This window comes from Paenibacillus pseudetheri (assembly GCF_924513355.1).
GTDB lineage: Bacteria > Bacillota > Bacilli > Paenibacillales > Paenibacillaceae > Paenibacillus_AQ > Paenibacillus_AQ pseudetheri.
In genome coordinates this window covers 1-57,671 of sequence record NZ_CAKMAB010000036.1, presented here as the reverse complement: position 1 = coordinate 57,671, position 57,671 = coordinate 1, and the positions used below count along the sequence as shown (strand labels likewise).

General features: G+C 45.5%; 58 protein-coding genes, 1 rRNA gene and 1 riboswitch (1 of these 60 running past the window's edge). Of the genes, 57 read left to right on the top strand and 2 right to left on the bottom strand.

Annotated features, from left to right (window positions below):
• From L1028_RS24090 to rsmI, 7 genes are all read left to right on the top strand, one after another.
• Nucleotides 1–23 carry the 3' portion of a cyclic-di-AMP receptor gene (locus tag L1028_RS24090; protein WP_042183817.1) on the top strand. It extends 307 nt beyond the left edge of the window, so the window shows 23 of its 330 coding nt (coding positions 308–330); its start codon lies beyond the left edge, outside the window; its stop codon occupies nt 21–23.
• Between the two features lie 49 nt (nt 24–72).
• A complete protein-coding gene (locus L1028_RS24085; protein ID WP_234540368.1) occupies nt 73–516 on the top strand; it encodes a YaaR family protein in 444 nt (147 codons plus the stop codon).
• A gap of 117 nt (nt 517–633) precedes the next feature.
• Complete coding sequence (holB, locus tag L1028_RS24080; protein WP_234540365.1) at nt 634–1,608, top strand: DNA polymerase III subunit delta'; 975 nt, start codon at nt 634–636, stop codon at nt 1,606–1,608.
• Between the two features lie 139 nt (nt 1,609–1,747).
• Complete coding sequence (locus L1028_RS24075; RefSeq protein ID WP_042123087.1) at nt 1,748–2,548, top strand: PSP1 domain-containing protein; 801 nt, start codon at nt 1,748–1,750, stop codon at nt 2,546–2,548.
• Between the two features lie 31 nt (nt 2,549–2,579).
• Nucleotides 2,580–2,945, top strand: coding sequence for a DNA replication initiation control protein YabA (gene yabA / locus L1028_RS24070; protein ID WP_042123089.1), 366 nt, complete (start codon nt 2,580–2,582; stop codon nt 2,943–2,945).
• Between the two features lie 91 nt (nt 2,946–3,036).
• On the top strand, nt 3,037–3,810 hold the full coding sequence (locus tag L1028_RS24065; protein WP_042183822.1) for a tRNA1(Val) (adenine(37)-N6)-methyltransferase: 774 nt from the start codon (nt 3,037–3,039) through the stop codon (nt 3,808–3,810).
• On the top strand, nt 3,807–4,721 hold the full coding sequence (rsmI, locus tag L1028_RS24060; protein ID WP_094872031.1) for a 16S rRNA (cytidine(1402)-2'-O)-methyltransferase: 915 nt from the start codon (nt 3,807–3,809) through the stop codon (nt 4,719–4,721). The genes L1028_RS24065 and rsmI overlap by 4 nt, the downstream gene beginning before the upstream one ends.
• Before the next feature lie 429 nt (nt 4,722–5,150).
• Here the strand turns inward: rsmI and L1028_RS24055 are convergent, their stop codons facing one another.
• A complete protein-coding gene (locus tag L1028_RS24055) occupies nt 5,151–5,405 on the bottom strand; it encodes an AbrB/MazE/SpoVT family DNA-binding domain-containing protein (RefSeq protein WP_042123095.1) in 255 nt (84 codons plus the stop codon).
• Nucleotides 5,406–5,710: 305 nt separating this feature from the next.
• Between L1028_RS24055 and L1028_RS24050 the strand changes: the two genes are divergently transcribed.
• The 13 genes from L1028_RS24050 to L1028_RS23990 all read left to right on the top strand — a co-directional run bounded on the left by L1028_RS24050 (nt 5,711) and on the right by L1028_RS23990 (nt 18,427).
• Nucleotides 5,711–6,994, top strand: a complete 1,284-nt coding sequence (locus L1028_RS24050; RefSeq protein ID WP_234540363.1) for an HD domain-containing protein — start codon at nt 5,711–5,713, stop codon at nt 6,992–6,994.
• 111 nt (nt 6,995–7,105) lie between these two features.
• Complete coding sequence (locus L1028_RS24045; RefSeq protein WP_234540361.1) at nt 7,106–7,876, top strand: TatD family hydrolase; 771 nt, start codon at nt 7,106–7,108, stop codon at nt 7,874–7,876.
• Nucleotides 7,877–8,073: 197 nt separating this feature from the next.
• A riboswitch (cyclic di-AMP (ydaO/yuaA leader) is annotated at nt 8,074–8,303 on the top strand.
• Between the two features lie 282 nt (nt 8,304–8,585).
• A complete protein-coding gene (locus L1028_RS24040) occupies nt 8,586–9,749 on the top strand; it encodes a 3D domain-containing protein (protein ID WP_234540359.1) in 1,164 nt (387 codons plus the stop codon).
• A gap of 176 nt (nt 9,750–9,925) precedes the next feature.
• Nucleotides 9,926–10,477: a ribonuclease M5 gene (gene rnmV, locus L1028_RS24035; protein WP_234540354.1), complete on the top strand. Its 552-nt coding sequence runs from the start codon at nt 9,926–9,928 to the stop codon at nt 10,475–10,477.
• On the top strand, nt 10,474–11,358 hold the full coding sequence (gene rsmA / locus L1028_RS24030) for a 16S rRNA (adenine(1518)-N(6)/adenine(1519)-N(6))-dimethyltransferase RsmA (protein WP_042183833.1): 885 nt from the start codon (nt 10,474–10,476) through the stop codon (nt 11,356–11,358). Before rnmV ends, rsmA begins: the two co-directional genes overlap by 4 nt.
• A 71-nt stretch (nt 11,359–11,429) precedes the next feature.
• The gene (yabG, locus tag L1028_RS24025) at nt 11,430–12,332 is read left to right on the top strand and encodes a sporulation peptidase YabG (protein ID WP_234540352.1); all 903 of its coding nucleotides are present in this window, start codon (nt 11,430–11,432) and stop codon (nt 12,330–12,332) included.
• A 396-nt stretch (nt 12,333–12,728) separates the two neighbouring features.
• Nucleotides 12,729–13,004 (top strand): biofilm formation stimulator Veg, encoded by a 276-nt coding sequence (gene veg, locus L1028_RS24020; RefSeq protein ID WP_019914493.1) that lies wholly within the window; start codon nt 12,729–12,731, stop codon nt 13,002–13,004.
• 135 nt (nt 13,005–13,139) lie between these two features.
• Nucleotides 13,140–13,316: a small, acid-soluble spore protein, alpha/beta type gene (locus L1028_RS24015; protein WP_042183837.1), complete on the top strand. Its 177-nt coding sequence runs from the start codon at nt 13,140–13,142 to the stop codon at nt 13,314–13,316.
• 140 nt (nt 13,317–13,456) lie between these two features.
• Nucleotides 13,457–14,311 (top strand): 4-(cytidine 5'-diphospho)-2-C-methyl-D-erythritol kinase, encoded by an 855-nt coding sequence (ispE, locus tag L1028_RS24010; protein ID WP_042183839.1) that lies wholly within the window; start codon nt 13,457–13,459, stop codon nt 14,309–14,311.
• A gap of 76 nt (nt 14,312–14,387) precedes the next feature.
• On the top strand, nt 14,388–15,215 hold the full coding sequence (gene purR / locus L1028_RS24005; RefSeq protein ID WP_042183840.1) for a pur operon repressor: 828 nt from the start codon (nt 14,388–14,390) through the stop codon (nt 15,213–15,215).
• A gap of 210 nt (nt 15,216–15,425) precedes the next feature.
• On the top strand, nt 15,426–15,713 hold the full coding sequence (spoVG, locus tag L1028_RS24000; RefSeq protein ID WP_020425826.1) for a septation regulator SpoVG: 288 nt from the start codon (nt 15,426–15,428) through the stop codon (nt 15,711–15,713).
• A 281-nt stretch (nt 15,714–15,994) separates the two neighbouring features.
• Nucleotides 15,995–17,386: a bifunctional UDP-N-acetylglucosamine diphosphorylase/glucosamine-1-phosphate N-acetyltransferase GlmU gene (glmU, locus tag L1028_RS23995; RefSeq protein ID WP_234540387.1), complete on the top strand. Its 1,392-nt coding sequence runs from the start codon at nt 15,995–15,997 to the stop codon at nt 17,384–17,386.
• A gap of 87 nt (nt 17,387–17,473) precedes the next feature.
• On the top strand, nt 17,474–18,427 hold the full coding sequence (locus L1028_RS23990) for a ribose-phosphate diphosphokinase (protein ID WP_036678796.1): 954 nt from the start codon (nt 17,474–17,476) through the stop codon (nt 18,425–18,427).
• A gap of 186 nt (nt 18,428–18,613) precedes the next feature.
• On the opposite strand, the gene L1028_RS23985 is transcribed toward L1028_RS23990, so the two are convergent.
• Entirely contained in the window at nt 18,614–18,814 is a 201-nt protein-coding gene (locus L1028_RS23985) for a hypothetical protein (RefSeq protein WP_234540350.1), read from the bottom strand.
• A 125-nt stretch (nt 18,815–18,939) separates the two neighbouring features.
• On the opposite strand from L1028_RS23985, the gene pth reads away from it, so the two are divergent.
• From pth to L1028_RS23800, 37 genes are all read left to right on the top strand, one after another.
• Complete coding sequence (pth, locus tag L1028_RS23980; RefSeq protein ID WP_234540385.1) at nt 18,940–19,500, top strand: aminoacyl-tRNA hydrolase; 561 nt, start codon at nt 18,940–18,942, stop codon at nt 19,498–19,500.
• Nucleotides 19,501–19,585: 85 nt separating this feature from the next.
• On the top strand, nt 19,586–19,816 hold the full coding sequence (gene fin / locus L1028_RS23975; protein ID WP_234540347.1) for an anti-sigma-F factor Fin: 231 nt from the start codon (nt 19,586–19,588) through the stop codon (nt 19,814–19,816).
• Nucleotides 19,817–19,947: 131 nt separating this feature from the next.
• Nucleotides 19,948–23,472: a transcription-repair coupling factor gene (gene mfd / locus L1028_RS23970; RefSeq protein ID WP_234540345.1), complete on the top strand. Its 3,525-nt coding sequence runs from the start codon at nt 19,948–19,950 to the stop codon at nt 23,470–23,472.
• On the top strand, nt 23,459–24,502 hold the full coding sequence (locus L1028_RS23965; protein ID WP_234540343.1) for a peptidylprolyl isomerase: 1,044 nt from the start codon (nt 23,459–23,461) through the stop codon (nt 24,500–24,502). Before mfd ends, L1028_RS23965 begins: the two co-directional genes overlap by 14 nt.
• 356 nt (nt 24,503–24,858) lie before the next feature.
• On the top strand, nt 24,859–25,401 hold the full coding sequence (spoVT, locus tag L1028_RS23960) for a stage V sporulation protein T (protein WP_234540341.1): 543 nt from the start codon (nt 24,859–24,861) through the stop codon (nt 25,399–25,401).
• Nucleotides 25,402–25,549: 148 nt separating this feature from the next.
• Nucleotides 25,550–27,232, top strand: coding sequence for a putative polysaccharide biosynthesis protein (locus L1028_RS23955; protein ID WP_234540339.1), 1,683 nt, complete (start codon nt 25,550–25,552; stop codon nt 27,230–27,232).
• A gap of 66 nt (nt 27,233–27,298) precedes the next feature.
• Nucleotides 27,299–28,798 carry a bifunctional methyltransferase/pyrophosphohydrolase YabN gene (gene yabN / locus L1028_RS23950; protein WP_234540337.1) on the top strand — a complete coding sequence of 500 codons (1,500 nt, stop codon included), beginning with the start codon at nt 27,299–27,301 and terminating at the stop codon, nt 28,796–28,798.
• Nucleotides 28,799–29,086: 288 nt separating this feature from the next.
• Complete coding sequence (locus tag L1028_RS23945) at nt 29,087–29,359, top strand: HU family DNA-binding protein (protein WP_036678778.1); 273 nt, start codon at nt 29,087–29,089, stop codon at nt 29,357–29,359.
• Entirely contained in the window at nt 29,359–29,637 is a 279-nt protein-coding gene (locus tag L1028_RS23940) for an RNA-binding S4 domain-containing protein (RefSeq protein WP_234540336.1), read from the top strand. Before L1028_RS23945 ends, L1028_RS23940 begins: the two co-directional genes overlap by 1 nt.
• Before the next feature lie 145 nt (nt 29,638–29,782).
• Nucleotides 29,783–30,067, top strand: a complete 285-nt coding sequence (gene yabP, locus L1028_RS23935; RefSeq protein ID WP_234540334.1) for a sporulation protein YabP — start codon at nt 29,783–29,785, stop codon at nt 30,065–30,067.
• Nucleotides 30,064–30,627 (top strand): spore cortex biosynthesis protein YabQ, encoded by a 564-nt coding sequence (gene yabQ / locus L1028_RS23930; protein WP_234540332.1) that lies wholly within the window; start codon nt 30,064–30,066, stop codon nt 30,625–30,627. Before yabP ends, yabQ begins: the two co-directional genes overlap by 4 nt.
• A gap of 23 nt (nt 30,628–30,650) precedes the next feature.
• Nucleotides 30,651–30,986, top strand: a complete 336-nt coding sequence (locus L1028_RS23925) for an FtsB family cell division protein (RefSeq protein WP_042183861.1) — start codon at nt 30,651–30,653, stop codon at nt 30,984–30,986.
• 124 nt (nt 30,987–31,110) lie between these two features.
• Nucleotides 31,111–31,611, top strand: a complete 501-nt coding sequence (locus L1028_RS23920) for a S1 domain-containing RNA-binding protein (RefSeq protein ID WP_036678766.1) — start codon at nt 31,111–31,113, stop codon at nt 31,609–31,611.
• A gap of 344 nt (nt 31,612–31,955) precedes the next feature.
• Nucleotides 31,956–34,463: a stage II sporulation protein E gene (gene spoIIE, locus L1028_RS23915; protein WP_234540331.1), complete on the top strand. Its 2,508-nt coding sequence runs from the start codon at nt 31,956–31,958 to the stop codon at nt 34,461–34,463.
• A gap of 540 nt (nt 34,464–35,003) precedes the next feature.
• Nucleotides 35,004–35,750, top strand: a complete 747-nt coding sequence (locus L1028_RS23910) for a VWA domain-containing protein (protein ID WP_234540329.1) — start codon at nt 35,004–35,006, stop codon at nt 35,748–35,750.
• Nucleotides 35,740–36,678, top strand: coding sequence for a serine/threonine protein kinase (locus L1028_RS23905; RefSeq protein WP_234540327.1), 939 nt, complete (start codon nt 35,740–35,742; stop codon nt 36,676–36,678). The genes L1028_RS23910 and L1028_RS23905 overlap by 11 nt, the downstream gene beginning before the upstream one ends.
• A 36-nt stretch (nt 36,679–36,714) precedes the next feature.
• The gene (gene tilS / locus L1028_RS23900; protein ID WP_234540325.1) at nt 36,715–38,157 is read left to right on the top strand and encodes a tRNA lysidine(34) synthetase TilS; all 1,443 of its coding nucleotides are present in this window, start codon (nt 36,715–36,717) and stop codon (nt 38,155–38,157) included.
• Between the two features lie 46 nt (nt 38,158–38,203).
• Nucleotides 38,204–38,743 (top strand): hypoxanthine phosphoribosyltransferase, encoded by a 540-nt coding sequence (gene hpt / locus L1028_RS23895; protein WP_234540324.1) that lies wholly within the window; start codon nt 38,204–38,206, stop codon nt 38,741–38,743.
• Between the two features lie 109 nt (nt 38,744–38,852).
• Nucleotides 38,853–40,907, top strand: coding sequence for an ATP-dependent zinc metalloprotease FtsH (gene ftsH / locus L1028_RS23890; RefSeq protein ID WP_234540322.1), 2,055 nt, complete (start codon nt 38,853–38,855; stop codon nt 40,905–40,907).
• 258 nt (nt 40,908–41,165) lie between these two features.
• The gene (gene nadA, locus L1028_RS23885) at nt 41,166–42,104 is read left to right on the top strand and encodes a quinolinate synthase NadA (protein WP_042183878.1); all 939 of its coding nucleotides are present in this window, start codon (nt 41,166–41,168) and stop codon (nt 42,102–42,104) included.
• A gap of 39 nt (nt 42,105–42,143) precedes the next feature.
• On the top strand, nt 42,144–43,760 hold the full coding sequence (nadB, locus tag L1028_RS23880; protein ID WP_234540320.1) for an L-aspartate oxidase: 1,617 nt from the start codon (nt 42,144–42,146) through the stop codon (nt 43,758–43,760).
• On the top strand, nt 43,750–44,625 hold the full coding sequence (gene nadC, locus L1028_RS23875) for a carboxylating nicotinate-nucleotide diphosphorylase (RefSeq protein WP_234540318.1): 876 nt from the start codon (nt 43,750–43,752) through the stop codon (nt 44,623–44,625). The genes nadB and nadC overlap by 11 nt, the downstream gene beginning before the upstream one ends.
• Complete coding sequence (locus L1028_RS23870; RefSeq protein ID WP_234540316.1) at nt 44,622–45,389, top strand: type III pantothenate kinase; 768 nt, start codon at nt 44,622–44,624, stop codon at nt 45,387–45,389. The genes nadC and L1028_RS23870 overlap by 4 nt, the downstream gene beginning before the upstream one ends.
• A 47-nt stretch (nt 45,390–45,436) precedes the next feature.
• Nucleotides 45,437–46,321: an Hsp33 family molecular chaperone HslO gene (hslO, locus tag L1028_RS23865; protein ID WP_234540314.1), complete on the top strand. Its 885-nt coding sequence runs from the start codon at nt 45,437–45,439 to the stop codon at nt 46,319–46,321.
• Between the two features lie 8 nt (nt 46,322–46,329).
• Nucleotides 46,330–47,274, top strand: a complete 945-nt coding sequence (locus tag L1028_RS23860; RefSeq protein ID WP_234540312.1) for a peptidylprolyl isomerase — start codon at nt 46,330–46,332, stop codon at nt 47,272–47,274.
• Nucleotides 47,275–47,445: 171 nt separating this feature from the next.
• Nucleotides 47,446–48,384, top strand: a complete 939-nt coding sequence (gene cysK / locus L1028_RS23855; protein ID WP_042123166.1) for a cysteine synthase A — start codon at nt 47,446–47,448, stop codon at nt 48,382–48,384.
• 355 nt (nt 48,385–48,739) lie between these two features.
• Entirely contained in the window at nt 48,740–50,347 is a 1,608-nt protein-coding gene (locus L1028_RS23850) for an anthranilate synthase component I family protein (protein WP_423803081.1), read from the top strand.
• Nucleotides 50,344–50,925, top strand: coding sequence for an aminodeoxychorismate/anthranilate synthase component II (pabA, locus tag L1028_RS23845; RefSeq protein ID WP_234540310.1), 582 nt, complete (start codon nt 50,344–50,346; stop codon nt 50,923–50,925). The genes L1028_RS23850 and pabA overlap by 4 nt, the downstream gene beginning before the upstream one ends.
• Nucleotides 50,922–51,803: an aminotransferase class IV gene (locus L1028_RS23840; RefSeq protein WP_234540308.1), complete on the top strand. Its 882-nt coding sequence runs from the start codon at nt 50,922–50,924 to the stop codon at nt 51,801–51,803. The genes pabA and L1028_RS23840 overlap by 4 nt, the downstream gene beginning before the upstream one ends.
• Nucleotides 51,800–52,657 (top strand): dihydropteroate synthase, encoded by an 858-nt coding sequence (gene folP, locus L1028_RS23835; protein ID WP_234540306.1) that lies wholly within the window; start codon nt 51,800–51,802, stop codon nt 52,655–52,657. Before L1028_RS23840 ends, folP begins: the two co-directional genes overlap by 4 nt.
• A gap of 30 nt (nt 52,658–52,687) precedes the next feature.
• Nucleotides 52,688–53,050 carry a dihydroneopterin aldolase gene (folB, locus tag L1028_RS23830; protein WP_042183904.1) on the top strand — a complete coding sequence of 121 codons (363 nt, stop codon included), beginning with the start codon at nt 52,688–52,690 and terminating at the stop codon, nt 53,048–53,050.
• Nucleotides 53,051–53,061: 11 nt separating this feature from the next.
• A complete protein-coding gene (gene folK / locus L1028_RS23825) occupies nt 53,062–53,613 on the top strand; it encodes a 2-amino-4-hydroxy-6-hydroxymethyldihydropteridine diphosphokinase (RefSeq protein WP_234540305.1) in 552 nt (183 codons plus the stop codon).
• Complete coding sequence (locus L1028_RS23820) at nt 53,580–53,774, top strand: helix-turn-helix domain-containing protein (protein WP_234540301.1); 195 nt, start codon at nt 53,580–53,582, stop codon at nt 53,772–53,774. Before folK ends, L1028_RS23820 begins: the two co-directional genes overlap by 34 nt.
• Nucleotides 53,775–53,814: 40 nt before the next feature.
• A complete protein-coding gene (dusB, locus tag L1028_RS23815) occupies nt 53,815–54,831 on the top strand; it encodes a tRNA dihydrouridine synthase DusB (RefSeq protein WP_234540380.1) in 1,017 nt (338 codons plus the stop codon).
• A gap of 200 nt (nt 54,832–55,031) precedes the next feature.
• The gene (greA, locus tag L1028_RS23810; protein WP_042183910.1) at nt 55,032–55,511 is read left to right on the top strand and encodes a transcription elongation factor GreA; all 480 of its coding nucleotides are present in this window, start codon (nt 55,032–55,034) and stop codon (nt 55,509–55,511) included.
• 156 nt (nt 55,512–55,667) lie between these two features.
• Entirely contained in the window at nt 55,668–57,188 is a 1,521-nt protein-coding gene (gene lysS / locus L1028_RS23805) for a lysine--tRNA ligase (protein WP_179085871.1), read from the top strand.
• A 407-nt stretch (nt 57,189–57,595) separates the two neighbouring features.
• A 16S ribosomal RNA gene (locus L1028_RS23800) occupies nt 57,596–57,671 on the top strand; the annotation flags it as partial.

Below are 57,671 nucleotides of genomic sequence, written 5' to 3'. Positions count from 1 at the left end.
TAGATCGTTTTGAACATTATTAAGTATAATATAGATTAGCAAGCCATTTATAAAAAGGGCGGTAGATAACCTTTGAAGATCAATCCGGGGTATAGGCCCTTGAAGAGTGAGATGCCAAATGCAGAAGGGGCTAACAAACCCGTTCAGCAAAAAACGTTCTCTGATGTTTTTCAGCAACAAAGTGAACAGAAAACTAAAGATGAATTGAACCGCCAGATTAAAGAAATACAGTCTCAAGGGGATCGTTTATCTAAGTCTATGACGATTCGTGAGCTTACCATTTACCGGATGATGATCAAAAGGTTTCTGGAAGAAACGGCTCGAAGAGGCGTTACTCTAAAAGAAACACGCGGATGGGATCGACGTGGCCGTGGCAAGCGTTACAAGCTGCTTGAGGAAATTGATTCGGCTTTGCTATCTATGGCAGATGATTTACTGAATAGTGAACAAGGCCGGATAGATCTGTTGGGACGCGTTGGAGAAATTCGCGGATTGTTAATCAACCTTTCTTTTTAAAATATAAGAAAGTATATGCTTTACACTATACTTTATCCTTATATTTCTCGATTAAACACTTACCGTCCTTATAAGGACGCCGAAGGCGTTTATGTTTGAAAGTTTTGGGAGGAAATTATGCCTTTTCATGATATAGTAGGCCAGGAGAACGCCAAGCGGCTACTCCAAAATGCCTTGCGCAAAGAAGCTGTGAGTCATGCTTATTTATTTACAGGGCCGGCAGGCAGTGGACAAATGAAAACGGCGCTGATGTTTGCCCAAGCTATATTTTGTACCCAGAGCAAGGACGATGCCTGTGGGGAATGCCTGGAGTGCCGCAAAGTAGAGCATGGAAACCACCCTGATTTGTCACTGCTGCAGCCAGATGGAGCAAGTATTAAAATAGATCAAATCCGTGAGCTGCAGCGCGTCTTTTCCTATCGGTCAGAGGGTGTGAATCCGAAAGTTTATATTATAGATGGAGCAGACAAAATGACGGTACAAGCTGCCAATAGTCTGCTGAAATTTCTGGAGGAACCACCAGCTCCGGCTGTTGGAATCTTAATTTCTGATAATAGCCGTTCCTTATTGCCAACCATTCAGTCGCGGACCCAGCGGATTCCATTTCGTCCGTTAAACCCGGATATTATGCTCCAAGCTCTGGCAAGTGAGGGCGTTCCCATACCCTTAGCTCGATGTGCAGTATCACTTAGTTCAGGACTTGATGGTTGCAGGAAACTTTTGGAACAGAATTGGTTTGCAGAAATGAGAAATGTAATGTTACAATTAGCTAAGGAGTCCTTAGGCAAGGGCAGCTCCGCTGTAGCAACTGCTGGGCAGAAGCTGTTCAAGACCGGACTCGCTGAACATTTGGATATCTTCTTCAGCATGTTCCATCTGTGGTTTAAAGATATGCTTTACTTCCTGTATCGTAAGCATGAGAGTATCGTTTTCATAGATCAGTTAGACTTTATTTCCAGGCATGCCCGTGAGCGGAGTGCGGAACAATGGGTGGCTTATATGGGATTTACTGCAGAGAGCACTAAGAAGCTGCGATCCAATGCCAATGCCCAGTTGTGTCTGGAGCAGTTTTTAATCCGACTGGAAAGTTAAAGGATTAGTTATGATATATCCTCCGGATGTCGCTTTACCTGGAAATATCGTTTTAACAGACGAGGAAGGACAAGCATGGATCATCAGGGAGCGGACATGCCCATAGATTCCTTTTACCGGCAAACAAGGGGGTTAATTTTTGTACAGCGTAGTAGGTGTCCGTTTTAAAAAAGCGGGTAAAATATATTATTTCGATCCACTTGATTTTCCGATTGAACGGGATCAATATGTTATTGTGGAGACAGCACGTGGGGTTGAATACGGTAAAGTTGTCGTAGGCAAAAAAGAGGTGGAAGAATCCGACGTAGTTTTGCCCCTCAAAAAAGTGATGCGTATTGCCGGAGAAACCGACGCACGCGTAGTTGAAGAGAACAAAGGGGCCGCTAAAGAGGCTTTTACCACCTGTTTAAATAAAATACGCGACCATGGTCTCAAAATGAAGCTCGTCGATGTAGAGTTTACTTTTGACCGTAATAAGATTATATTTTACTTTACGGCCGAAGGGCGGGTCGACTTTAGAGAATTGGTTAAAGATCTAGCAAGTATCTTCCGGACCCGCATTGAGCTACGGCAAATTGGGGTGCGTGATGAGGCTAAAATGCTAGGTGGACTTGGACCCTGTGGGCGAGTGCTTTGTTGTTCATCTTGGTTAGGGGATTTTGAACCCGTATCCATTAAAATGGCGAAGGATCAGAACCTGTCACTTAATCCGACGAAGATTTCAGGACTTTGTGGACGTCTGATGTGTTGTTTGAAATTTGAGCATGACAATTATGAGAGTGTAAAGGAAGAAATGCCAGCGGTCGGCAAGATTGTCGTGACCTCATTGGGTGATGGCAAAGTAGTAGGACTTAATGCCGGAAGCCGTACGGTTCATGTACAGTTGTTTGAAGTGGGCAAAGTTAAGGAACTTCCAATGGATGATGTTGTCGTCAAGTAAACCATTATAAGGTTACTTTCGGGGTGGAAACTTGGAGAAGAAAAATATATTTGCACACATGCAGGATATGGAAGCACAGATGGAAACGATGCGCGCCAATCTTGGAGAATGGAAACAGACGGTAAAAGAACTGATGGAAGCTAATCAGAGGTTAACTCTGGAGAATGAACAGCTTCGCAAAATTTTAAAGCGGGATGCACCTTTGGATCCTACCGTAGATTCTGCGGAGGCGGAAGCTCTTTTAGCTGCCGGAGAGGGAACAGAAGAGGTTGTCGGGGAAGGTTATGACAACTTGGCCCGGCTTTACCATGAAGGCTTTCACATCTGTAATGTTTATTTTGGACATTTACGCACGGAAGGTGATTGTCTGTTCTGTCTTTCTTTTCTTAATAAATGAGGATATCCAGCCGTAGGAGATTGATCCTACGGTTTTTTTTGAATTTTAGCCAATGAAGCTTAGCTCAACAAAACATTTAGGAGATTACTACATGACAAATTCTTTTAACGATATATCTGTTCCTTTGTTGCCGACGGAGCGGGTGGATGATTTATTAACGCATGACTTGCGAATTATTCAAAGTGACGAAGTATTCAGCTTTTCTATGGATGCTGTACTGCTTGCCCGTTTCGCCAGCGTTCCGCCTCGTGGGAGAGTTCTGGATCTTTGTACTGGAAATGGTGTAATTCCTATTTTGATGACGACCCGAACTAAAGCTTCTATAGAAGGAATTGAAATTCAGCCCCGTTTAGCAGATATGGCTCGCCGTAGCGTGGCTCTAAATGGGCTACAGGATCAGGTTGTGATCCATGAAGGCGATTTACGTGAGTTATATAAAGTTGCAGGGCATGGCGTATATGATGCGATAACAGTTAATCCTCCTTATATGCCTCTTAACGGCAGTGACCTCAAGCTGAACACTCATCAGGCTATGGCACGTCATGAAATCGGGTGTACACTGGAGGAGGTCATTCAAGCCTGTGTGAGACTGGTTCGCACCGGTGGAAAGGTAAGTATGGTTCACAAGCCACAACGATTGGTTGATATTATTAGTCTTATGAGAAAATATAGGCTCGAGCCTAAGATTATTCGCTTTGTACATCCACGTGCTCATCTGGAGGCTAACATGGTATTAATCGAAGCGATACGTGATGGTAAGCCGGAGGTTCGTTTACATCCACCACTCATTGTATATAATGAGGACAATCAATACTGTCCAGAAATTATGGACATCTACTATGGTGCTAAAGAGGGTAAATCATGACGATATCATGCCAAAGCAGTTTTCAGAACAATAACAATACACATAAGCAGGAATCAACCGGTTCACTCTTTTTGGTGGCAACACCCATCGGTAATTTAGAGGATATGACTTATCGTGCTGTCCGCACATTGCAGGAATGCGATATTATTGCAGCTGAGGATACAAGACAAACTCGAAAATTGTTGAGCCATTTTGAAATTACACCCTCTATGCTGTTCAGTTATCATGAGCATAATAAGGCTGCCAGTGGACCTGAACTTATCCGCTATATAATAGAAGGAAAAAATTTGGCCCTCGTCAGCGATGCCGGTTTACCAGCCATTTCTGACCCTGGTGCAGACCTTGTAGCCCTTGCCATAAGTCACGGTATACCAGTAATTCCTATACCGGGAGCTAACGCAGCTTTGTCAGCATTAATTGCCTCTGGTCTGCCTACGACTACGTTCACTTTTATCGGCTTCTTACCTCGAGAACGTAAAGATATCCGTGCGGTATTAAGCCCACTTCGTTCGGCGCAAGGGACTATACTGTTCTACGAATCTCCACATCGCGTGGTGAAGACACTGGCTCATCTCCATGAAGCATTCGGCAATCGGCGAATCGTGCTTGCTCGTGAACTGACGAAGAGATATGAGGAGTTTCTACGTGGGACGATCGAGGAATGTACGGATTGGCTCGCTGAACATCCACCGCTTGGTGAGTATGTCATTGTCGTTGAAGGCGAGAGCAAGGAAGATGCTGAAATGGCGGAATCGGCTTGGTGGCGCCAGCTAAGTATTGAAGAACATGTTGCTCATTACGAAGCAGCAGATATGCCGCGTAAAGAAGCTATGAAAAAAGCAGCGTCTGATCGTGGTGTGTCAAAGCGGGATATTTATAACGCACTTCTGGATAAAGCTGAGCAGCAGTAAGTTATTGATGGATTCTAATTCTAAGAGGTTAACAATACTTAAGAATTTGCGATTCATTTGGCGGGAACGTAGGAAATATAAGTGTACAATATACAATTAAATCGTTTAATGGTAAAAAACGTTTAAGTTAACTGTAAGGTGCGAAGGTTATTACGAGGCTGACGAGGATCTTGCCTGAAGGTGGTTCCCAAAAGGAAGCCCATTATAGACCAGATCACGGTGAAAACTCGGTTCACTTCGTGCTCTCACCGTATTACCCATCATTATTAGGTGTCATGGGGGGAGTAAATCCTTCCTTCCAGACATCTTTTGGGGCGGGAAACATAGGTGATTGCAGAAAAAAAATACCTCCCGCAGTCACGGGAGGTCAAGGAGATATGAAAAGGTTAGAATTAACAATTTGATTAGTTCTATTATATACTATTTATTTTAGTTTGTCACAGGGGTAGGGATAGTAGAAATGCATTCATGACAAACTATTTTTCCTTTGAAGTAAGTTACGTTCTCAGCGTTGCCGCAGAAAATGCAGGCAGGCTCATATTTCTTAAGCATAATGCGCTCACCATCAACGTAAATTTCAAGTGCGTCTTTTTCACCAATGCCAAGAGTACGGCGCAATTCAATGGGAATAACTACCCGTCCAAGTTCGTCTACTTTTCTTACTATTCCTGTTGATTTCATCATAACAATCGTTACTCCTCTCAATGTTCCAAAAACGTCATTATTCGACATTGTTCACTGTTTTATGATATTTATAATACCAACGATTCCCAAAACAGTCAACCTTTTTTCATCTGTTAATTAAGTACTTTTTCACGAAAACTTTGAATTGCCTATAACAATCACGAATTCCAAAAAAAGCGAAAAAATAAACTTTGTCGACTTTACCAAGACTAAAAACGTCACTATTCGACAAAGTACGACATAATTACTTATTATATACTTATATTGGTTAAAATCATATTAAATTTAAAAAAGGAGTTGATCTCATGAAGCAGCCGCTCACAGAAGAAAAGGTTTTCAAAGATCCGGTTCACAATTATATCCACGTGGAGGATACTATTATTTGGCGACTAATAAATACAAAGGAGTTTCAGCGTTTACGCCGAATTCGCCAGCTGGGTACCTCGTATCTCACTTTTCATGGCGCAGAGCATAGTCGGTTTTCTCATTCCCTAGGGGTGTACGAAATTACACGTAGAATTATTTCGCAATTTGAACGAAGCGGGTATAAGGATTGGATTCCTGAAGAAAGTCTGCTCACCTTGTGTGCGGCCTTGCTGCATGATCTGGGGCATGGTCCATTTTCCCATTCTATAGAAGAAGCTTTTGAAATGAATCATGAGGATTGGACTTGTCGAATTATTCTGGAGGACACAGAGATTACTGAGATCTTGCGTGACGTGGAGGAGGATTTCCCTCGTAAAGTAGCCTCTGTAATCGCTAAAACTTATGAGCATGAAATTGTTGTAAATCTGGTTTCCAGTCCGCTAGATGCTGATCGCATGGATTATTTGCTACGTGATGCGTACTATACAGGTGTAAACTATGGGACGATCGACATTGATCGGATTTTAAGAATGCTGCGTCCTTATAATGGTCGTGTTGTTGTAAAAGAATCGGGAATGCATGCCATTGAAGATTATTTAATGTCGCGTTATCAAATGTACTGGCAAGTCTATTTTCATCCGGTGACACGCAGCTCAGAGATTATTTTACGACAAATTTTCCGTAGAGCTAGGGAGCTTTTCCAAGAGGGGTACAATTTTAGTTTCATGATTAATCCGCTGGAGGATTTGTTCCGTGGTGAGGTGACAGTGAAGCAATATTTAATGCTGGATGAAGCACTGGTACAGACGGCTTTTATGCAGTGGACGCTTGAGAAAGATGAGCTACTAAGTGACTTGTGTACCCGTTTTATTCACCGTAAACTGTATAAATACGTTGAGATGGAGAATCTCGATACAGATATGATTACTGAAATTCGCAGCAGTTTTGAGGCAGTGGGACTCCACCCAGAATATGATTTGGAGATTGATTTTCCAACAGATCTGCCCTATGATGTGTTCCGTCCGGGAGAAGCTTTTGACAATAAACAAATTCTGCTGCTTGATCGGCATGATCATCTGCGGGAAATTTCAGAGGTGTCTGATATTGTGCGTTCTATTAGCGGCATTCACCGTGGCAGATATCATCTTTATTTTCCTCAGGATAAGTTGAGAAATGCGCTTACGCGATTGCCTGCTTCTATAGCAGAGATTTTTGCAAAATAATACAAGAAAATATGGGATTTTTGACAAGAAGAGTAGAAAAATAAGACATAACGGATAGCGTGAAACTTATACTGTCTTATATTTAAAAAAGAACAAGGAGTGAAGGTTAAAATGTTTCTGTTTGACACACATACGCATCTGGATGCACCTCAATTCGACGAGGATCGCGAAGAAGTTATCGCTCGTGCTGTAGAAGCAGGAGTTAGCAAGATGATTAATATCGGATTTAATCGGGAGACGATTCCTTCAACGATGAAGCTGGCAGAATCTTATGATTATATTTATGCGGCAGTGGGTTGGCATCCTCAGGATGCGATTGATATGAAAGATGGAGATCTCGATTGGATCGCTTCTCTATGCAGTCATAAAAAAGTAGTGGCTATTGGTGAAATCGGACTGGATTATTACTGGGATACTTCTCCCAAGGATGTGCAACATGAAGTTTTCCGCAAGCAAATTGGACTAGCCCGTGAATTAAATATGCCGATTTGTATTCATGATCGTGATGCCCATGAGGATGTTGTACGGATCTTACGGGAGGAAAAAGCAAATGAGGTTGGAGGCGTGATGCACTCGTTCTCAGGAAGCTGGGAAACAGCTAAAATGTGCTTGAATCTTGGTTTTCATTTATCCTTTGGAGGACCCATTACGTTCAAAAATGCAAGAGTGCCGAAAGAAGTGCTTGCGCAGACCCCACTAGACCGATTATTGATCGAAACCGATGCTCCATATTTGACTCCACACCCCTTCCGCGGGAAGCGAAATGAGAGCGCTCATGTGAAGCTGGTAGCAGAGGCAGCAGCTGAAATTAAAGGGTTAACATGGGAAGAATTGGCTAAAATAACGTATGCGAACGCACTGGAACGATTTGGGATTGAGTGAAAACGGGAGCAAAACAGGCGAAAAATAGAGAATGGCCGATATATTAAACTTTTTTAATATAAAAACGGCTGAATATTACAATATTTTAACCATATTTTTGCGTAAACGTGGTTGAATCGTCCTTTACAACATGCATCAAAACAGGATATCATCTTTTCAGTGATGTGAGCTGTGTTATAGTGACAGCCATTGATTCATGGATCGTCTCGCTGAGTCTCCGTATGGAGAACGGGGGAACCAATATTGACCTGCCGCATGCCTGTATTTTAAATACGGTTTAGACGTGCCGTAGGACAGTATTTGATTTCTTCACGTGGTCTTTGGGGTGAATTTAAGGGCAACCGCCATGAGCGGGTGACCCGAAATAGGGCGTCTCTCTTTCGTCCGAACCCGACAGCTAACCCCGTAAGCGCAAGTAAGAGAGGCAACCTCGTGCACAAGCATTCTCTATTCAGACATTGGAGAAGCCACGAAAGAGTCCTCAGTTGAACTCTTTTTAGGCTTTTTTATTTTTGAATAATTAGAATGGTGCCCACATACTGTTATATAACAGGGGTGGGAGTAGCTGTGCCGAGCAGGCGATCCATGAGCAGGAGACGCTAAGTTATTACGTAACGTGTCCTGTGACAATCTCAAATAGTTTCGTCAAAGGAATTCAGTCCTCATGATATACAATTGACGACGGGGCTATGTAAGGAGGATGGAGAGAATGGGCGTATTCCAACCAGAAGTATCCCATGATTCGCAGTCATCCAGCAGGTCTTTCGCATTACGGTGGGAGCAAGTAAATACTCGCGTACTTTTACTTGCAGGCGTGATTTCAGTCGCTATCGCGCTACTTATTCTGCTGTACGTACACGGTCAAAGTAACAAACAATTATTTTTAGTAATAGACGGGCAAACACAGACGCTTGAAACGCGGGAAGCGCTTCTTGGTGATGTGTTGGAGAAAGAGCAAATTTCGCTGCAGCCGCATGATGAACTATCTTTAGGTCTGAGTGATGAAATAAAAGACGGTGACCGTGTCGTTATCAATCGTGCGCAGAAAATCAGTCTTGCTGCGGATGGAGCAACAAAAACGTTATATACGACCGAGGATACAATTGGTAAAGCAATTCAGAAAATGGGCATTACCCTAGAAGGTCATGATAAGATTTTCCCTTCGTTAGACACCACCATTTCTGCAAACATGGAGGTTAAGATTGTTCGCATCAACAAACAGACCGTACAGCGAACAACTAACTTACCCTTCAGAGTCATCAAGACAGCAGACCCCTCCCTTACTGTGGGAACAGTTAGAGTGGCACAGGCAGGCAAACCAGGTGTCATGATTCAGCATATTGAAAAGATCTACCAAGACGGAGAACTGGCCTCTATGCGCATGATTGGTAAGGAAGTACAAACGGTAACGAAAGATAAGATTATTGCCGTTGGTATCAAAGCACTTCCTAAGCCGGCTGTAGCTAAGACTACAACAACTTCCAAATCAAACACCACTTCAAAAACGGCTAAGGTTAGCGCCAAGACTAATAACGTCACAAGCAAGGCTGGCGTAGACTTTGAGTACAAGAAGATGATTAAGAACGTCTCCATGACTGCTTATTCATCAGAAGAGCCAGGTATAGGTACCAAAACTGCCTCCGGAACACGCGTAACGGAAGGTCGTACAATTGCAGTAGACCCGAATGTAATCCCTATTGGCTGGTGGGTATATATCGAGGGGCTTGGATTCCGCCGAGCAGAAGATACTGGCGGTGCCATTAAAGGCAATAAAGTAGATGTCTATTACGATTCACTGAGCCATGTCCGTAATTTCGGTCGTAAATCACGTGCCGTTTATGTGATTGGACCTGTGAAGCCGGAGTTAAACTAGGGTGAAGCTTTTGCAAATTATTCTTTGATAAGCTATAGTGATGATAACCGTTAAGGAACGCCAGATGATCATTTCGTTGATCGCAGAGCAACCGCTCATCACTTATACATTCTTTAACCAAAAGAAGAGGAGCGAAACCTCTTCTTTTTTGCTTTTTTTGGAAGGAGTCAAGAGATATGATTAAGGAATTAATTGTCGTTGAAGGTAAGAGTGATACCGTCGCTGTTAAACGCGCTGTAGAAGCAGATACGATCGAAACAGGGGGCTCGGCTGTAGACCGGACTGTAATTGCGAAGATCGCGCTTGCTATGGAGCGCAGAGGAGTGATTATCCTTACTGACCCGGATCACGCGGGTGAACGAATTCGTAAGATTGTGTCCGCAAAGGTGCCGGGCTGCAAGCATGCCTTCATTCCGGAGAAGGACGCAACCCGCAAGGGAGATATCGGTGTAGAGAACGCTTCTCCAGAGGCGATTCGTCATGCGCTACGGAATGTACATACCTCTTTTGAAGGTGCACCTGCTTTAATTGGACTTGATGATCTAATGGCCTCTGGAATGCTTGTACACCCTCGGGCAGCTGAAAGACGTATGGCACTTGGTAATTTGCTTGGAATCGGATATTGTAATGGTAAGCAGCTGTACAAGCGGCTGGCAATGTTTGGAATTACGCGGGAGGAATTTGCCGGAGCTCTCGCCCAAATTGATCAGGGGGGCATTACTTCATGAGTGGTAGAGAGGAAATTTCGACTCCAAAACGGACGAAAGAAATTATTCAACGTTATGGATTCAAGTTCAAGAAGAGCTTAGGACAGAATTTTTTGATTGATCAAAATATATTGGACAAGATTGTAGACGCTGCTGGGCTAGATAGTGAATCAGGGGCATTGGAGATCGGTCCTGGGATTGGTGCCCTGACGGAGCGTTTGGCGCTAACCGCTGGTGCGGTGACCGCTGTGGAGATCGACCGTAGGCTGATTCCTATTTTAAGGGACGTACTTTCCCCTTATCCGCATGTTAAGGTTCGTAATGATGATGTTCTGAATGTAAATCTGCAGGAGCTGTTCAAAGAAGATTTTGCATCTGTGAACAAGGTAAGCGTAGTTGCCAATCTGCCGTATTATGTAACTACTCCGATTCTGATGAAGTTGCTTGAAGAGAAGCTTCCGCTTGATAACATCGTTGTAATGATTCAGAAAGAGGTTGCGGAGCGTATGGCTGCTTCTCCGGGAGGGAAGGAATACGGGAGCCTTAGCATTGCCGTGCAGTACTACAGCGAGCCTGAACTCGTCTGCATTGTGCCGCGTACGGTGTTCATTCCTCAACCTAATGTGGAGTCCGCTGTAATCCGTCTAAAGGTAAGAGAGCGTCCACCGGTAGAAGTGGAGAGTGAGAAGCACTTCTTTGAGGTCGTCCAAGCTTCTTTCACACAGCGTCGCAAGACGATTGCTAACAATCTCAAGGCTCGTTACTTCCCCGAAGAGGGACGTGAGCGTCTGGAGGCTTTACTCGCAGAAGCTGGTATCGAACCAACCCGTCGTGGAGAAACGTTAAGTCTAGAAGAATACGCCCGATTGAGCGGTGTTCTGTTGGCTGCTGGAATTGAATAAGCTAAAAACATAGCTAGTTATGAACCAACTGAGGCCTTTGCCCATACGATGGGGTAGAGGTGGTGGTTGTAATGAATTTAGGAGACTTGGTCGTTCGTAAATCTTATGGTGGTGATTTGACTTTTCGTGTAGATCATATTGTGCAGGACAGAGCCGTCATTAAAGGCACAGATTTCCGTCTGTTGGCGGACTCTCCTCTGAATGACTTGGTTCAAGTGCCTCCTACCCGAATTACGGAACGAGGACAGCAAGCACAGATTAAAGCGAATGAATCACTGACGCAGCTGCGGAAAGACCGACAGGAGCAAAGTCAGCGGAGTGGGAGCGCTCTATCCGAAGGAGCATGGGCTCCATCGCCCAAGGAAGCTGCTTATTTTGAAGTACCGGGGAAAGTACTGCATCTGGATGGCGATCCGGCGTATTTGAATAAGAGCCTTAGCTTATACGAGCAATTGCGGATCCCTGCTGAAGGTCATCATGTTCATGAGTCCGCAATGGCTGACACTTTATACCGGCTGCTGCCCCGCGTGCGTCCAGATATTGTGGTGATTACCGGTCATGACGGGGTGCTGAAGCAACAGCATACTTACGATCTTCACAGTCTGAACAGCTATAAAAATTCGCAAAACTTCGTAGCTGCTATTAGGGTAGCTAGGGATTATGAGCGAAATTTTGATGCGTTGACGATTGTTGCAGGTGCTTGTCAGTCACATTTTGAAGCACTGCTGGGGGCAGGGGCGAATTTCGCCAGTTCTCCTGGACGGATATTGATCCATGCCTTAGACCCAGTTTATGTAGCGGCAAAATCGTCGTTCACGCCCATTAGGGATACGGTGAATCTGAGTGAAGTTTTGAATAACACCATTAGTGGTAATCAGGGAATCGGCGGTATTGAGACCCGTGGAAGCTTTCGTATTGGGATGCCGCGTCTGCAGAACCTGTCAGCACTAAAAGTGACACCTTCCGCAATTTAATCGACGGGCACAGGTCTATTTTTCAAAGCTTATAAGTAATTTCGAGTGGCCGAATAGAGTAACGCGAAGAAAGGGTGAGCGATGAGCTTAACCCTTTTTTTATATAAGAAAGTATAATTATCCTTATATTTCTCGCATAAACGTTAACCGTCCTTAAGGGACGCCAAAGGCGTTTATGCTTACGTGAAATGGTAGTTATCTTTAAAGATCGGCAATGTTATTTTTCCTGCTTTGTGGTAAACCTATTACAGATAACAAGGGTATTAGTTCGCCTCTGATTCTCCGCAAAAAAATTCCGTTGACAACCAAATATTCATCATCTATAATTATTTATTTGCTTTGACAAACACCTGGGGAAGTTGTATAATGGACAAGAAAAGAGGTGGTCGTCAGGCAATGGCTAATAACGCGCTGTTGGAAATCAAACGCAGTCTCGAAGCTCACGTCGGTCATAAGATCACGTTGCGTGCAAACGGAGGTCGTCGTAAAACCGTAGAACGCACCGGTGTCCTGGAAGAAACGTACCCTTCTGTATTTATTGTCAAACTGGATCAGGAGCAGCAAACATTCAAGCGAGTCTCCTATAGCTATGCCGATATCCTTACTGAATCTGTGGAAATCACAGTATGTGAAGACGATGGGCAGATGCGGATTATGTATATTAAAGCTTAATGTTTCACGAGCAGCTTCCTTTGGAGGCTGTTTTTTATTTGCAGATAAACATTCAGTGAATGATCCTTGTTCTTAGCAAGCATACTAATTGAGCAATCGGTTTATCATTTTCTTTCATAAGGGAGGAATTCCGTAATGAGCCGCAGAAAACGAGGCATGATGTCGGAAGAACTAAAGACAGAGTTAGCCAAGGAGCTTGGTTTTTACGAAACGGTGGAACGTGAAGGCTGGGGAGGAATACGGGCGAAGGATGCCGGCAACATGGTAAAAAGAGCGATTCAGCTCGCTGAAGAGGCTGCGCGGAAATCTTAATCTTTAGCGTGTGAACAATTATTTAACGAAAAAGGGTGCGTCCAACGGGCGACACCCTTTTATTATTGGACTTCATTAGAAGTTTTTCATATAATATGTTAAGTTGTTTTTACGGGAAAAGCTGAAGGTGGGTGAACGCCTTGAAAATGTATGAGAAGGCACCAGCTAAAATTAATTTGATGCTGGATGTGCTGCACAAGCGTGCTGACGGTTTTCATGAGGTGGAAATGATTATGACCATGGTAGATCTAGCAGACCGTTTAGAGCTGTCTGAGCTGCCAAGGGATACTATTATAATATCAAGTCAAGCGGGTTATATTCCTCTAGATGAGAAGAACCTGGCCTTTCAAGCGGCTAGGCTTATTAAAGAACGTTATAACGTGAAGAGTGGAGTACATATCCATCTGGATAAAAGAATACCGGTCGCAGCTGGCCTGGCTGGCGGCAGCAGCGATGCAGCGGCTACGCTACGTGGCCTGAACCGACTGTGGCGCCTAGGTATACCTGCGCAGGAGCTGCAGGAGCTTGGCGCTGAGCTTGGCTCAGATGTACCTTTCTGCGTTACAGGAGGCACTGCCTTGGCAACAGGCCGTGGCGAGAAGCTGACGCCGATTAAGAACCCACCGCAATGCTGGGTAGTATTGGCTAAGCCACCTATCAATGTATCGACTGCAGAAGTATACGGACGTGTGCGGAGCAATAATATAGCTGTTCATCCTTCGGCTCGAAAGATGCAGGACGCGATCGAAGCTGGAGATTTTGGGGGCGTGTGTAATCATTTGGGCAATGTGCTTGAGGATGTTACCCTAAAGCTGCATCCAGAGGTTCAGCAGCTCAAAGAGGCGATGGTCAAGCTCGGAGCAGACGGAGTGTTAATGTCCGGCAGCGGTCCTACAGTGTTCGGTTTAGTGTCCAAGCAGTCTAAAGTAGCAAGAATATATAATGGACTGCGAGGGTTCTGCAAGGAAGTCTATGCAGTGAGATCACTCAATTAGTATGCTTCTCTTGTGTAAACCCGTACAAAAGTGATATATTTTTCATAAAATATTCGGTTTTGGCGAGGAGCATTCCGTGAAGAAATTAAAAAGAAGCCAACGTTTGGTAGACATGACTCAATTTTTACTTGAGCGGCCACATGACCTGCTGCCGCTGTCTATATTTGCCGATCGGTATGGAGCGGCTAAGTCCTCCATCAGTGAAGATTTGGCCATCATAAAAGAAGTATTTGAAGGTGAGGGCATTGGAGAGCTTCAGACCTTAGCCGGTGCAGCAGGTGGAGTACGTTATATTCCTGTGATGCCTAAAGAAATGGCGCTCTCATTTGTTAAACGTTTATGTGTGCAGCTGGAACAGACAGATCGGATATTGCCTGGTGGTTATTTGTATATGTCGGATCTGCTTGGACTGCCATCTTTGATGGAGCAAGCAGGGAAGATCATCGCAACGGCCTTTTATGGATCGGAAATCGATGTGGTGATGACAGTAGAAACTAAAGGGATTCCGCTAGCCTATGCAACGGCAGCACAGCTAGGATTGCCAGTAGTGCTGGTACGACGTGATCATCAAGTTACAGAAGGATCAGCAGTAAGCATTAATTATGTATCTGGATCACATAAGAGCATACACACCATGTCTCTTTCTAGACGAGCACTCAAGGAGAAATCACGGGTACTCATTGTAGATGACTTCATGAAGGCAGGCGGGACCGTTCGAGGGATGGTTGATTTACTCGGTGAGTTCAATGCCGAAGTTGCTGGAGTGGGTGTGTTGGTCGAATCAGGCGCAGTAGAGACGGAAGAGCGTCTGTTGCATGACTATGTTTCTTTAGTGAAACTAAGCGAGGTAGACTCGAAAGAGCGGCGGATTTCTGCGCATCCGGGTAACTACTTTTCCTCTTGATAGATTGGCGTTTCTTTGTTTTCAAAAAGCGTGGAAATTGTCGAAAACGTAAGAGATATTAAGAAAATCACCCTATGCGTGTCGAAAACAACAGATCCTAAAAAATATATTTCTTTTTTAGGTATTTTATGGAATCAAAAAGAAGGAATTCGCTTTGCTGTGTGGAATTATACACCAAGTCTCTGATGGAAAAAGGTGGTGAACACACACATGCAAATTACGGATGTCAGACTCCGCCGCGTTAACTCTGAGGGGAGAATGAAAGCAATCGCATCCATTACAATCGATAACGAGTTTGTTGTTCATGACATTCGCGTCATCGATGGTAATAACGGGATGTTTGTTGCAATGCCCAGCAAGCGTACACCGGATGGCGAATTCCGCGATATCGCTCACCCGATCTCTTCGGGAACACGCGAGAAGATTCAATCCGCGGTTCTGGCCGAGTACGATCGCGCCGCTACTGAAGAAGAAGAAGTTATTGAAGAGGGAGCTTAGGCTGCCTCGGAAGACGGCTACCTTTTGGGTGGCGTAGGATCCGCCGTTTTTGATAAGATCATACCGAATATACTTCATGACTTAAGCAGCTTGATCTTGCAAGAAAAGCTAGCGCTAGTGAAGGATTTGACGACATCTTCGAAAGGCAGCGATAAATGCTTTTCTAACATGGGGTTTATAGAAAAGAGAACCATGACTTCATGGTTCTCTTTTCTTTTTGCCCGGAATGAGATATATTCAGTAGTGAGTTCAAGAGTAGGAGGTTGGCATTCTTGAAAAGAATGGCTATAGTTCTTGCCGCAGGTCAAGGCAAGCGAATGAAATCTAAATTATATAAGGTGCTGCACCCCGTTTGCGGTAAGCCAATGGTAGGGCACGTGCTTGATACAGTAGAGGCGACCGGATGTCAGCGCACCGTTGTTGTTGTTGGGCATGGCGCAGAGAAGGTTAAGGCCTATGTAGGGCAAAGTGCGGAATACGTGCTGCAGGAAACTCAGCTCGGTACTGGTCACGCTGTCAAACAGGCTAAGGATTTGCTCGGTGGTGAAGAAGGAACGACGATTGTTGCTTATGGTGACACTCCACTTATTACATCGGAGACGCTGATAGGATTGATGGCTCTGCATGAGGAGCGTCAGGCAGCAGCGACTGTATTAACCGCAGTAATGGATGATCCATCTGGATTAGGACGGATTATACGTAGTGAAGATGGCGGCTTAATGAAGATCGTAGAACAGAAAGATTGTAATGCCGAACAGGCAGCTATTCATGAAATCAACACAGGAATTTATTGCTTTGATAACATCAAGTTATTTTCAGCTTTAGAGAAGGTTACTAACAGCAATAATCAACAGGAATATTATTTAACAGATGTTATCAGTATTCTGCGTGAGCAAGGTGATCTTGTTCTAGCATTCCAGACTGAGGATGCTAACGAGTCTATTGGTGTTAATGACCGTCTAGCTTTGTCTGATGCGGAAGGTATTATGCGTCAACGTATCAACCGCAAACATATGCTGGGTGGCGTAACCATAATAGATCCTGCCTCTACTTATATCGGAGCAGATGTAGTCATTGGGTCAGATACAATGATCTATCCAGGAACCATCTTGAAGGGTAAAACTGTAATCGGTGAGAACTGTGTGATCGGACCGGCAAGCGAAATCGAAGATTGTCAGATCATGGACGACGCGACGATTAAGCAGTCCGTACTGAATCAAGCACAAGTTGGCGCACGGACTACCGTTGGGCCTTTTGCCTATTTGCGCCCAGGTTCTATACTTGGAGAAGAAGTTAAGGTTGGAGATTTCGTCGAGATCAAGAATGCTACGATTGGTGACGGTTCTAAGGTGTCACATCTTAGCTATATTGGCGACGCATCTGTGGGTAAAAATGTAAACGTCGGTTGCGGTGCGATTACTGTTAACTACGACGGGTATAATAAATTTACGACAACAATTGAAGACGATGCCTTTATCGGTAGTAACGTTAACCTTATCGCACCGGTTTCTGTGGGCAAAGGGGCTTTTGTTGTAGCTGGTTCGACAATTACGCGTTCCGTTTCAGAGAACGATCTGGCTGTTGCCAGAGTACGGCAGGAGAATAAACCGGGATATGCAGAGAAGATCCGTTCCCGTGCAAAAGCGAAGAAAGACCACTCGAGTCCATCGTAAAGCGTTGCTAAGAAGCGCCGGACGGACTTATATTTCCGCGCCGGCGCCTTTGGAAAGCTAAATTCCGTCACGGAGGGTTTAAATTTTATGACTTATTGTGATTCTAAATTAAAGATTTTCACCTGTAACTCCAACCCAAAGCTAGCTAGTCAAATCGCTGATTACATCGGAATTCCGATGGGTGAATCGCATACTACAAGTTTTAGCGATGGAGAAATTCAGGTCAAGCTGTCAGAGAGCGTTCGGGGTTGCCATGTGTATATTGTTCAATCCACCTGCGGCCCAGTTAATGACAACCTAATGGAGCTTTTAGTTATGGTGGATGCACTCAAACGCGCCTCCGCAAAAAGCATCAATGTGGTTATCCCTTACTATGGTTACGCTCGTCAAGATCGGAAAGCTCGTTCCCGTGACCCTATTACGGCCAAGCTGGTAGCAAATTTGATTGAAAAAGCCGGCGCTCACCGTGTAATTACGATGGACCTCCATGCTATGCAGATTCAGGGATTCTTTGATATTCCAGTGGATCACTTGCTGGGAGTTCCCATCCTGGCTCAGTATTTCCGTTCCAAACAAATCGAGAACCCAGTTGTCGTATCGCCAGATCACGGCGGTGTAGTACGTGCAAGAAAGCTTGCTGATTTTCTGAACGCTCCGCTTGCAATTATAGACAAGCGTCGCCCAGAGCCGAATGTCAGCGAAGTCATGAATATTATCGGTAATATTGAAGGTAAAACAGCCATTCTGATCGATGATATTATCGATACTGCTGGAACCATTGTACTTGGTGCTAATGCTTTGATGGAAGGCGGCGTGAAGGAAGTATACGCTTGCTGTACACACCCAGTATTGTCTGGTCCTGCACATGAACGTCTGGAGAATTCTCCAATTAAAGAGATTATCGTGACAGATACGATTCCAATTCGCAGCGCGAACCCAACTTCTAAACTCAAAGTGTTGTCCGTGGCTCCACTTATGGGTGAGGCAATTATCCGCGTTCATGAAGAGTTGTCGATTAGTAAATTGTTTGAAATTGAATAAATATAAATCAATAATAGCAAGCAAAAACGCCTTCGGCGTCCCAAAAGGACGGTAAGCGTTTATGCGAGAAATATAAGGATAATGTATAACGTGAAACTTATACATTCTTATATTGTACAAAAGGGTTACACCTCCGTTCTCGGAGATGTAACCCTTATCGGCGTGATGCAGGTAGAAGCGCTGGCTTCAATACCCGGCGCGGGAGACAAAGGTGAATATGCTGCGGTTATAGAGTGTCCCTTGCAGCTCCACGAATCCTTCGTCCACTGCTGTCAATACACCAATGTCAATGTGCACGTCGCCTCTGTATATTTCCACAGGCACAGCATATTGGATATGGTACTGAAAATCGCGCTGATGTGTTAAGATTGCACCTTGATGTAGCATAGGTTATCACCTGTCTTCGGAGTATAATTTCGCTCTGGTTGCTTAAGAGTATGTAGATAAGATCTATTGTACCAAAAACGGACTTCTCTTGCCGGAGAGCCCGAATGGAAAGGAAAGGTTCGATAATGAAATGGATTGTCGGATTGGGAAATCCGGGAACACAATATGCTAAAACAAGGCATAATGTTGGCTTTATGGCATTGGATGAGCTTGCGGCTCAGAACGGGATTTCTTTCAACCAAAGCAAATGTAAATCCGTGATCGGTGAAGGCGTTATCGGGGGAGTAAAAACCGTATTGATTAAACCGATGACCTTTATGAATTTGTCTGGTGAAGCCGTTCGCGCTTATATGGATTATTACAAAGTTAAACTAGAAGATATGATCGTCGTCTACGATGATCTGGATACCGAAATTGGAAAGATTCGATTGCGTTATCAAGGAAGTGCTGGTGGGCATAACGGAATTAAATCGATCATTCAGCATGTGGGTACACAAAGCTTTAATAGGGTACGAATGGGCATTTCTCGTCCTGAACCGGGTTTTGCAATAGTAGATTATGTTCTCTCTTCTTTTCCTAAAAAGGAAGGCGATCCTCTGAAGCAGATGGTCCTTAATACTTGTGATGCACTGGAGTTCAGCTTAAAGAATTCATTCGAACAGACGATGGCTAAATTTAATGGTTGATCTGTAAACTCTGCTGGTTATGAAGGCTAAAGATGATGCTCCCCGGACATACTGAAGGTATATAGTACTTTCAGGAGGCATATAGATGGCAATAAACTATGTATGTAGGCACTGCAAGACATCTCTAGGCAGCATTAATAGAAGTGATGTTACAGAAATGCAGTTGGGCCTTCATTCCTTGACCCCTGTGGAGCGCAGAGATATAATAGCGTATAATTCAGAAGGTGAGATCACGGTAAAGGTGACTTGCGAATATTGCAAGGAGGCTTTAGAGCATAATCCGGAGCTCAGCCTGCTGACGAGTCCGCTTCAGTAGGTGAAAGCGCCTGTCTCTATCGTCATCCGCAAGCCTTGGCGTTACAGCTGAGGCTTCTTTTCGATTCCAATCATAATAGGTGACGGTGGCTTTGGCTTCCGTTAGCCTGTTTAGTAAGAGAGGTGCGCCTGTTGTTACAAGGTATTATAGAAGCTTTTTCTAAGGATCCCGATTTCCAGTCTATCACCCAGGGTGTAGCTGCAGGTATGAAAGAGCAGCTCATATCGGGGCTTACAGGTTCAGCTAGACAGATCATGCTTGCAGCACTGCATGAAGAGACAGCTCGTCCCTTGCTTGTGGTGACTCATAATATGTTTTCGGCTCAGAAAATGGCCGATGATTTACAGGAAGCGCTTTCCCCGGAACGAGTTCTGCTCTATCCTGCTAATGAACTTGTGGCTGCGGAAGCGGCTGTCTCAAGTCCAGAGACATTAGCCCAGCGTATTGATGTACTGACCAAATGTGCTCAGGGCTTCCGTGGTATTGTTGTAGTTCCCTACTCGGGAGTGCGTAGACTGCTCCCTGCACCAGAGGTTATGGCAGAGGCGCAGGTTACGGTTTCTCAGGATGGAACGCTTGCTCTGGATGAATTCTTGATGTCCATGATCGAAATGGGTTATGAAAGAGTAGAGCGGGTTGAGAATCGCGGTGAACTGAGCGTAAGAGGTGGAATTATTGATTTTTATCCAATGACTTCTCCTTTGGCATATCGGGTTGAGTTATTTGATGATGAGGTTGATTCCATCAGAACTTTTGATCCAGTGGATCAGCGTTCTATTGATAAAGTACGAAGTGTGAAGATTACACCGGCTAAGGAGATCATAGCGAGCAGGTTTCGCCAGGAATCTGCTTCTGCTGAGGCATCCGTTATGCTGGAACGACAGCTCGAGAAAATGGCGGATCGGCAGGCTAAGTTGCGTCTAAAAGAAGAAATTGGACGCGAGCTAGAAATGCTGCGTGAAGGAACCTGTTTTCCTGAAATCTATAAATATATCAGTCTTTTATACCCTGAACGTTCTCATTTATTTGATTACATGGCCCAGGATACGATCCTTATTCTCGATGAGCCGACAAGACTGCTTGAAACGGCGAAACAGCTCGAAAGAGATGAGTCCGAATGGAATCTCCATCTGATGCAAAACGGCAAAACATTGCCGGATCTGGATCTCTCTGTCGAGACAGATGTTGTGATGTACAAACGTCCGTTCCAAAGCCTGTTTATGTCGATCTTTTTGCGCCAGGTGCCACACATTCAACCACAGAACATTCTTGGGTTTATTAGTCGTGGGATGCAGGATTTCCATGGTCAGATGAATGTGCTTAAATCGGAAATGGAGCGTTGGCAGAAGTCTGGTGTAAAGGTAATGATGCTTGCGAGCAGTGAAGAACGGATTGAACGTGTGCGCAGAGTCCTTTATGACTACGGTATTGATGAGCCAACGATCGTACAAGGAAACCTGGGTTCAGGCTTTGAGCTGCCTTCTATTCATTTAGCCGTTATCACTGAAGGAGAGATGTTCTCTCAGAAGCAGCGGAAGGCACGGAAGATCTCCAAAGGGATAGATAATGCTGAACGGATCAAGAGTTATACTGAGCTGAAAATTGGTGATTATGTCGTTCACCAGAACCATGGTATCGGTAAGTATATGGGGATCGGCACGCTGGAGGTCAGCGGTATTCATCGCGACTATATGCATATTTTATATGCGGGTGGCGATAAGCTCTCGGTTCCGATTGAGCAAATTGACTTGATTCAGAAATATGTCGGTTCAGAAGATAAAGAGCCGAAAGTATATAAATTAGGCGGTAATGAATGGACGCGGGTGACCAATAAGGTCCGCTCTTCCGTTCAGGATATTGCTGATGATCTAATTAAACTGTACGCCGAACGCCAAAGTGCAGCAGGGTATGGTTTTGAGAAGGACACACAGGAACAGCGTGAATTTGAAGAAATGTTCCCTTACGAGGAGACTCGGGATCAGCTTCGAGCGATTGAAGAGATTAAGAAGGATATGGAACAGAATCGTCCAATGGACCGGCTCCTCTGTGGAGACGTTGGATACGGTAAGACAGAGGTAGCTATACGAGCAGCCTTTAAATCAGCGATTGAAGGTAAACAGGTGGCTGTACTGGTACCGACAACGATTCTAGCTCAGCAGCATTATGAGACCTTCCGGGAACGCTTCGCAAATTATCCGCTAAATATTCAAGTCCTAAGTCGTTTCCGCAGCCGTAAGGAGCAGAATGAGACGATTAAAAGCGTTCGGGCAGGAACGGTTGACGTGGTTATTGGTACCCACCGTTTATTGTCTCAGGACCTTGTATTCAAGGACCTCGGTTTATTGATTGTGGATGAAGAGCAGCGGTTTGGCGTGACTCATAAAGAGAAGCTGAAGAAGTTAAAAACGAATGTAGATGTTCTTACCCTGACAGCAACTCCAATTCCTCGCACATTACATATGTCGATGCTGGGAGTGCGTGATCTGTCTGTCATTGAGACACCACCGGAGAACCGTTTCCCCGTGCAGACTTATGTTGTTGAGCATAGTCAGACGCTTACGCGGGAAGCTGTAGAGCGTGAATTGGCTCGTGGCGGTCAAGTCTACTACCTCTATAATCGTGTGCAGGGCATTCAAGAAATGGCAGCTCAAATTTCTATGCTTGTTCCTGAGGCTAGGGTAGGTATCGGACATGGCCAAATGTCGGAAGCGGAGCTGGAGAAGACGATCCTTGATTTTCTTGATGGAGAATACGATGTGCTGGTCAGCACAAGTATTATTGAGACGGGTGTAGATATTCCTAACGTAAATACACTTATTGTGCATGATGCGGATAAGATGGGCTTGTCTCAGCTCTATCAATTACGTGGACGTGTAGGCCGGTCCAACCGGATTGCGTACGCCTATTTTACCTATCAGCGGGACAAGGTTCTGACTGAAGTGGCAGAGAAGCGGCTGCAATCGATTAAGGAATTTACGGAACTGGGTTCTGGTTTCAAAATAGCGATGCGGGATTTATCTATTCGTGGTGCCGGTAACTTACTTGGTGCAGAACAGCATGGTTTTATTGCGTCCGTGGGATTTGATCTATACTCACAAATGCTGGCGGAGGAGATCCGCAAGCGTAAGGTTACTGTGCTTGGAGAGGAAGATACCTCGCTCAAAGAGGGCAATACCGTCATTGATTTGTCGATTGACGCATATCTGCCATCCGAGTATATTTACGACAGTATCCAGAAAATTGAAATCTACAAAAAAGTTGCGGCAGTAACATCCTTCGATGATGCTTCTGAGCTTGAGGATGAGCTCTTGGATCGGTTCGGAGAACTGCCTGAAGCAGTTATTAATCTATTAACTGTTGCTCGTCTGAAAGTGTATGGAAAAATGTATGGCATTGATTCCATGATCAGACGTGGTGATGATGTTACCCTGAATTTCTATGAGGGAAGTCTTGGCGCTCTGGATACGGCGAAACTCGCCAAAGTTGGAAATAGCTTCGAAAGACGTGTACAATTCGATAGAGATGCTAAAGCCAGTATCCGAGTGAAGTCAAAAGACTTAAGTGATAAACAGCTGCTTGACTTGCTTGAACAGTTTCTTAAGGAAGCTAAACAGTCTTTTAAATCGAAGGGAGAACTACACAATGTCGTTAAATAAAAAAAAATCATGGAAAGTACTGCTCGTTTCATTGGTAGCAGCGGTTTCCTTTTCTATGCTAGCAGCATGCGGTAGTAGTGCTGATGATAGCAAGGCAGTAGCGACTTATAAAGGTGGAACGATTACAGAGAAGGAATTTGCTATGGATCAAAAAATCATGAAATTCCTCTCCCCACAGCAAGCGCAATATTTAGAGATTGAGGCTTTTAAGGAGTCGATTCTGAAGCAGGAAGTGGGCTTTGAATACTTAGCTTCTAAAGCAACGGATGAAGCAAAGAAGCAGGCGAAGAAAGAGGCAGATTCGCAAATCGCTGATTTGAAGAAAGCTCTGGGCGACAAATATAAGAAAACGCTAAAAGACGCTGACGTTACAGAGGGTGATATCCATGGTTATATGGAGCGTGTGCTAACGGTTTATCAGGATATGCTGCTTAAAGTGACAGATGATCAGGTTGTCAAAGAATTTGAAGCTACAAAAGGTGACTTTACGGTAGCGACCTTGCGTCATGTGCTAATCGGTCTGACAGATGCTAGCAGCAAAGAGCGCACTAGCGAAGAAGCACTAAAAATCGCGAAGGAAGCTAAGGCAAAGCTGGACGGCGGTGCTGATTTTGCAGCAATCGCTAAAGAATACTCTGACGATACAAAAACAAAGGATACGGGCGGAGAATATAAAGATAAGGCTGTAGGAACGTATGTAGATGAGTTTAAGAAGGCTGCTCAAACGCTGCCTTTGAATACCATTAGTGATCCTGTAGAGACTTCTTATGGTTACCACATCATCAAGGTAGAGTCCCGCACCGATAAAACCTTTGACCAGTTAACGGATGAGCAAAAAGAAGGCATTAAGAGCTCTATTGTGTCCAAGAACCTAGAGGCGTTCATGGAGAAAGATCTGGAAGGCATTATTGAGAGCATCAATCTGCCGAAGAGCTCTGCTGCCGCAGATGAATCCGGAACAAAAAATAGCGGAACAGAAGCCACTACAGCGCCAAGCGCATCCCCAAGCGCTACAAAAGCTGCTGAATAAACATCGGTAAAAATGGACAAGCTTACCTTAGAAAAAGCCATCCTCACTTAATGTGAAGATGGCTTTTTATAAATATAAGGTAGTATAAGATTCACACTATACTTTTTCCTTATATTTCTCGCTTAAGCGCTTACCGTCCTTATTAAGGACGCCGAAGGCGTTTATGCTTGTTCGAAGAAACATCTTTAGAACGGCCTTTATCTTGATACAGATATTAATACATGTCAGCTTATGTATAAGGATCTGGGAAGAGATGAATACTATGGTCAGATATTACGATAAATCACTGGGATTATCCTTTCCCATAATGGACAGTAGTAAGACCATACTTCTTAAGAAAGCGGGGCACATGTGAAATGAAAGCTACTGGAATTGTTCGGCGTATTGATGATCTCGGACGAGTGGTTATTCCCAAAGAAATTAGACGTACTCTAAGGATTAGAGAAGGCGACCCACTGGAAATTTTCGTCGATCGGGACGGTGAAGTCATCCTCAAGAAATATTCCCCGATTGGCGAGCTTGGTGACTTTGCAAAAGAGTACGCGGAGTCCTTGTTCGAAGGGACTGGGCATATTACAATGATTGCTGATCGTGATACCTTTATTGCACTGGCTGGGGGCTCCAAGAAAGACTATTTGGAGAAACAAGTAGGGATTCTTTTGGAGAAGGTTATGGATAGTCGTAAGACTGTACTGGAAACCAACGAAGGCAGTTATGAAATCGCTAAAGATCATCCGGATTTGGTGTCCTCATATGTAGCCTCACCGATCATTTCCGGTGGAGATCCTATTGGTTGTGTAGTGATGGTAAGCAAGGATGATTCGGCGAAAATGTCATCAATGGAAATTAAAATGGCCGAAACCGCCGCCGCATTCCTTGGCAAACAAATGGAGCAGTAATCGTAATATAGACCCCGCTTTCCTTTTGGTAAGATATACAAAGGGTAAACGGGGTTTTGCCGTTCTTACAAAACCGTTTCTACTTGTGGGTATACATACGTTATAATATAGAAATTCATCCCATTAAAGTTGTAGAAGCAGGTACTTTATGAAATCTAACACACAAACATCACGGCTGCTGCAGGGGGCATTTATTCTGAGTGCCGCAGCAATTATTTCAAAGCTTATAGGTACACTCCAAAAGATCCCGCTGCAAAATCTAGGCGGAGATGCGGTATTTGGTATATACAACACAGTTTATCCCTTGTATACGATGTTGTTAACGGTAGCGATGTTGGGTCTGCCAGCGGCCATATCCAAATTTGTCGCTGAAGCCTCTGCCGGAAGGCGGGAGGGCGAGGGTCGGCAGATTCTGCTGTTATCTGCGGTAATCACGGGCATTAGCGGTTTAGTTATCGGAGCGATCACCTATGCAGGTTCGCCGATTATAGCGGAGTGGGTCGGGAACTCGCATGTGATGCCCGCTTTGCGAGCAAGTGCTTGGGGACTTGCGGTTGTTCCAATCATGTCAGCTCTTCGGGGTTACTTTCAGGGTCTTCATAATATGGTTCCGACGGCTGTGTCTCAAATAGTAGAGCAGTCCGTACGCGTAACGGTGATGATTGTACTGTTGTTATACTTGATTTCACTGGGTGCGGGCGCTGAGAGTATTGCTGCCGGTGCGTTGCTCGGCTCAGCGGGGGGAGGGGCAGCAGGGCTTGTGGTTATGCTGCTATTTTTGCGGCGTCATCGTCAGCGGTTAAGACAGGGTGCTCCTGTAGATGATGCCACTTCTGTCGAATGCCAGGATTTAAAGTTGCCTAGTGCAGACAATGAGGGGCGTTCGAATCAACGGATTATGGGCGTTAAAGCAGGGGCCTTGCTGGCTTATGGAATTCCCGTGATGCTTGGCGCACTGGCAATGCCTCTTATCGGTCTTGTAGATGTATTCACTGTACCTCGCTTGCTATCCTCTGTAGGAAGCGAAGTGGAGGCGATGACACAGTTTGGTGTATACAATCGTGGTTTGCCACTAGTGCAGATTGTAACGATGATTGCCACTTCTTTGTCTGTCGTGTTCATACCAGCCTTAGCAGAGGCGAAGTACAAGGGAGACATGAAGCTGATCGAGAACCGTTGCAGCTTGTCGTTGCGTTGGTTCTGGCTGCTAGGGCTAGCAGCGTCAGCGGGCCTTGCAGTGCTTGCTGAGCCGATTAATATGGCTCTTTATGGCGACACCGCCGGCAGCAGCACTATGACTTGGCTGGCCTTAACCGCTGTTGGCGGTACGGTCAGCATCATCTCGGCTGCGCTCCTGCAGGGCCTCGGCTACGTGCGCGCCCCGGCCCTGCATCTTTTGGCCGCCGCGCTGCTCAAGGCGGCCCTGAACCTGCTGCTGGTTCCGCAGCAGGGTATTACCGGCGCAGCCATCGCTGGCTTGGCCGCGCATTCGTTCGCAGCAGCGCTCAACGTGCTGCTGCTGTACCGCCAGGGCCATCTGCGGCTTCGCCTCGCAGATGCCCTGGCACGGCCCGCGCTGCTCACAGCGGGCCTGGCTCTTGCCGCCGCAGCCGCCAGCTGGGGCGTGGACGCTGCGGCTACGGCCGCTGGCATCGGCGGCGGGCGCACTGCCAGCTTGGCGCAGAGCCTGCTCGGTGTGCTCGCAGGCTGCGCTGTCTTTGCCGTAGGGGCTATAGCCCTTCGGCTCCTTAGCGAGAGCGAGCTTCGCCAGCTTCCGGGCTTCGGCCCGTCCCTGGCGGACAAGCTGAAGAAGCTGCGATTATTCCCTTAATCAACGTTTACATCACAATATAAAAATGCGGTCTGCTGAAACAGCCGCTTAAGAGGAGGAACAGACATGAGTGCAACATTAACGGTCGTCGGTCTGGGCTCAGGCAACCCTGATCGGTTGACGCTAGGAATTATAAAGAAGCTGAAGGCAGCATCCGTTGTCTATGTCCGCACAAAAGAGCATCCAGTCATGGCTGCCCTCTCCGAGCTTGAAATAACTTCACAGTCCTTTGATGGATTGTATGAATCTTTATCCTCGTTTCCAGAGGTGTATGCAGCGATTACTTCAAAACTGATTGAAGAGGCTCAAGCAGCAGCAGACGGTACGGATATTGTTTACGCGGTTCCGGGTCATCCTATGGTTGCGGAATCAGCGGTTTCGCAGCTGCGCGAGCGGTGTCCTGAGGAAGGCATTGAACTGCAAATATTGGGTGGGGAGAGCTTTCTTGACGAGGCGTTTGTTCGACTGGGGTTTGACCCCATTGAAGGGTTTCAGTTACTAGATGCTTCAGGCATTCGCAGTGCTCAACTTCAGCCTGAATTACATACCCTGATTGGTCAGGTGTACGATAGCTTTACAGCCTCGGAGACAAAATTATGTCTGATGGAACTGTACCCGCCTGAATATGAAGTTGTTGTGGGTCATGCACTCGGTGTCGAGAACGAAGAAAGCATTGTAAGAGTCCCACTATACGAACTGGATCGACTCGACGGTTATGGCAACTTGTCATTAGTTTATGTACCTGCGAATCACGACGAGAATCTAAGAAATCGTACCTTTGCCCGTCTGCATGAGATTGTCGATATTCTTCGAAGCCCGGAAGGTTGTCCATGGGATCGGGAGCAGACACATGAATCCCTGCGTAAAAATTTAATCGAAGAAACCTATGAAGTCCTTGAAACGATTGATGAGGATGACCCCGATCATATGAAAGAGGAGCTGGGCGACCTTTTGCTGCAAATTATGCTTCACTCTCAAATGGAGGAGGAGCTTGGCACGTTTAACGTGTATGACGTCATTGAAGGGCTGAATGATAAGCTTATCTTCCGTCACCCTCATGTATTTGGGGATACCAATGCGAATGATGCCGAAGAAGCGCTGAAAAACTGGGAGGGCATGAAGGCAGAAGAGAAGCGGCGTAAAGGTGTGAAGCCAGAGGAATTATCCGTTCTTAGTGGTGTTCCGCGTGACCTGCCTGCCCTTATGAAGGCATACAAGCTTCAGAAAAAAGCATCCAAGGTGGGCTTTGACTGGGACAACGCTACGGATTGCATAGCCAAGATTCGTGAAGAGATCGATGAGCTGCAGGAGGCGATTGACACAGATGCGGCGACAGATGATCAAATTCTGGAACTTGGGGATTTGTTGTTTGCAGTTACGAATGTCGCTCGTTTTATCGGTGCAGATCCGGAAGAGGCATTAACCCGGACTAACCGCAAATTTGTGCGCCGGTTTCAATATATTGAGCAAAGCTTGCAGCGCAAGGGAAAGAGCGTAAAGGATAGTAGTTTAGAAGAGATGGAAGAACTGTGGCAAGAGGCTAAGGCTGAGGAGCGAAAAGTCTAGTGATTCACAGCCCCTTTACGGTATATGGACTCCAAAATGGGGCAATGCTGTGGATGTAGCTTTTATTTTCTGATTTAGAATGTGGCCAGTAGTTTAATAGTGCTATAGAATAGATTCTGCGACGATTTCTGAGAAATAACTATTTCTTTTTTTAAAAAGCGACGAATCGTGGCAGGATTTTAAGGTGACATCAAGAATAAGATAAAGACGAAATGGCGATTCGCCCCATATTATGGTGGTGATTCTCGTTTCATTTATTTTTTCGTATCCTAGGAGGAACTTTAAATTATGAACAAGACAGATTTGGTAAACAACATTTCCGAGAAAAACGGATTGGCAAAAAAAGATGTAGAAGCAGTATTGAACGGATTCTTGGGTGAGATTACAGAAGCTTTGGCAAAAGGTGATAAAGTTCAACTGATCGGTTTCGGAACTTTTGAAACTCGCAAGCGTGCAGGACGCACTGGCCGCAACCCGCAAACGGGCACAACGATTGAAATTCCAGAATCGACTGTACCGGCTTTCAAAGCTGGTAACAAGCTTAAAGAAGCCGTTAACTAATGCGTCTTGACAAATTCCTGAAAGTGTCCCGTTTAATTAAGCGCCGTACAGTGGCCAAGGATGTGTCCGAACAAGGCCGGGTACTGATTAACGGGCGGGAATCTAAACCTAGTAGTACAGTTAAGATCGGTGACGAGATTACTGTACAATTTGGACAGAAGCTTGTAACGGTCAAAGTAGAAAAGCTGGTCGAAACGACTCGCAAGGACGAGGCCGCTGGTATGTATACTCTAGTTCGGGAAGAGCCTGTTGCCAAAAGCAGCGGACTGGACTGGTAAGAGTAATAGAAGAAGGCATAACTTTACATTTTGTAGAGTTGTGCCTTCTTTTTTCTTTTTGTTTCTCTTATTTTTTAGAGGGACGGGATGTTCTATAACTTCTACCTCTGCCATAGATTAGAGGTAAGAAGGAGGGGTACATGCTATGATCGAGCCAGGAAAGGTAAACAAACAGCATGATCTGCACATGCGCAGTCGGAAGCAGCTGGAGTTGACGGGCGTGCAAAATGTGGAGAGCTTCGACAGCGAGGAATTTTTGCTTCATACAGAACTCGGCCATCTCACCATTCGCGGGAATCATTTACATATCAAAAATTTAAGTCTGGAGAACGGAATGTTGTCCTTAGAGGGCAATGTACATTCCCTGATTTATCTCGATCCCGGATCGCAGGGCAAAAACAAAGGTCTGCTCGGTAAGCTATTTAAATGAATCCTGCAGTCCAGTGGGTGACGCTGTTCTACATGATCATGGCCGGGCTGGCGATGGGACTGGCCTATGACAGCTACCGGGTGCTGTCGCTGAAGTTTAACTTTCCCAAATGGCTGAATGCCATGCTAGATCTACTGTATTGGCTTTGGGCTGCCTTGCTCGTTTTTCGTATGCTGTATGCCGGAAATCAAGGACAATTGCGGTTTTATGTCTTTCTAGGTTTGTTTCTAGGAGTATGGATCTATTTTTTAATCTTCAGTGTTACGGTGCGGCGTTTTGTGTTAAGGTTAATTCAATCGGTTCAGTATATGTGCAGGTTGCTATGGAGACTTGTGGAGATCTTGATAGGTACACCTCTTCGCTGGCTTTGGCGATTTATTATAGGACTGCTAAAGCTACTAGGTCGTATTCTATGGTTCATCTTTAAGCTTCTGCTGCGTCTGACCAAACCAATTTGGGTATTACCTGTTAGGTGGATCTCTCCACAGTTATCGCGGCTGACACATAGCGCTTGGATTGTGAAGATCACTGAATGGATTACCAAATGGCGGAAACGCTGACCTTGAATTAGGGGGTACGTTGCATGAACAGATTTACTGCGGAAGAGAAAAGTAATCATAGCAAAAATTCGGCCGCAGGCGCGAAGAGAAGAAGATTTATGTGGATTGTCTTTGTGGCAGTATTTTTTGGTTGGGCGGGTTATACTTACTTCGCTCAAAGTGCGGTCATTGCGGACAAGGGTGAGGAACTTGCAAAGAAACAGGAGACTAGTGAGGATGTCATGGCATCTTTAACTCAATTAAAATATGAATTATCCAGACTTAATGATGACGAGTATATTGGCCAATTAGCACGTAAATGGTACAATATCTATCCTCAAGGGGAAACTCCTATTCGAACAGAGCAATCAGAGCAATAATAGCGGCGAAAAGAGGCTTTTACTCTGTTGCCTTGCTTTGCTCTTTACTGTATAATCAAATCACCGCAGACAGGATGACCTTAATATTCGTCTGTATATTTTTAAGGGAGGATCATTTTATTCTATGGCAATTGAAGTGGGCACCAAGTTAGAAGGCAAAGTGACAGGCATCACGCATTTCGGAGCATTTGTGGATCTGTCAGGAGGTGTCACAGGTCTCGTTCACATCTCGGAAATCGCCGATAATTATGTCAAGGATGTTAACGATCATCTGAAGATTAGTGATGTAGTAACAGTCAAGGTGATCAACGTCGATAAGGACGGCAAGATCGGACTTTCCATTAAGCAGGCTGTTGACAAGCCAGCATCGGAAGTACGTCCGCCTAGAGCTCCAAGACCAGAACGTCCTAGCGGCGGAGACCGTTTCGGCGGTGGCGGCGGCAGTGGTGGAGGCGGCGGTGGATTCAATCGTGAACGGGGTGGGCGTCCATTTAAGCCTGCAGCCGGTAAACCTTCATTCGAGGATAAAATGTCGCGATTCCTGAAAGACAGCGAAGAACGGATATCTTCGATTAAGAAGAACACAGAAGGAAAGCGCGGAGGCCGTGGGGCTAAACGCGTATAATCCAATAACCTGTACATCATAAATAACCGCAAGGGCATTTCGCCCTTGCGGTTTTTTTGTCATGTCATATAAAATTGCCGACAGCATCCATGCCATTCTCACATAACTCTAGGGCAATCGCTGACGAATGACCGCCGCGTCACCGCGTGAAACTGCGTTGTAAACAATCTTGAAACTAATCAACCTAAAGCCCCGCAAGGGATAGAACAGCTTTTTTAAAGATCATGAATGAAGGCTTTTTTGTCGGAAATTTCTTGTGTGTGTCCCTCCATTTCTGACAAACTTTCTCAAATCGCCGGTTATATAATGAGTACCATAAATTCTTAAACGGGTGGTGTAGGGGAATGGGTAAAAGCAACGTGGTAAATTTGCCAGAGTGGACAAGAGTGGGAAGTGAGGATAAGAAGCAGAGACAAGCATTGCGCACGCGTATTACAGCTTGGGGTCAGAAGCAGCGGTATGTTCAGCTAGTAGCAGCGAAGAAATGGATGCTATTGCTCAGTTTTATGGGGTTTCTGCTGGGTAGAGCCATGATTTTGGACGAACTATCCCCTTTTGCTGCCGCGTACTTTGCCGTCATTGTGTTTATGCGTCGCGACTCTATTCTACCTGTAGCTGCAGCCATTATAGCTGGAAGTCTCTTTACTCCATTCCCTGGAGCTCTGGTTACTACTGCTGAGCTGATTATTTTCTTTCTAGTTTATAAAGGGTTGGAAAGTTATGAACGAATAGATTTATCCTATGCACCACTTATGGTGTTCGTGTCTTCGTTTATGGTTGGTTTGTTCCAAATCGTTATTGGACCTTCTCTTTCTTGGTATCCGCTTATGATGATAACACTAGATGCTTTACTGGGTTTTGTGCTCACACTGGTGTTCATTCAAGCGCTGCCTCTACTAACCTATAAGCAAAAGAGTAGAGCGCTCAGGAACGAGGAGATTCTATGCCTTATTATCTTACTTGCCTCAGTAATGACGGGCCTTGTAGGTTGGACCCTTAATGGTTTGTCTTTGGAGCATATATTGTCACGATATTTGATTCTACTCTTCGCCATGGCAGGGGGGGCTCCTCTTGGGGCTGCTGTTGGGGTGGTGACCGGATTGATTCTCAGTTTGGCGGATATTAGTGCTATCTATCAGATGAGCCTGCTTGCTTTTTCAGGAATGCTAGCGGGAATGATGCAGGGTGGTCGAAAAGGTGCAGTATCTATCGGGATGTTACTGGGATCCACGATCCTTTCCGTCTATTTTACGGGTCCGGGTGATATGATGGCCTCAACATGGGAAACCTGCGTAGCGGTAGTGCTATTTGTTATAACGCCTAAGGCGATGATATCTGCCATTGCTAAATATGTTCCGGGCACATCAGATCATATCCGATCTCAACACGAATATGCGCGAAGGGTCAGGGATTTAACGGCAGAACGGGTGACGCAATTCTCACAGGTGTTCCAGCAGCTGTCGAGCAGCTTTGGGCAGATTCCACGTGCCGGAGAAGTAGGAAAATCAGACCGTGAGATGGAGGATTTCATGAGTACGGTGACAGAGGGCGCCTGTGCAGGATGTATTCGGCGTTCCCACTGCTGGGATGCAAAATTCTATCAGACGTATAGATACATGACAGATATGATGACTACTGTTGAGGAATGCCCTGATATTACGGCAGCTCAGCTGCCTCCGGAATGGAGCCGGATTTGCGGTAAAACTGGCGAAGTGCTTGAAGTCATGAAAGGACAATATGATCTTTACCAACATGATATGCGGTGGAAAAGACAAATATACGATAGTCGTCAATTTGTTGCCGAGCAGTTATCGGGCGTGTCACAGGTTATGGAGGACCTAGCGCGTGAAATAAAACGTGAGGGACAGGCTATGTATCGTCAGGAAGCTCAAATCCGTGAGACATTGGAGAAATTAGGGCTGTCTATTCATAGCATCGAAATCCTAAGTTTAGATCCTGGGCGTGTAGAAATAGAGGTGGTGCATGCCTATACTCGTGGTTTTGATGAATGCCGTAAAATGATCGCTCCGCTCCTTTCTGACATTCTAGATGAGAATATTGCTGTCATGAGCGAGACGGCAGTCCATCCTCGGGAAGGTTTGTCGATGGTTACCTTTGGTTCAGCCAAAGCCTTTGAGATAAACACAGGAGTGGCCGTTGTTTCTAAAGGCGGAGATATGTTATCTGGCGATAGCTTCAGTACCGTAGAGCTTGGAAACGGCACCTTTGCAGTATCCATTAGCGATGGAATGGGAAATGGTGAGCGGGCGAGAATGGAGAGTAGTGCCGCCCTCGGTATGTTAGAAAAGCTACTGCAATCCGGTATGGATGAGAAGCTGGCTGTAAAGTCGGTAAACTCTATTCTCTTATTACGTTCTCCTGACGAGTTCTATGCTACCGTTGACATGGCTTTAATCGATCAGTATTCCGCACAGACAACTTTTATGAAGATTGCTTCTGCACCGAGCTTTATCCGGAGGGGGAGTGAGGTCATTCCAATAACCTCTAGCAATCTGCCTATAGGAATCATTAAAGATATCGATGTGGATCTGATTAGCATGCAGCTTCGGGCGGGTGATATTTTGATTATGATGACGGATGGTATTTATGATGCGCCTGGATATGCCGTTAATAAGGAGATATGGATGAAACGGTTGATCCAAGAGCTCGAAGGGGACGATCCTCAGGATTTGGCAGATGGCTTGTTAGATAAGGTAATCCGTTATCAGGGCAATGAGATCCATGATGACATGACGATTGTCGTCAGTCGTGTAGATCATTTTCACCCAGAGTGGTCCAGCCTGCACATGCCTGGTGTCGGCCGAATGGAGCGTCCTCGAACGGTGAGTTAGGAATTTTCTCGGTTTAGGCTTAGGTTTTATGTTTGGTACGCGCGAAGCGCCGTATTGCTTGTGTGTTTAAGCACGCACGAAGTGTCGTGTTGCCTATATATTTGCAGTGCGCACAATGCGCCGTGCTGCTATAGGAGGTTTAAGTACGCGCGAAGCGTCGTGCGTGCTTGGAAGTCGGGGCGAGTCTGTGATGTGTAACTCGCCGGCCTCTACTATTTACGTTTCAAAGGTTCGCTGACTTTGGAGCGTAATTTTTTAGATCTAAACTGTTTACTAGTGAAGGTACGGAACGGAGAGAAAGTTTGGAGCTGCAGAAGCGGAGCGTTCGCCTTTATTATTTGATTTCAACCGCAGAGGGCGGTTTTAATAGAGAAATCAAATAATAACAGCGATCGAAAGCCCAAACATTTCTCGCAGTTCCCCTATTCACTATCCCCGTAGTTCAGATCGCAAATTTCCCCAACAAAAGCGACCGTTTGAAATCTCTCATTTCTGGATATGCTAGAAACAGAGGTTCAAACAAAGGGGGAGTTGAGGGTTATGAAGCAAATTATGCTCATTACTGACGGTTGTTCGAATGTAGGAGAAAGTCCGGTGTTGGCAGCGGCGCATGCCCTGCAGGAGGGAATCACCGTAAATGTGGTTGGTGTAGTTGATTATGGTACGATCGGCGAACTCGGAAGCCGGGAGATTGCCGACATTGCCAAGGCCGGGGGAGGCCTTAGCCGAATAGTCGGAACGCCACAACTGGCGCAGACGATTCAGATGATGACACGCAAGACCGTGGTTCAGACGATCCAGCAGGCGGTTAATAAAGAGGTAAAAAAGATACTAGGCGATGGCTCACTGGATCAGCTACCTCCTGTTCAACGTTCACAGGTTGTTACAGTTGTAGATGAACTGACAGAAACAACACCGCTGCGTATTGCACTTCTTATTGATGCCAGTGCTAGTATGAAACCTAAATTGGGTGCTGTGGAAGATGCTATCCGCGATTTGGCGCTTAGTTTGGAAGCACGGGAAGGTAAAAGTGAGATCGCTGTGTTCCATTATCCTGGAAATAACAGCAGTGAAGATGCTAAGCTTGATCTAGATTGGACCCATGACATGTCAGGTATTCGTACGTTATTCTCTAAATTGCACATGAGAGGCGCGACACCGACGGGTCCAGCTATTTTCAAGGTGCTTGAACATTATCGTTATGATACACTGGATGAACATCGTGGACGCCGACTAAGGGATGACCACGACGAAAGAGAAGGGATGATTGGTGGGTATGTCGTCTAATCCGTCCTATCCTACTGGTACCTTAATTAACGGCAAATGGCGGGGTAACCGTTATGTCGTTGAGCGGATGCTGGGAAGGGGCGCGAACGGAACCGTATATCTTGTGCAAAGAGAAGGCAGACGGGAAAGGTACGCGCTAAAAATCGGATACGATACACTTGAACTTCAATCGGAGATCAATGTACTAACCTCGCTGCAATCACGGCGAAAGCGGAATGAACATCGTGCTCGTCGTGAGAATCCATTGTCTTCTTATTTTTTGGAAGCGGATGATTTTGCGAATGGGGATAATGTCCCCTTCTATGTAATGAGGTATGTTGAAGGCAAACCTCTGCATCATTTTTTATCGAAAAATGGTCCCGACTGGTTAGGCCTGGTAGGGCTTGGTCTGCTTGATAAGCTGTGCACACTGCATGAATGCGGTTTTGTGTTCGGGGATTTGAAGCCGGAGAACGTCATGGTATCAAAATACGGCGAAGTGGAACTGATCGACTTTGGGGGCACAAGTCCTATTGGTCGCAGTGTGAAGCAGTTTACCGAATGGCATGACCGTGGCTTTTGGAATGCAGGCAGCCGTACGAGTGATGAGGGTTATGATCTATTCGCTTTTGCCGTACTGTGCCTCCGTCTTTTGAATGAAGAGGGGCTCAAGAAAGCTGCGCTACAGCTTCCGCAGACAAGAAGTGTAGATGAGCTGTTTAAGCTGGCTAGAAATCTACCCGACAAGAAACTATCCTCTTGGATTTGTTTAGCGTTAAAAGGAGGTTTCTCCGGTTCCGCAGATGCTACAGAGCTCTGGCGAAACCATATTTATAATTCGCGTAGAAAGCGTCCTGATAGTATGGACACACCTCGCTGGCTCAAAAATGCTTTTGGGTTATCCTTGTTTGTACTTGCCTTTACAATTTATTGGGTATTTCGGTTTTGAACTTATACATATAGTTAGAGAGAAGGGGGGCCGCATATGGAGCAAATGAATGGACTGGTGGAGTCAGTATTGGAGTCAGCAGCCGAGCACGAGCTGTGGGCGCCCCATGACACCATTGTAGTCGCAGTTTCCGGCGGCCCGGATTCTGTGGCTCTTTTGCATGTTCTGCATGAAATAGCTTCAAACGTTATGCCACTTACCTTAATATGCGCTCATGTGAATCACGGATTTAGAGCGGAGTCTAAGGAAGAGGCAGAGCTAGTACGTGGTATGGCTGGACAATTGGGACTGCCCTTTGAGTTGGCAGAATTCGATATTCCCTCTTTGGCTAAAGAGAGTGGACTCGGTCCTGAGGGGACAGCACGAGAGAAGCGATACGAATTCCTGATTGATACCGCACATCGTTACGGGGCGCGCTCCGTTGCTCTGGCTCATCATGCGGATGATCAGGCAGAAACGGTGATTATGCGTCTATTGCGAGGAAGCGGTTTATCGGGGCTGTCCGGTATCAAGTGGAAAAGAACAGAAAAAAAGGTGGAACTCATTCGTCCATTCCTACGTATTAACAAAACGGCTCTTCTTGGGTTATGTCAGAATGAAGGTTTCACCTATGCCGAGGATGCCACTAATCTGCTGACGAAATACAAGCGGAATGCTGTTCGATTGGAAGTTCTCCCTTTTCTGGAAAGGTATAACGGCAGAGTGAGGCAGTCACTTGTGCAGCTTGCGGAAATTGCAGGAGCTGAAGATGAATATATGGAGGCATCTGCGGTAAAATGCTTTGAGGAGCTGGTTTCGGAAGGGGAAGGGAAATATACCTTTAACAGAGCTTCATTTGCGGCCATACCCTCCGCTTTACAACGGCGTTTGATTAAACTAATATTAAATTATCTGTCGGCGGATCTATCTGCCCTTGATTTCTCCAAGATTGAATCTGTACGTCGGGGAACGCTGCAGAGCTATCCCACCACCTGGAGTTTGGATTTAGGTGGAGGCCTGACTTGTGTGCGGCAATATGATATCATCTTGTTCTCGTCCAAGCCCGCGCAGCAACAGGCAAGCTATACATATCGTCTGTTTTTACCGGATTCCGAGCTTAAGCTGGAGGAAATAGGTAAGGTGATGTCGATGGCGGTGCTGGAGAGAGAAAACTTTTTTGTACAGGGGGAGGATTATGGGAAGATGTCGGCTTGGTTTGACCGTGATGAACTGGTCTTTCCACTAACGATTCGTTCCCGATTGCCTGGAGATACCATAAGAGTCATGGGATTAAACGGAAGCAAAAAGGTAAAAGATATTTATATTGATGATAAAATACCTGCTGCTGAACGCTCAATGATCCCCCTCGTTTGTGATGGTTTGGGCAAAATCGTCTGGATTCCGGGCGTAAGACGCTCGATGCATGCCGCAGTAGGGCGGCAAACGACCTCGGTACTTCTATTGTCTCTAGCAGAGCTGGATGACCGTGAAGAAACGTAATGGTCGAAGTAAGTCTTTCATAGTATAACTTAGGAGGTTTCGCAAGTTGCAAAATGATATTCAAGAAGTCTTGATCACCGAAGAGGAACTTCAGCAGAAAATTAAGGAGCTCGGTCGAACACTGAGCGAAGAATACGCAGGACGTACCCCTTTAGTCATTTGTGTACTAAAAGGCGCGTTTATATTTATGGCAGATCTGGTTAAAGCCATTACAGTACCTGTTGAGATGGATTTCATGGCAGTGTCTAGCTATGGAGCATCCACTAAGTCTTCTGGTGTTGTCAAAATTATTAAGGATTTAGATGTATCGGTAGAAGGCCGCGATATCTTGATCGTTGAAGATATTATTGACAGTGGCCTTACGCTCAGCTATTTGATTGAGCTGCTCCGCAACCGCAATGCTGCTTCTATCGATGTGGTTACCTTGTTTGATAAGCCCTCAGGTCGTACGGTTAATCTGGAAGCCAGATATACAGGCTTCGTGTTGCCAGACGAATTTGTAGTTGGCTACGGATTGGATTATGCCGAGCGGTATCGGAACCTCCCATATGTTGGAGTACTGAAGCCTGAGATTTATTCCAATTGAACTATTGATTGCCTTGATCATACGGATCGGGCACCCTTGGCTTCCTTTATTTGAGGTGTCCCAAGAGGCTATGGTACAATAACTTGAGTGTTGCGAGAGGAGGTAGGGGATGAATCGGTTCATCCGGAATTCTGGTTTTTATTTGATTTTATTTTTAGTCGTGGTGGGTATTGTCCAGTTTGTGAGCAATGGAAATGAAGCCGCCGATTTCCCTAGATACGACGAGTTACGGCAGGAGATCAAGAGCAACAATGTGAAGGATTTGACGGTTCAGTTTGAGGGTAATGCCTTTTTAGTTACAGGCGAATACAGAGAGTTGCCTGCCGATACTAAATCGAAAAGCTTCTCCACATATATTCCTCCAACAGATGCTGCTATTAATGAACTGATTGAAGCCAGTGATGTTAATGGGATTCAATTAACTCAGAAGAAAATGGAAGGTACCAGCATTTGGCTGACATTCCTTTCTTCTATTATCCCGCTAGTCATTATGTTCATCTTGTTCTTCTTCCTGTTTAACCAGGCGCAAGGTGGCGGCGGTAAAGTCATGAATTTCGGCAAGAGCAAGGCTCGGTTATATAATGAAGAGAAGAAGAAAATCAGCTTCGAGGATGTTGCAGGAGCGGACGAAGAGAAGCAAGAGCTTGTCGAAGTCGTTGAGTTCCTGAAAGATCCGCGCAAATTTGCAGCTGTCGGTGCACGTATCCCTAAAGGCGTACTGCTTGTAGGCCCTCCGGGAACAGGTAAAACATTGCTTGCACGTGCAGTAGCAGGTGAAGCTGGCGTTCCTTTCTTCAGTATTTCCGGTTCCGATTTTGTAGAAATGTTCGTGGGTGTCGGTGCTTCTCGGGTACGTGATTTGTTCGAGAACGCCAAGAAGAACGCGCCATGTATTATCTTCATTGATGAAATTGATGCTGTGGGTCGTCAACGCGGCGCCGGACTCGGCGGCGGACATGACGAACGCGAACAAACACTTAACCAATTGCTGGTTGAGATGGATGGATTCGGTGGTAACGAAGGCATTATTATTGTTGCGGCAACTAACCGCGCTGATATACTTGATCCTGCATTACTTCGTCCAGGACGTTTTGACCGTCAAATTACGGTTGACCGCCCTGACGTAAAAGGTCGTGAAGCTGTACTTAAGGTTCACGCTCGTAACAAGCCGCTTACGAAAGATGTAAGACTGGATGTTGTCGCTAAACGCACAACTGGATTCACGGGTGCTGATCTAGAGAATCTGCTAAATGAGGCAGCATTGCTAGCTGCACGTCGTAACCGCAAGGATATTTCCATGATTGAAGTGGATGAAGCCATTGACCGTGTTATCGTAGGTACTGAGAAACGCAGCCGTGTGATCAGTGACCGTGAGAAACGCATTGTAGCTTACCATGAAGCAGGTCATACTATAGCTGGTTATTTCCTTGAGCATGCCGATATGGTGCATAAAGTTACAATTATCCCACGCGGACGTGCCGGCGGATATGTTATTATGCTTCCGAAGGAAGATCGGATGATCGTTACCAAGCAGGAGCTTTTGGATAAGGTTACTGGATTACTTGGTGGACGTGTTGCCGAAGAGTTGTTTATTGGTGAGATCGGTACGGGCGCATACAGTGACTTCCAACAGGCTACGCGCATCGTGCGTGCCATGATCATGGAGTACGGTATGAGCGATAAGCTTGGACCTATGCAGTTCGGTTCTTCTCAAGGCCAAGTATTCTTGGGTCGTGATATTGGGCATGAGCAGAATTATAGTGATTCCATTGCTTATGAGATTGATCAAGAAATGCAGAACTTTATTACTTCGAGCTACGAACGTTGTAAAGAACTGTTGCTCAAACACTCTAAAGAAATGCACCTGATTGCCAATACGTTACTTGAGAAGGAAACACTTGAGCTTGATCAGATTAAAGAGCTGATTGAACAAGGATTCCTTTCTGAAGATGGTAAGGCTGAGGGTGGTGAAGGCGTTGCGCTTGAAGTTGGCGAACCTGTCATTGATAATATCGGTGATGTGCGTGTCCGCATTCAAGGCAAGTCTGAAGATACTGATTCCACGCCTCCGAACTTATCAAAGGAAATCCCGAACAAACCTGAATCTGAGGGTAATGACGGATCTGATGATGACAATAAAGGCGGCGGAACTAGCCTTACCTAAGCAGGATCACTATTCATATGATGTAAATTTATCCGGAGAACGTAACTGTTCTCCGGATTTTTTGTTTTAATTTTTAAATGATTCTATGCCTTAAAGCCTGTCCAGTTACATTGACAGGGGCTGGAACGTTGTGTACATTAGTGATTAATATTACTTACTATTAACATCAGCTTATTCATTTTTTCAGATGATGGCTCATGCCATTTGATAACATCGCGCCGGCGTAAAGCCGCGAAGATTTAAGGGGGAGAACAATCGGTGGAAGCTCTGGCACTTGAGCGTAAGCAGGAACAGAATCGAGAACTTCGTATACGTCTTGAACAGCTTAAGAAGGAAAGAAACGCAATCATTTTAGCTCATTATTATCAACGTGATGAAATTCAGGAGGTTGCCGATTTCCGGGGAGACTCTTTTTTACTCGCTCAGAAGGCTGCAGAGACTGATGCAGAGGTTATCGTATTCTGCGGTGTTCATTTTATGGGGGAAAGTGCTAAAATTCTGGCTCCAAACAAAACAGTCCTTATTCCTGATGAACGTGCAGGCTGCCCAATGGCTGATATGGTCAATGTAGACGGTTTGCGTAAGCTTAAAGCGCAACATCCAAATGCTAAAGTGGTGACTTATATCAACTCGTCTGCAGAGATTAAAGCTGAAACTGATATCTGTTGTACCTCTGCCAATGCCGTGAAAGTAATCGAATCCCTCGATGCTGAAGAAATTATCTGGGTACCCGATAAGAATCTTGGTCAATACGTACAAGATCAGACCGGCAAAAAACTGATTATCTGGGAAGGCTATTGCAACACTCACGATATGTTGACTGTTAAAGATGTAGTAGAAATGAGAGCAAAGTACCCAGAAGCAGAATTTGTAGTTCATCCAGAATGTCGTCCGGAAGTAGTGGCCATGGGTGATTATGTAGGTAGTACTACATCCATTCTCGAGTATTGCCGGAAATCGGACCGTAAGCAATTTATCGTTGGAACTGAGGATGGTACAGGATATCAGCTTCGTAAAGATAGTCCGGATAAAGAATTCCATTTTGCTACAAAATTTCTTGTTTGTCCTAATATGAAAGTTAACAATCTAAAAAAACTGGTGAAATGCCTGGAGACGATGAAGCCACAAATCTATGTACCGCCTGCTGTCGCCGACAAAGCCAGAACTTCCCTAGAGCGCATGCTACAAGTCCGGTAGTATGCGCTACTCTTTCGTTGAAACAGGTGAAACGCGGTCATGATTCCACAATATTTGGTTGATTTTGATCTTCGGGATATTCCTAAAGTAAAGACAGATTGTATTGTTATCGGTTCAGGGATTGCCGGATTGTTCACGGCTATTAAAGCTAGTGAAGATCGGCGTGTCATTATGATCACAAAGAAATCAGTAATGGAGAGTAATACTCGCTATGCACAGGGGGGGATCGCAGCTGTAATAGCTGAGGACGATTCCCCTGCCTACCACCGGCAGGATACATTAATGGCTGGAGCAGGTCTTTGCTCATCCACGGCTGTCGATGCACTTGTTAATGAAGGGCCAGATAGAGTTCATGAGCTAATTCGTTTAGGCACTCTTTTTGATAAGGAAAATGGGGTACTGGCTTTGACGCAGGAAGGAGCGCATAGCCACCGTCGTATTTTGCATGCTAATGGAGATGCTACAGGTTATGAGATTGTTCGTGCCTTGGCTGAACAGGTAGCTGAACATGAGAACATTGAGGTGTGGGATGATCATTATGTCATTGATCTCATCACTGAAGGTGGAGAATGTGTAGGCGCATTGTTGCAGCGTTCCGGCGGTGGACGGTTATTCCTGCAAGGGGATGCGACTATTTTGTGCTCTGGTGGAGCAGGACAATTATTTAGATACACTACCAACCCTGAAGTAGCTACAGGCGATGGGGTAGCCATTGCTTATCGAGCCGGCGCTCATCTACGAGATATGGAATTTATTCAATTTCATCCTACAGCATTGAGTTATCCTGGAGCTCCTAGATTCCTAATCTCCGAAGCAGTCCGTGGGGAAGGAGCAGTATTGCGTAATATTAATGGAGAGCGGTTCATGGAGCGGTATCATGAACTACTTGAGCTAGCCCCACGAGATATTGTAGCTCGGGCTATTGTAAGTGAAATGGAGCTTACAAAGTCAACGTTTGTCTATTTGGATATTACGCATGAATCCCCAGAAATGGTGAAGCATCGTTTCCCTACAATACATGAGACATGTATGGGCTATGGACTGGATATTACAAGTGATTGGATTCCAGTGGCTCCAGCTGCGCATTATATGATGGGGGGCATTAAGACCGATCTGAATGGGGAAAGTACGATTCCTCGCTTGTTTGCTTGCGGGGAGGTTTCTTCCACAGGCGTACATGGGGCTAATCGATTAGCAAGCAATTCATTATCGGAAGCAGTTGTTTTTGGGCATCGTATTATTGAGCGGATTCGCAAATTATCCCCGCTTGGACGGGATGTTTTATCAGTTAGTAGCAACGAAGGGCGTGTTGATTCGCCAACTCAAGCTATTGTGGAACGCCGTTTGAAGCTACAAAAGGTAATGGTTCGATATGCTGGATTACGACGTAATGAAGAGACCTTGTCTAAGGGAATAGAAGAATTGAAACGGCAGCTACCCATCTTTGGATCCGTATTGACTAAACGCGAGGAATACGAGTTCGCTAATATGCTGACCTGCTGTTTGCTCGTGACAGAGTCTGCTCTAGCACGGGAAGAGAGTCGCGGGGCACATTACCGTGAGGATTACCCGCAGCGAAGTGATGATCAGTGGCGCAAGCACCTGCTTCAAATTCGCGATCTGGGAATAGTGGAGGAATTAAGCGATGATGTTTAATGGTTACAATGAAGAACTAGTACAATCCATCAAGGCTTGGCTGCGGGAAGATGTTGGTTCCGGGGATGTAACAACACAGATGACGATACCTGTTGGCCATGAATCTAAAGGGATTATCCATGCTAAAGAAGATGGCGTAATTTGTGGTATCCCGATTGCAGAGCTGGTTTTTGAAATTGTTGATCCTACGCTTAGCTTTACAGCCCTTGTAGAAGAAGGTCAAGCAGTGACAAAAGGGACTGTAATTATTGAGGTGGAGGGAAGCACACACGCAATTCTTACAGGTGAACGGCTTGCACTCAACCTGATGCAGCGTCTTTCGGGTGTTGCATCACGTACGGCTTCTTTCGTACAGGTGCTCGATGGATTACCGACTCGTCTAGTAGATACACGGAAGACTACACCAGGACATCGTATGCTGGAAAAATATGCGGTTCGTGTTGGTGGAGGCTTTAATCATCGCTTTGGCCTATATGATGCGGTTATGATCAAGGACAATCATATCAAAGGTGCAGGTGGTATTAGGCAGGCAGTAGGTCGTGCGCGGAAGAACATTCCACATACGATGAGCATTGAAGTAGAGACTGAGAACTTAGAGCAAGTCGAAGAGGCGCTGGCAGCAGGTGCTGATATTATTATGCTTGATAATATGTCTAACGAGATGATGAAGCAAGCGGTGGCTAGGATTAAAGCTAAAGCTCCACATGTCAAGACAGAGGCCTCCGGCAATGTTTCGTTAGAAACGGTTCGTGGGATCGCAGAAACAGGTGTGGATGTGATTTCTGTAGGACGCCTTACGTACTCCTTCTCCAGTCTGGATATTAGTCTAGACCTTAATGCCAAGAAGGAAGGGTCCTCATCATGATGCTTGCTGTAGATATCGGTAATACCAATATTGTTCTCGGTGTATACAGAAAGCGCGAATTGTTGCATCATTTTCGGCTAAGTACTGCGCGCCAATCCACCGTGGATGAATATGGAGTGCTGATACACAATCTTTTTCAGATGTCAGGGATCTCTGTCAAAGATGTGGAAGGTGTAATTATATCCTCGGTAGTTCCACCTCTGGTTAAGACTATCGTGGATATGTGTATAAAGTATATAGGCAAAGATCCGTTACTCGTAGGACCAGGGATAAAAACGGGGCTTAATCTTCGCTATGAGAATCCGCGTGAGATTGGCGCAGACCGGATTGTTAATGCTGTGGCTGCGATTGAACAATATAAATGTCCGCTTGTTGTTGTTGATTTTGGTACGGCTACGACCTTCGACTGTATCGATGCAGGGGCTAATTATCTCGGAGGAGCGATTGTCCCGGGTCTTGGCATTTCTACAGAAGCCTTATACCAGCGAGCATCGAAACTGCCTCGAATTGAGTTGGAGAAGCCTAAAAAGGTTATCGGACGGAATACGGTTCACGCTATGCAGGCTGGTATTATTTTTGGGTATGCAGGCCAAGTGGAGGGGATTGTTAAGCGTATCAAAATCGAGATGAACGCTCCGGAACTGAAGGTTATTTCTACTGGAGGCCTCGCTTCGTTAATTGCGGGGGAGACGGATTGTATCGACGAAGTAAATCCTATGTTAACACTAGAAGGATTACGAATTATTTATGACCGTAACCAATAAAGATAAAGAAGCCTAAAGGGCGAAGAGATAGGAGGGCCATGCACCCAATGGAAAAAAAGAAGGATCGACTTATCCGTGGAACGGCTATGAATGGTAAAGTGAGAGCGTTTGCTGTCCGCACAACAGAATTGGTCGAGGAATTGCGGCGCAGACATGATACGTATCCAACGGCTACAGCCGCACTTGGACGTACAGTTACCGCTGCAGCCATGATGGGCGCTATGCTCAAAGGAAGAGAGAAGCTATGTATCATGGTCAAAGGGGATGGACCGATCGGACAAATCGTTGCGGAGTCCAATGCGTTGGGAGAAGTGTGCGGTTATGTACACCATCCTCACATTCACTTACCTAGCAATAGTATGGGCAAATTGGATGTGGCTGGAGCGGTAGGAACTGAAGGGTTCATTGATATTATAAAGGATTTAGGCTTGAAGGAACCTTATCGGGGTAGTATTCCTATCATCTCCGGAGAACTTGCGGAAGATTTCACTTATTATTTCGCTGTTTCTGAACAAACCCCAGCTGCAGTTGGCTTAGGTGTATTAGTGGATACCGATGAGTCAGTGATTGTAGCCGGAGGGTTTATCGTGCAGCTTCTTCCAGGACTGACGGATGCGGATATTACGGAGATCGAAAAAGCCTTAGGGGCTATGCCTTCCGTGACAACACTTCTTGATCAGGGTCTAGAGCCAGAAGAAATGCTGCGTTTTCTTTTGCCGGATGCGGTAGTTATGGATGAACTGGATATTAACTTTGCTTGTCAATGTTCGCGTGAGCGGGTAGAGCAGACATTGGTTAGCTTAGGGCAAGACGAACTGGAGAGATTAATTGCAGAAGATGAGCAGGCTGAAGTTGTATGTCATTTTTGCAACGAGGTTTATGTTTTTAATAAGGACGAATTACAGGTCATTTTAGAACAAGCGAAATCGTAGGGCATGGGATGATGACGAGACAGGAACGTGCACTTCGCAATACGGTTGTTATTCTGGCTGTTGCAACTTTAATGCTCGGGGGTCTATTGTTCTGGAGCTTACGCGCCATGGCTCTTCTAAAAGGGGATACAACAGAAAACGAAACACCGGATGCAGCGACTGCAGGCGGGCAACCGATAACAGATAAGCAGTGGATGGATGAGCTCAAAAAAAAGCATGGCCACGAAGTGCTGGTTGGAATGATCAATCATATTGTTGTGGAGATGGAAGCAAAGGCGCTGGGGATTACCGTGACCGGCGATGAGGTTGAGCGAGAACTTGCACGAACTATGGTTGGATACGGATCGGAAGAACAGTATTATGCACAAATGCAGTCTCAGCTGGGCCTATCTCGTCAGGAAGTGTTCGCAGAAACGGCTTATCGTCTGACCTTACAAGCAATAGCCACTGATGGTATTACGATTAAGGAAGCAGATATCGATACTTATTTAGACCAAAACGCTGAGCGCTTCACTCCCAAAAGGGAATTGGAACTCTCCATAATTAAGGTTTCATCTTATGGTGAAGGCGAGCAAGTAATGGATCGCTTGGAGCAGGGCGAGGATTTTGCTGATTTAGCTAAGGAAGTGTCCATTGATGCAGAGAGTCGGCAGCAAGGAGGCCGCTTGGGCAAAGTAGAGGAAGACGATCCTTTTTGGCCTGAGGGACTGCTTAAGACTGCTGCTAGTTTGGATGAGGGTGATATAGCGGGGCCGATTCAGGCGGAGAACGACTTCGCTATCATTCGACTAGAGAGTATTCACACACAAAATATTCCGGACCAAAAGGAAATTCGGGCACTGATACGTCAAGAGCTGGCGTTGGAGCAAGCCCCCCCTTTACAGCAAGTAGAGAGTGATTTACGCACGAAATATGATGTGGCAATAAATATTGACAACAGCTTGCAAGATTGATAATATGATATTAACGTAAAACCTACCGTTTTAGTCGGAAATAACTACGGTGATCCAATATCTACACCCCTTTATTAGCAGTTTTTATTGCATAGGGACCCACATACAGAAGAGTAAAGTCACAATTTACGTTCTTATATCGCATTTATCATTCTAAGGAGGTTTTTGCTCATGGCTAAAGTCGTTAACAACGTAACAGAATTGATCGGAGGTACTCCACTCGTTCGTTTGAATCGTCTGGCACAGGAAGGCTCCGCAGATATTTATTTGAAATTGGAATATCAGAATCCGGGATCAAGCGTAAAAGACCGTATCGCAATCAGCATCGTTGAAGAAGCTGAACGTGAAGGTCTACTGAAGCCTGGAGGTACAATTGTAGAAGCAACTAGTGGTAACACTGGTATTGGCTTGGCACTTGTAGCTGCGGCTAAAGGTTATAAGGCAGTTATTGTAATGCCGGAAACCATGAGCTTGGAACGCCGTAATCTACTTCGTGCATACGGAGCAGAATTAGTTCTGACTCCAGGATCGGAAGGCATGAATGGTGCGGTTAAGAAAGCGGAAGAAATTCTGAAAGAGAACCCAAGCTATTTCCCATCGGAGCAATTCAAGAATAAAGCGAACGTGAAGATCCACCGTGAGACCACTGGACCTGAAATCGTTGAAGCTATTGAGTCCATCGGTGGCCCACTGGATGCTTTTATTGCAGGTATCGGAACAGGTGGAACAATCACGGGTGCAGGTGAAGTGCTGAAGAGCAAATATCCTGATGTGAAGATCTATGCTGTGGAACCTGCTGCTTCTCCAATCTTGGCAGGAGGCAAACCAGGCCCTCACAAAATTCAGGGTATCGGAGCAAACTTCATTCCTGAAATCCTGAACCAGGATATTTATGATGAGATCATCCATGTTGAGAACGATGAAGCATTCGAAACTGCACGCCGTGTAGCTAAAGAAGAAGGCGTCTTGTCTGGGATTTCTTCCGGTGCAGCAGTATTTGCAGCACTTAAGGTTGCTAAAGACCTCGGTCCTGGCAAGAAGGTAGTTGTCATCATCCCAAGTAATGGTGAACGTTACCTGAGCACACCACTTTACAATTTCGAAGCGTAATTGTTTGCAATAACGTAATTTATAAGAGTCTTCATACCACTTTTCTGGTGGTGATGGAGACTCTTTTCGTTGATTATATGGGCAAAACGTTCTGTGGATATATGACGACCTAGACGTGTTAATTTAATATTTTTGAAAAATGCTAAGGTTTTTACCGAAGACTCAAAAGCCATATTAATTTCCTATAGCTGGGGGCTTTTCAATAATGCCTTAAGTACAGTATACTGACAGGCAATATACTACTGATGATTAATAATAAGTAATTGCTAGATAAAACTAAGCGAATGCTCACGAAGCAAGTTTTATTGCGATGTAAGTTCAGAGAAGTATTTGCTTCATAAAACTTTTTAGGAGGATGGCTTTGGAAATCATAACGACATGGCATGAGTGGGAACAATGGGCAGCTGAAGACTGGACCATGTTCCCCTTGATTATAAAATCACCCAAGTGCTCGGGGGAATTGCCCGCATCTTGGGAGGAGGCCTGGGAACTAGCTTCCGAATACTCCGTTGTGTTGGAGAGTGGCAAGGGTGGCCGCTATACGTACTTAGGTTTAAATCCTGTATCAATATTAAAGGGCAAGGGAGAAAGCGCCGAGGTGTTTAGCCTTTCTCCTGAATCATTGGGTCATACAGCCGATGAGGGTTCACATGAGACTACAACGCTGCTAGGTCAGCCGCTAGAGCTGCTGCAGCAATGGATGTCAGGCTTCACCTCGCCAAGTCTAAACGTTCAGGGCATTCCTCCATTTACCGGCGGGTGTATTGGATTTCTAGGGTACGATGTGGTTCGCTCATTGGAGCGTTTACCGTCTCTTGCACAAGATGATCCCGGTTTTCCTGATTATCTCTTTATGAGGATGGATGAGGTATGGATTTATGATCACGAAGAGCATGTGCTTTATTGTGCTGTTCACGTCCCGGTTCCAGCAGAATGTGGGATGGAGGATTTGCAGAACCTTTATCTCGGTGCTATAGAACAGGCTGGGCGAATGGTAGAGCAGTGGCAGTTGGTATCCACTGCTTCGGGATTGAACGAAGAGGTCAAAGGTAGCATTGAGACCTTCACAGATTCATCAGGAGAGTGGCCGGGTATGACCTCGGCCTTCTCGCCTGAGAAGTTCCAGCAGGCCGTGCTGGACGTTCAGGAATACATCCGCCAAGGCGATGTATTTCAAGTGAACCTCTCGCTGCGCCAGGAGGCGCAGCTGAAGTCCTCGCCGGAGGATGTTTACGAATGGCTACGCAAGCTCAATCCGTCCCCGTACATGGGGCTCTTGCGGTCGCCCGGCTTCGCGCTATCCAGCGCTTCACCGGAGCTGCTCGTCAAGCTGCACGGGGACAAAGTGAGCGCACGGCCAATCGCCGGCACCCGGCGCCGAGGCCTGACTCCCGCGGAGGATGCCGCCATGGAGGCAGAGCTTCGCGGGAGCGAAAAAGAGATCGCCGAGCATATTATGCTTGTCGATCTGGAGCGCAACGACATCGGGCGTGTCGCTGCATATGGTTCCGTCAGCGTGCCTGAGCTGATGACGGTGGAGCGCTACTCTCATGTGATGCATCTCGTTTCGCAGGTAGAGGGCCAGGTGGCACCGGATAAGGATGCTTATGCTGTAATTGCAGCATTGTTCCCAGGGGGAACGATTACAGGCGCGCCCAAAGTAAGGACAATGGAAATCATTGAAGAGCTGGAGCCGGTCCGGCGTGGGCCGTATACAGGATCGATGGGCTTTATTGACTATAACGGAAATATGGAATTAAATATTATTATTAGAACACTGGCTGTAAAGGATGGGGTCGGATATATTCAGACAGGTGCGGGCATCGTGATCGACTCTGATCCATACCGTGAATACCGTGAATGCCACAATAAAGCCAAAGCGGTAGTGAAGGCAGTACTCTGTAGTGAGTTACAGCAGGAATCCCAAACTACCAGCGGCGCCGAAGGGGGAGAAACACTGTGATCTTGGTCATCGATAATTATGATTCCTTTACGTATAACCTCGTACAGTATTTGGGTGAACTTGGGGAAGAGGTTAAAGTACACCGCAACGATGAAATTACCATTGAAGAGATTGAAAGAATGGCTCCCGATCATATTTTAATTTCTCCAGGACCATGTACACCTAATGAAGCGGGGATCAGTTTGGAATTGTTACATCATTTCAAAGGTATTATTCCGATCTTCGGCGTATGCCTTGGGCATCAGGCGATAGGCCAAGCATTTGGTGGGAATGTTATTCGTGCAGAGCGTTTGATGCATGGAAAGACATCCCCGATTCATCATAAGGGCACGTCGGTTTTTGAAGGTCTGGAGTCTCCTTTTACAGCAACAAGATATCATTCTTTGATTGTAGAGCGCGCGAGTCTGCCGGATTGTCTGGAGATTACAGCGGAGACCGAAGAAGGGGAGATTATGGCACTGCGCCATAAAGAATACCCTATCGAAGGTGTGCAATTCCATCCGGAATCGATTATTACGGATCATGGTCATACGATGCTGCGTAATTTCTTGAAACGGAGAGCCGGAGAAACGGCATGAAATATATAGGATTTAACAATGGTGTCATTGATGCAAGACAAGCCGTGGTTTCCGCCCTGGATCACGGTTTTTTATACGGCATAGGATTGTTCGAGACCTTTCGGACGTATGGGGGAGTGCCTTTTCTGCTGGAGCGTCATTTGAAGCGTATGGCAGAGGGGTGCAAGGAGCTTGGTATTCCATTTGCGCAGGATGTTGAACAGCTGCAGGAGTGGATCCAGCGTGTTATGGACAAAAATGAATTAAAAGAAGCTTATATACGCTATACCGTGACCGCTGGTGAGGATATTCTCGGATTACCTGCGGGCGATTATTGCGAACCCAATCATTTGCTGTACATCAAAGCGCTGCCGAAAGTATCCGAAAAGATATATAGCGAAGGTAAAGACCTGCAACTGTTGTCCTTACGGCGTAACACTCCGGAGGGAGCAGTGCGATTCAAGTCTCTGCATTATATGAATAATATATTGGCTAAGCGTGAGCTTAGAGGTTATGCCTCTGCGGCGAATGGTGCTGAGGGACTGATGTTGACTGCACAAGAGGTCATAGCAGAGGGTATTGTCAGCAACATCTTTTTTATAAAAAACAATATTCTCCACACTCCAGATATCTCAACTGGGATTCTACCGGGAATTACCCGGGAAATGGTAATGGAGCTGGCTCGTAGTGCTGGAATTAGGGTAGAAGAGGGCGCATATCATTGGGAGCAGTTGAAAATAGCCGATGAAGTATTTCTTACCAATTCCGTACAAGAAATTGTCCCGGTCACAACGCTTTGGAAAAAAGATAAAAGATTTACCGTAGGCGATGGGCTTTGCGGCAGAATGACTTCGGATTTGATTTCATTCTATAGAGAAAGGACGGGAATATCGAAATGAGACCAGCTATATTCAAGCGGACATACCGCTGTGGAAATACTGATTTGGAATTGGGAAAACGAACGCTGATTATGGGCATCCTGAATGTAACCCCGGATTCTTTTTCAGATGGAGGACTTTGGGATGAGCCGGACAAAGCAGTAGAACATGCGCTACAAATGGCCGCAGACGGTGCTGATATTATAGATATTGGTGGAGAATCTACCCGTCCTGGGCATAAACCAGTGGGGCTTGAAGAGGAATTAGCTCGTGTATTGCCTGTCATCGAGAGTATTCATCGAGCGGCACCGCATATTCCGTTATCTATAGATACCTACAAAGCTGAAGTGGCACGCCAAGCTATTGCTGCTGGTGCTCATATCATTAATGATATATGGGGCTGTAAGGCTGATCGGGAAATGGCGGCAGTGGCAGCTGCAGCAGACTGTCCCATTATTTTGATGCATAACCGCCAGGATCGTGATTATACGAATTTAAGTGCGGATATGTCGGCAGACCTTAAGGAAAGTATTGATCTTGCTTTAGCCGCAGGAGTGAAGCCAGCCAATATCATCTTGGATCCAGGGATCGGCTTTGCGAAGGATTTTAATGAAAATTTGCAGGCGATGATGCTTTTGGACGGGTTGACTGAGTTTGGCTATCCACTGTTACTGGCGACTTCACGCAAAAAATTCATCCGGACCGTACTTGATTTGCCCGCTGATGATGTTGTGGAAGGTACTGCAGCTACAGTAGCCTTTGGTATTGCTCAGGGCTGCCAGATCGTACGAGTGCATGATGTGTCCCTAATAAAACGAACGGTCAAGATGTGTGATGCGATGTTGTATGCTGCACCTCCATTGGTGCGTGAATAAAGATATTTTATAAAAAGGGCGGGTTTAAAGATGGATAAAATGACACTGCATAGAATGGAATATTATGGATATCACGGTGTGTTTGAAGAGGAGCGTAAGCTGGGTCAACGTTTTTACATTGATTTGGAGCTAGAACTCGATCTACAGGGAGCGGGCCAGAACGATGATTTGAACCAAACCGTAAACTATGCTGAGGTGCATGAACTGGTCAAAAACATTGTCGAAATAAAGTCCTTTAAGTTAATTGAAGCTCTGGCAGAATATATTGCATCCTCCGTACTGGACACTTATACTGTTATCAATGCAGTAACGGTAAAGGTAACTAAACCGCATCCGCCATTCGACATTCATTTTCAGGGAGTGACTGTGGAGCTGCGCAGAACTAGAAAGTGAGAACAAAGTCCATGAATATACATTCCACCTCTGAAGAATCAGAGGCTTATATTGCTTTAGGGGCTAATTTGGGTGACCGTGAGGGCACGCTGTCAGAGGCTTTGAACAGACTGAATAATCATGATGAAATATCGGTAGTTCGCTGCTCTAAAGTCTACGAGACAGAGCCAGTAGGTTATTTAGATCAGCCGCAGTTTCTTAATATGGCAGCAGCTTTGCGCACGACGCTTGCGCCAGAGACCTTGCTGGAAGTAATGCTGGGGATCGAAACGCAGCTGGGTCGTATCCGGGATATTCGCTATGGACCGAGAACGGTAGATCTAGATTTATTGTGGGTAGAGGGCCAGATACTTGATACTCCGCATTTAACGTTACCGCATCCGCGTATGTTTGAGCGTGCATTTGTAATGCTTCCGCTCAGTGATATCGTTCCACAGAATGAACAGTCTTCCGGACTTCGCAAGTTGATTACAGCAGCGCTTCAAGACATAGACGGGAAGGAAGGAATTCGGTTGTGGACAACAAGCGTATGGGACGGAGGGTCAGGGCATTCCGCAAGCTAAAAGGCTATACTCAACAGGAACTCGCGGATCTGACTGGAATTTCCTTGGCTGTGCTTGGCGCAGTCGAGAGGGGTAATAGACGTTTGGAAGATCAAATTTTAGATAAAATTGCGAATGTCCTAGGGGTTACAACCGAAGAATTGGTAAACCCTGACTCATAATCTTTAATGAATTCAAATAGGGATAATGGAAGTGATACGAATGCTGAAGATTGGCGACATTAAGATGAAAAATCAAGTTGTTCTGGCACCTATGGCTGGGGTGTGCAATCCGGCCTTTCGTCTAATCGCTAAAGAGTTTGGTACAGGTTTAGTCTGTGCGGAAATGGTGAGCGACAAGGCTATTATTCACGGAAATACGCGTACTCGCGAAATGTTGTTCGTGGATGAACGGGAAAAACCACTTAGTTTGCAGATTTTTGGTGGAGATAGACAGTCACTGGTGCAAGCGGCAAAGGTAGTTGATAAAGAAACCAATGCTGATATTATCGATATCAATATGGGATGCCCGGTGCCTAAAGTAACAAAATGTGATGCGGGAGCCCGCTGGCTTTTGAATCCCGACAAAATCTATGAAATGGTATCTGCGGTTGTCGATGTTGTTGATAAACCCGTAACTGTAAAGATGCGGATTGGCTGGGATAGTGAGCATATTTTTGTCGAGGATAATGCGCGTGCAGTAGAACGTGCCGGTGGCAAGGCTGTCAGTGTGCATGGACGAACACGGGAGCAACTCTACACGGGGCGTGCGGATTGGAATTATATCAAGATGGCAAAAGAAGCGGTCTCCATTCCGGTTATCGGCAATGGTGATGTCAATACACCTGAAGATGCCCGGGCTATGCTTGATCAGACCGGCTGTGATGGAGTGATGATCGGGCGTGGTGCGCTGGGTAACCCATGGATGCTGTATCGTACGATTCAGTATTTAAACACCGGGGAGCTGATGCCTGAGCCAGGGTTAGAAGAGAAAATTAAGGTTGCCATTCTTCATATGGATCGGCTGGTTGCCCTAAAGGGAGAAGCCGTAGCCGTTCGGGAGATGCGTAAGCATATGGCTTGGTATTTAAAAGGCCTGAAGTCTGCTGCACGAGTGAAGGATGTGCTCATGTTAGAGACAGAACGTGATGGAATGGTGAAGATTTTGAATGATTTTGTCGTTCAACTACAGCATGAAGAAGAGAATAAGGGTAATGAAATGTCGGCCTCCGTAGTATAAACGTTATTTTCCTAACGCTTTTTGAACAATCCCACTTTATATGTGGTGTCATTGACATTTTGTAGCGGTTCCAATATAATTTCACAGTATAAAATCGCCGTTACAGTAAGAGCAATGCAGCAGGGAGGGTTCTTATCCTCCTAGATTAGCATATAGTATGGTGTTTTCAATAAATGTATACGACAGGAGAATCGGTTGAGATGAGCGATAAAGAAGTCATCCTTACGCCGGACGGGCTAAAGCGTCTGGAAGATGAGCTGGAGTTCCTCAAATCTGTGAAACGCCGCGAGGTTGCTGAACGGATTAAGGTAGCGATTGGCTACGGAGATATCAGTGAGAACTCGGAGTATGAAGACGCGAAGAATGAGCAGGCTTTTATCGAAGGACGCGTTATCACCTTGGAGAAGATGCTTCGCAATGCGCGCATCATTAATAGCGATGAGATCGTTACTGATGTGGTAAGTATCGGTGTTACTGTAAGTGTTGAGGATTTGGAATATGGTGACACTATGGAATACACGATCGTAGGCACAGCAGAGTCCGATCCACTGAATAATAAGATCTCCAACGAAAGTCCAGTAGGCAAAGCCATCATCGGCAAGAAAATAGGCACGATTGTTGACGTTAATACACCTGCAGGCGTTATTCAATATAAAATTCTCGATATCAGAATGAAGTAGTGTACAGATTTTATAGTCTGTAAATAGATGTGCTGCCGAATGTATAAGTAGTTCTGTTGTATGCAGGCAGATAAGGGAACATTGTTTGGGAAAGCTTCCTTAGGGAAGCTTTTTTTCAAAATATAAGGGATTTATATCTGCAAGGGGATGAATAGCATGACCGAGGAAATGAATAATGTGGAGAATGCAGAGAACGAACTTAGTGAGCTTTTGCAAATCCGCCGTGCCAAATTGGACGAGCTAAGAGGACTTGGTATCGATCCTTTCGGCAAAAAGTATGAGCGTACAGCTAACGCTGGCGACCTAGTATCGAAGTATGATGGACTTTCTAAAGAAGAATTGGACGAGCTATCTGTTGAAGTCAGCATAGCGGGTCGCATTATGGCAAAACGTGTTATGGGTAAAGCCAGTTTTGCGCATATCCAAGACCTCAGTGGAAGAATTCAGCTTTATGTTCGTCAAGACAGCATTCCTGAAACGCAATACGCAGCGTTCAATGTTCTCGATCTAGGAGATATCATCGGCGTTCGCGGAACAGTATTCAAAACCAAAACAGGCGAGACCTCCATCAAAGTGCATAATCTCGAAGTCTTGTCCAAGTCCTTGTTGCCACTTCCTGAGAAATATCATGGCCTTAAAGATGTAGAGCTGCGTTACCGTCAGCGCTATGTTGATTTGATTATTAATCCAGAAGTTCAACAGACATTTATTGCTCGTTCAAGAATCATTCAATCAATGAGACGCTATTTGGATTCACTTGGCTATCTTGAAGTTGAAACACCTACACTTCATGCGATTGCCGGTGGAGCTGCTGCGCGTCCGTTCATCACTTACCACAACACGCTTGAAATGCAGCTTTATATGCGTATTGCTATTGAGCTTCATTTGAAACGTCTTATTGTTGGTGGACTGGAAAAAGTATACGAAATCGGTCGTGTCTACCGTAACGAAGGAATTTCGACTCGTCACAATCCTGAGTTTACTATGATTGAGCTGTATGAAGCTTATGCTGATTACAAGGACATCATGAACCTTACGGAGAATATGATCGCTCATATTGCCCAAGAGGTATTAGGAACTCAACAGGTCGACTATCAAGGTAAGCCGGTAGATCTGTCACCAGGATGGCGTCGTGTAACTATGGTTGATGCCGTTAAAGAAGTAACCGGTGTTGATTTCAGTGTTCATATGACAGATGAGGAAGCACAGGCTCTGGCTAAAGAGCATCGTGTACCTGTAGAGAAGCATATGTCTTTCGGTCATATCCTTAATGCTTTCTTTGAGCAATTTGTAGAGGAAACACTGATTCAGCCTACCTTTGTAATGGGACATCCGGTTGAAATCTCACCACTCGCTAAGAAAAACGATGAGGATCCACGCTTCACTGATCGTTTTGAATTGTTTATTGTGGGTCGTGAGCATGCGAATGCATTTAGTGAATTGAATGATCCGATCGACCAGCGTCAACGCTTTGAAGCGCAAATCCAGGAGAAAGAGCAAGGTAATGACGAAGCTCATGAAATGGACGATGACTTCATCCGTGCTTTGGAATATGGTATGCCTCCTACAGGTGGACTGGGAATCGGTGTAGACCGTTTGATCATGTTGCTTACCAATTCTGCATCTATTCGTGATGTACTGCTGTTCCCGCATATGCGTAACCGTACAAACGAATAGTATTTATACAACATTGAGCACAGGGGAGCTGTCTAGCGGCGGTTCTCCTTGGCTACTGTTGATCAGAAGGTAAAGGTTCTAGTATCGTTTTGAGGATATATAGCTTAATACTAATTTATTTGAAAAAAAGTGTTGCAATGAAACTATATACATGATATATTCTAAGTCCGGCCAAGAAATACTCATGCCGAGCTCGAAAAAGAAGTTAAAAAAAGAGCTTGACATTAAATAGCTGGACATGATATAGTATAAGAGTTGCTGCTGAGACATTAAACGGCGCCAACGAGAACTTGATCTTTGAAAACTGAACAACGAGTGAGTAGGAAATCACGAAAGTGAAATCCAAAATTAGAGAATGAAAATTCTCGTCAGATGTTTCAAAATGAGCATATCGCTCTTTTCAATACTAATTGGAGAGTTTGATCCTGGCTCAGGACGAACGCTGGCGGCGTGCCTAATACATGCAAGTCGAGCGGAGTTACT

Coding starts and splice junctions, on each gene's coding strand:
- nadB (WP_234540320.1), top strand. CDS start 42,144: ATGATTCCACAATATTTGGTTGATTTTGATCTTCGGGATATTCCTAAA.
- lysS (WP_179085871.1), top strand. CDS start 55,668: ATGACCGAGGAAATGAATAATGTGGAGAATGCAGAGAACGAACTTAGT.
- folB (WP_042183904.1), top strand. CDS start 52,688: ATGGATAAAATGACACTGCATAGAATGGAATATTATGGATATCACGGT.
- L1028_RS23945 (WP_036678778.1), top strand. CDS start 29,087: ATGAACAAGACAGATTTGGTAAACAACATTTCCGAGAAAAACGGATTG.
- rsmA (WP_042183833.1), top strand. CDS start 10,474: ATGAGTGGTAGAGAGGAAATTTCGACTCCAAAACGGACGAAAGAAATT.
- folP (WP_234540306.1), top strand. CDS start 51,800: ATGAGACCAGCTATATTCAAGCGGACATACCGCTGTGGAAATACTGAT.
- L1028_RS24050 (WP_234540363.1), top strand. CDS start 5,711: ATGAAGCAGCCGCTCACAGAAGAAAAGGTTTTCAAAGATCCGGTTCAC.
- L1028_RS23905 (WP_234540327.1), top strand. CDS start 35,740: ATGTCGTCTAATCCGTCCTATCCTACTGGTACCTTAATTAACGGCAAA.
- nadC (WP_234540318.1), top strand. CDS start 43,750: ATGATGTTTAATGGTTACAATGAAGAACTAGTACAATCCATCAAGGCT.
- L1028_RS23985 (WP_234540350.1), bottom strand. CDS start 18,814: ATGCTACATCAAGGTGCAATCTTAACACATCAGCGCGATTTTCAGTAC.
- L1028_RS23860 (WP_234540312.1), top strand. CDS start 46,330: ATGATGACGAGACAGGAACGTGCACTTCGCAATACGGTTGTTATTCTG.
- yabP (WP_234540334.1), top strand. CDS start 29,783: ATGATCGAGCCAGGAAAGGTAAACAAACAGCATGATCTGCACATGCGC.
- L1028_RS23850 (WP_423803081.1), top strand. CDS start 48,740: ATGGCTTTGGAAATCATAACGACATGGCATGAGTGGGAACAATGGGCA.
- hslO (WP_234540314.1), top strand. CDS start 45,437: ATGGAAAAAAAGAAGGATCGACTTATCCGTGGAACGGCTATGAATGGT.
- spoVT (WP_234540341.1), top strand. CDS start 24,859: ATGAAAGCTACTGGAATTGTTCGGCGTATTGATGATCTCGGACGAGTG.
- L1028_RS23965 (WP_234540343.1), top strand. CDS start 23,459: ATGTCGTTAAATAAAAAAAAATCATGGAAAGTACTGCTCGTTTCATTG.
- rsmI (WP_094872031.1), top strand. CDS start 3,807: ATGACGATATCATGCCAAAGCAGTTTTCAGAACAATAACAATACACAT.
- dusB (WP_234540380.1), top strand. CDS start 53,815: ATGCTGAAGATTGGCGACATTAAGATGAAAAATCAAGTTGTTCTGGCA.
- L1028_RS24040 (WP_234540359.1), top strand. CDS start 8,586: ATGGGCGTATTCCAACCAGAAGTATCCCATGATTCGCAGTCATCCAGC.
- folK (WP_234540305.1), top strand. CDS start 53,062: ATGAATATACATTCCACCTCTGAAGAATCAGAGGCTTATATTGCTTTA.
- L1028_RS23990 (WP_036678796.1), top strand. CDS start 17,474: ATGACTTATTGTGATTCTAAATTAAAGATTTTCACCTGTAACTCCAAC.
- L1028_RS24045 (WP_234540361.1), top strand. CDS start 7,106: ATGTTTCTGTTTGACACACATACGCATCTGGATGCACCTCAATTCGAC.
- yabQ (WP_234540332.1), top strand. CDS start 30,064: ATGAATCCTGCAGTCCAGTGGGTGACGCTGTTCTACATGATCATGGCC.
- L1028_RS24015 (WP_042183837.1), top strand. CDS start 13,140: ATGAGCCGCAGAAAACGAGGCATGATGTCGGAAGAACTAAAGACAGAG.
- ftsH (WP_234540322.1), top strand. CDS start 38,853: ATGAATCGGTTCATCCGGAATTCTGGTTTTTATTTGATTTTATTTTTA.
- spoIIE (WP_234540331.1), top strand. CDS start 31,956: ATGGGTAAAAGCAACGTGGTAAATTTGCCAGAGTGGACAAGAGTGGGA.
- pth (WP_234540385.1), top strand. CDS start 18,940: ATGAAATGGATTGTCGGATTGGGAAATCCGGGAACACAATATGCTAAA.
- greA (WP_042183910.1), top strand. CDS start 55,032: ATGAGCGATAAAGAAGTCATCCTTACGCCGGACGGGCTAAAGCGTCTG.
- L1028_RS23870 (WP_234540316.1), top strand. CDS start 44,622: ATGATGCTTGCTGTAGATATCGGTAATACCAATATTGTTCTCGGTGTA.
- L1028_RS23840 (WP_234540308.1), top strand. CDS start 50,922: ATGAAATATATAGGATTTAACAATGGTGTCATTGATGCAAGACAAGCC.
- tilS (WP_234540325.1), top strand. CDS start 36,715: ATGGAGCAAATGAATGGACTGGTGGAGTCAGTATTGGAGTCAGCAGCC.
- fin (WP_234540347.1), top strand. CDS start 19,586: ATGGCAATAAACTATGTATGTAGGCACTGCAAGACATCTCTAGGCAGC.
- L1028_RS23925 (WP_042183861.1), top strand. CDS start 30,651: ATGAACAGATTTACTGCGGAAGAGAAAAGTAATCATAGCAAAAATTCG.
- glmU (WP_234540387.1), top strand. CDS start 15,995: ATGGCTATAGTTCTTGCCGCAGGTCAAGGCAAGCGAATGAAATCTAAA.
- L1028_RS24065 (WP_042183822.1), top strand. CDS start 3,037: ATGACAAATTCTTTTAACGATATATCTGTTCCTTTGTTGCCGACGGAG.
- yabG (WP_234540352.1), top strand. CDS start 11,430: ATGAATTTAGGAGACTTGGTCGTTCGTAAATCTTATGGTGGTGATTTG.
- cysK (WP_042123166.1), top strand. CDS start 47,446: ATGGCTAAAGTCGTTAACAACGTAACAGAATTGATCGGAGGTACTCCA.
- L1028_RS23920 (WP_036678766.1), top strand. CDS start 31,111: ATGGCAATTGAAGTGGGCACCAAGTTAGAAGGCAAAGTGACAGGCATC.
- L1028_RS24055 (WP_042123095.1), bottom strand. CDS start 5,405: ATGATGAAATCAACAGGAATAGTAAGAAAAGTAGACGAACTTGGACGG.
- L1028_RS23820 (WP_234540301.1), top strand. CDS start 53,580: ATGGGACGGAGGGTCAGGGCATTCCGCAAGCTAAAAGGCTATACTCAA.
- veg (WP_019914493.1), top strand. CDS start 12,729: ATGGCTAATAACGCGCTGTTGGAAATCAAACGCAGTCTCGAAGCTCAC.
- L1028_RS23940 (WP_234540336.1), top strand. CDS start 29,359: ATGCGTCTTGACAAATTCCTGAAAGTGTCCCGTTTAATTAAGCGCCGT.
- rnmV (WP_234540354.1), top strand. CDS start 9,926: ATGATTAAGGAATTAATTGTCGTTGAAGGTAAGAGTGATACCGTCGCT.
- L1028_RS23955 (WP_234540339.1), top strand. CDS start 25,550: ATGAAATCTAACACACAAACATCACGGCTGCTGCAGGGGGCATTTATT.
- yabN (WP_234540337.1), top strand. CDS start 27,299: ATGAGTGCAACATTAACGGTCGTCGGTCTGGGCTCAGGCAACCCTGAT.
- L1028_RS23910 (WP_234540329.1), top strand. CDS start 35,004: ATGAAGCAAATTATGCTCATTACTGACGGTTGTTCGAATGTAGGAGAA.
- spoVG (WP_020425826.1), top strand. CDS start 15,426: ATGCAAATTACGGATGTCAGACTCCGCCGCGTTAACTCTGAGGGGAGA.
- holB (WP_234540365.1), top strand. CDS start 634: ATGCCTTTTCATGATATAGTAGGCCAGGAGAACGCCAAGCGGCTACTC.